Below are 57,671 nucleotides of genomic sequence, written 5' to 3'. Positions count from 1 at the left end.
GTATTTTCACTTGACCCCTCAACAGCTTCAGTTTCACTGCCCTCTTCGGTCTCTGTGTTCCGAAGCTCAACGATCAGAGCCGCCGCCGAACGGATAGCTTCTGCCTTGTCGAGACTAACATCGAGATAGTCGACGAGGTCGTCAACCGATACCGCAGCAAGGGCTACAACATCGCTGATGCCTTTAGTTGCAAGGATCTCAGCCTGAGACGATGTAACGCCTTCCAGAGCTGTAAGCGGCACCGCTTCGCCGGAGGCCATAAGTTTGCCCATTTGACGGGCAACTTCTTTCTTGACCACTTCCTCGCTGACGATCTTGATCTCCCAGCCGACCAGACGCGTTGCGAGCCTAACATTCTGACCTTTCTTACCGATTGCAAGACTCAATTGATCTTCGCCGACGATGACTTCCATCAAGCGATTGTCGATGTCGGTAATTCGCACCTGCGAAACCTTTGCCGGCGAAAGCGCGTTAGCCGCAAACACCGAAGGCTCGTCCGACCACTCGATAATATCGATCTTTTCACCGCGTAATTCCTTGATGATCGCCTGCACACGCGACCCTTTCATACCGACGCAGGCTCCGACCGGATCGACGTCTTTTTCGTTCGATGTAACGGCGATCTTTGCACGGTCGCCGGGTTCGCGAACGGCGGATTTGATCACGACGGTATCGTCATATATTTCAGGAACTTCCATCTCAAACAGCCGTTTTAACAGCTCCGATGAAGCTCGAGAGCATTTGATCTGCTGTCCCTTTTGCTCACGCGACACGTCAACGATCACAACGCGAATTCGTTCGCCCTGATTCCACATTTCGCCGCGGGACTGTTCGTATTTCGGAATGATCGCTTCGAGATTGTTACCGAGATCGACAATCATATCACCGCGTTCGAAGCGTTTGACCATACCGTTGATTAATTCGCCCTTGCGGTCGATATATTCTTCGTAAACCTTTTCGCGGATCGCTTCGCGGACCTTTTGGACGAGTATTTGCTTTGCGGTTTGGGCTGCGATGCGGCCCATGTCCTCGCGATTGAGAGGGATCAAAAGCATGTCTCCGATCTCGACCTCGTCACCCGCCATTTCCTGGGCATCTACGAGCGAAAGTTCAGTAAGCGGGTCCTCGACATTTTCAACGACAGTTTTTTCCGCCGAAACTTCGAGGTCTTGTTCCTCGGCATTCCACTCGACTTGAACGCTGTCACCAGTCTTAGCCTTAAATTGCTTGCGGGCAGCGGCGCGCACGGCGTCCTTCATTGCCTCGATGACCATATCGCGGTCAAGGCCCTGTTCGGTGCACAATATTTCTATGCTCTGTCCGATGGATGATAATGCTGATGCTGTCATAACTTCTCTACGCTCAATCGTTTATACATAATGTCTGTTGCCGTGTTAACGGCTAAATTCTTTTGCAAGGTCGATCTTCAAATTTGCCTTACTAACGTCGGAATAGCTAAAAGCCGTGCTTCCCTTGGTTCGATCGTCGATGGTGATCGTGTCACCGTCAACCGTTGTAACCGTTCCCACAAACGTCTTTTGACCGTCGATCTCCGTTTTCAATTTAACCTTTGCCATGTGGCCCGTGAACTTAACAAAGTCCTTGAGCGAATACAGTTCGCGTTCAATGCCGGGCGACGAAACCTCGAGTACGTATTTCGACGGGATAATGTCCTCGCTGTCGAGCACATCTTCGACGGCCCGCGAAATAGCCGAACAATCGTCAATTGTCACGCCGCCTTCTTTGTCAATAAATATGCGAACAACCGCATCACGCTTGGTTCCCGCGATCTCGACATTAACAAGTTCAATGCCGGCATCGGACGCCGCTTTTTCGGCGACTTTCCTGACATATTCAGTTATCAAATGCTTGTCCATCTTTCCTCAAGGCAAATAAAAAAGTGGGTGCGAAACCCACTTCTCGTGTTCCAGCCCTTGTAAGCAAAGAACATAGTACCAAAATTAACCAATATTGCAAAGGTAAAGAGTGACAGATCGCACCGTCACCGCGTTTTTGCTCCTAATAGAACTCAGATCGAGCTGACCGAGGCGGGTTAGGTGGTTTCGGAGGGGCCGGCGGAAATTTGGCATATTCTACTATAAAAAATATGTAAGTATCTATTATTCAGTCGTTTACGCCACTTGCGGCGTTGGTAACGGCTAAAAAAGCCATCTTGCGACCCCAAAAAGCCATCGGAGACCCCCTAAAATGCCATCGGAGACACCCAAAAAGCCATCGGAAAAATTTTATATTTAAGACAATTTGAGCTTTAAAAATGTCGTTTTTTGCGATTTCCACTAGTCGACCACCGGCTAGCTCCGTCGATTTCGCCGCCTCGCCCGCAAAACAGCCGCCTCGACAACCACCGCCAGTCACCGCCGGCCACGGAATGTGTTTGCTGCATTTCGCACCTTTTAGGGAAAAAGGAGCGATGCGGCCTTAACTCCGGCTCAATTTACGAATGCGGTGCGTTCATGTCTTACGTCCGCGTAGCGGGTGCTGTCGCCCGCTACTCGGGCTCAAGGCAAGGCCGTGGCGGAGGCGTTTATAGATCTGGAGAGAAAACCGAATGAGCGACGCCGAGGATGCCTGCATTGTCTTCTAGTTTGCTGCGGACTATTTGTACGCGGTCGGCGGGTTCGTTGAAGGCACGGCAGCGGAGTTCGGTGGTTAGCGGTTCAATGAAGGTGTCCCATGCGGTTTCAATCTCCACCGCAGATGACAATCAATTGTTCTCAAGAAATGCTCTGATCCTCGTTTTCAGATTTAGTAGATCGTTTTCGACAACGGCCCAGACGATCTCTGTATCGATGCCAAAATAGTTATGAACGAGGATGTTCCTCATGCCTACAATTTTTTCCCATTCTATTTCGTGTGCAGTAGTTGTTGTATCTGCGGATAACCATCTGACGGCTTCGCCAATGATCTGCAGGTGATGCAAAACCCATGTCTGTATAAGTTCATCTTCATCAAACACCGAGCGACCTTGAGCAGTGTATTTTTCTATGCGTTCGATAGCTTCGAGAATGTCGCGAAGACGCTCTTTATCATCTCTCATATTGATCGAGCGTCGCGTAGTATGCGCTCGCGGATGCGAGGACGCAGGCCGCGTTCCGTAACGACATCTACGGGCCGACCGAGCAGCCGTTGGAGTTCCATCAAAAGCCCGCCCATATCAATTAAGCTTCGTCCTTTTTCAAGATCCACTAAAATATCGAAATCGCTGTTTTCGTCGGCATCTCCTCGAGAAAAAGACCCAAAAACACGAACGTTAAACGCGCCGTGACTCTTAGCTATTTTTAGTATTTCCGTTCGCTTTTCTTGAAGTATTCCAGAGTTCATGTGTTGACTATCAGATCTTAAATGTTACAGCAATAAAAGATTTAAATCTATGTTTTCTCGGTCTTGCTAAACCCTAGCCGAGCAACACCGAGGATGCCTGCGTTGTCGCCGAGGGTGCCTTGGACGATTTGGACGCGGTCGGCGGGTTCGTTGAAGGCTCGGTAGTGCAGTTCAGCAGTGAGAGGATCGATGAAAGCATCCCAGGCAGCCGCAGCGCCGCCGCCGATGACGATCATTTCGGGATTTAATGTGTTTACAAGGCCGCCGAGCGTGATGCCGAGATAGCGTCCCATTTTGTTGAAAACAGCTTGAGCGGTCTCAGCAGAATGCGGAATGCGGAGTTCGGAATGCGGAATGTCCGATCCGGTCGCGAGTTCATAGACGTCGAGTGATGTTGAAACATCGAGGCCGGCTTCGGTTGCCAGCCGCACGATCGCGGTGGCCGAGGCGTATTGTTCGATGCAGCCGTTGCTGCCGCAGCCGCATGGATGGCCGTCGGGTTCGACGCAGATGTGGCCGATCTTTCCGGCTGTGCCGTCGATGCCTCGGAGTGATTTATTATCAATAATAATGCCGCCGCCGACGCCGGTGCCGAGCGTGATCATTATCGAATCGCGAACGTCTTTAGACGCTCCAAGCCAGTTTTCGCCTATAGCAGCAGCCGTCGCGTCGTTTTCGAGAACGACAGGGAAGTTGAATTTGGCAGAAAGATCGGCCTTGAGATTCATTCCTTCGAGAGATGGAAGATTGGGAAGATTTTGAAGCACGCCGTCAGGTGTTATGTTTGCCGGAACTCCAACACCGATGCCGACGATCTGTTGATCGGATGTGAGCGATGCACGACATTCGTCTGCGAGTTCTGACAACGCAGTTAACAAAGTAATTGGATTGTTCGCTTTTTCGGTCTCGGTTTTGGCGTGAGAAAATATCCGTCCGTCATGTCCGACCGTCGCCATTCGCAAATTCGTTCCGCCGAGGTCGACGGCTAAAACAACTTCATTGGTCATTTAGTAAATGGGATTTAGCAATATAACTGTTAAATGCCAGCTATCGTTGCCAGCTCAACTCTTATCATTTCTTCGGCCTATCAGCCTCGGGAACATTTTTATATACGTCTTCAAATTTTGCGTAACCATCCTTTATTACTGTATCCATAAGATTTGATTTATCGACGGTCATTACTTCGAGTAGGATAGCCTGAATTTCTTTTCCGATAGCATCGTTCATAAAGGGCTTTGTATCGAGCTTTTCTTTTTTTGCAAGCTTGACTGCAGCATCGACGGCGGCATTTGCAAGCGGAATGATCGGTTTGTAGACCGTCATTGTTTGCCGTCCTTGAGCAATATTTTGCAGGGCTTCGAGTCCTGCGTCCTGTCCTGTGACAAGAATCTTGCCCGCAAGGCCGCGTTTTTCCAGCGCCGAGATCACGCCGCCTGCCATGCCGTCGTTGGAGACTACGAATGCCTGAATGTTGTCTTTGTTTTGCGTTAGGGCGTTTTCAGCGAAATTCAGTGCGAGTTCAGGTTTCCAGTCGGGCGTGAAATCTTGAGCGACTATTGTTATGTCTTTGTTATCGAGAGCAGCCTGAAGAACGGCAAGCTGTTCCTTCTTCATAATAACAGCGTTGTTGTCGGTCGAGGCTCCGTAAACCATCACATAATTGCCCTTCGGTATCTTTTGAAGAGCATACTCGGCGATCTTTCTGCCGATAACCGGTACCTGATGCGAAACATAAACGTCGATCTTGTCTGAATTGATCAGCCGGTCATAGCTGATGACGGGGACGCCCTGAGCTTTTGCTTTATCTACCATCGAAGCTGCTTGAGTAGCGTCGTGTGGTGCAATTACAAGCACATCTATACCTTTTGTTAAAAGGTTATCGACATCGTTCGCTTGTTTGTCTGCTTTATTGTCAGCGACGGTTATCTGGCAATCGACATCCAGTTTTTTGCACTGTGCCTCAAATGCGTTCTTGTCGCGCTGCCACCTTTCTTCTTTTAAGGTGTCCATCGCAAAACCTATCCTGATCTTTTTTTCTTTAGGGGAGCTTGAACAGGCCGTGCCAATAGTCAAAATAAAGAGCGCAAGTAATAAAAAAGCTTTCATATCTATCTTTCCTCTCCCAAAAAACGAATAGAACTGGACCGATTAGAAAAAAAATCTACCGCGGAGCAAGAGTCCTACTCGAAAGTCGCCAATTAACTAGGCTATGTTAAATCAAACAGGTCGTTTTTTTGAAATCCACATTTGAAATGCGGCTTAACTGTGTTATAAATATTTATCAAACCTCAGGTTAGACATTTGTAGACCCGAAGTTCGTTATTTTGTTATTTTACGCGGCTTGGGTGCGGTTTTATTGACATCGCCCGGTAATTCGTGTAAAAACATTGTAGGTTGTTTTTTTTGAAATTATTAGTTTTGAAACGATACAAGAGGAGAACTATGAATAGCAAATCGTTGTTTCATAAGGCACTTACGATGTGCCTGACGGTCATTTTACTCGCGACATTCTCGATGGTGGCACTAGGCGGAGCAAGACGGGCATCCGGTGAGATAGTGGTTACGGGAACGAGCGAAACTTCTGTAGTTACAGTTAACGGCGAAGCTGTTAAAAGCGGCCGCACGATTTTTTCATCCAGCACGATCTCGACGCCCGAAGGCGCCGGAGCGATCATTAACCTAGGCCAGACCGGACGCGTTCAGCTTGGCTCAGACACCACATTTACTTTATCTTTCGATAATGATGGCATTAGCGGTGACCTCGCATCTGGAAGCATTTCGGTTCTCAATGCTGCGAAGAGTGTTAGCGTTAAAACCGTAAACGGTGAAGTTGTAACGCTCAATGCGGGTGAGACGGCAACTGCGGGTTCAGCAACAGCGTCAAACAATTCGGCAGCGGGAACATCCAGCAACAACTGGTGGGTTTATGCTCTGATCTTTGGCGGAGCGGTTACGGGTATTGTTCTGGCAACGTCACAGACCAACGAGAACAAGTTTGGTACGGGTGTGACTGTTAGCCCCGTGAACTAATTAGTTTTATACTTTCTTGCAAACGGAATTGCCGAAAGGCATAGCCGCAAGGTAATGTTTTTATATAGGATTCGATTCAGGAGGAGATTAAGTCACATGCTGGGCAAAAATAAATTTCATAAGTTTGTTACATTAACTACGGCCGCTGCGGTCTGGTGCGTATATTCAATGGTCGCATTTGCGTTACCAGTCGATCAAACAGGGGAGATCACAGTTACCGGTCAGGTGACCGTGAACGGACAGCCTGCCGTTTCTAGTTCAACCATACTTTCCGGCGCGGTGATCGCTGCCGGCGCTGGTTCAAGTGCAGTTGTCAGCCTCGGAAAACTCGGCCGCGTTGAAGTGCTTGCCGATTCGAATGTGACACTGATATTCTCCGCAGGCAGCATCGTCGCAACCTTGGCCGAGGGCCAGACTCGCGTGTCAACGTCAGCAGGCGTTGCCGCGACTGTTACTACGAGAGATGCAACGGTTATAGCGGATTCGTCACAAGCTGATAACTTCCTCGTTCATGTTGAGTGTTCACACACTCACGTTGATACGACAACGGGACTTGTCACCATGAAGATCGGTTCTACAGACAAACAGGTAGTTGCAGGAACGTCTGCTGTTGCGGGTAATCTCGTACAGAAAGGCTGTGCTCCGTGTCTGCGTCCTAATTCAGTTCCAGGTCCGGCGATAGCGGGCTTGCCTTGGCTGCTTCTTTTAGCGGCTGGCGGTGCAGGTGTTGCAATTTTCTTGGCTACTCAGGAAGATGATACCGATGGCAGCGGTGGTCCTGTTATCAGTACCAACTCCTAATTTGATATTTTCTCTTGTACCGAAATGCGGGTCATGTTTTATATATGGCCCGCATAATTTTGTTTATACTTGTGAATTCTGGAACAAGATCGATATTACTGTTATTTTTATAAGTTATGAATATAGCTGTTATTGGAACCGGATATGTAGGTTTAGTTACTGGGGCATGTTTTGCAGAGTTTGGCGTTGACGTCACCTGTGTTGATGTTGATATTGCTAAGGTCGAAAAGCTGAATAAGGGCGTAATTCCCATCTATGAGCCTGGATTGGATGCCATAGTTGAGAAGAATGTTGAGGCTGGCCGCCTTCACTTTACGACTGACATTAAAAGCGCGGTTGAAAAAGCTCTGGTAGTCTTCCTTGCTGTTGGCACTCCGCCGCAAGAAGATGGAACGCCCGACATGAGCTATTATCGTCAGGCGGCAAAGGATGTCGCCAATGCGATGAACGGTTACAAGGTATTGGTCACAAAATCGACCGTTCCTGTCGGGACCGGAAAATGGCTAAAAGAGTTTGTCGGCGAAAATGTGGCTACTCCGACTGAATTCGGCGTGGCTTCCAATCCGGAATTTCTCCGTGAAGGTGCTGCGATCACCGATTTTATGCGCCCCGACCGCGTCGTCATAGGCAGCAACGAGCCTAGAGCCATCGAGGTGATGAAGGATCTCTACAGGCCGCTCTACCTTATCGAAACTCCGATCATCATTACCTCGCTCGAAGCTGCGGAACTTATCAAATACGCCGCAAACGCGTTTCTCGCGACAAAGATCACGTTTATTAATGAGGTCGCCAATCTGTGCGATGCGATCGGTTGCGATGTTCACGATGTCGCCCGCGGCATGGGAATGGACAATCGAATTGGCCGCAAGTTTTTGCATCCAGGACCAGGTTATGGCGGTTCATGTTTTCCAAAAGATACTCGAGCATTGACGACCGTTGCAGATCAATTTGGGGTCGAAACCTTGATCGTCGATGCTGTTATCGAAGCGAACGAGCGACAGCGCGACGCAATGATCCCTAAGATCGAGAAAATGGCAGGCGGGCTGACCGGCAAGCAGATCGGCGTTCTCGGCCTCTCGTTCAAGCCGGAAACCGACGACATGCGCGAATCGCCCGCGACCGACATTATTAAGGAATTAATAAAACGTGGTGCCTCTGTAAAGGCATATGATCCGGTCGCTATGGCCGAGGCGAAACACGTCCTGCCCGATATCGAGTATGCAGTTGATGAATACGATGCGATCACCGGAGCGGATATGATGGTCATCATCACAGAATGGAACCAGTTCAGAGCGCTCGATATGGAAAGGGTGAAGAAACTTTTAAAGGCACCAAAGATTGCCGATCTTCGCAACGTATATGAACCCGACGATATGCGCGAGCTTGGTTTTGAGTACGTTGGGGTAGGTCGTTAAGAATTGATAGGAATGGCGTTTACCAGCAAAGTACTAGTCACTGGTGGTGCAGGATTTATCGGATCAAATCTTGCCGCGGAATTGATCCGGCAGGGTGCCCGCGTTTCGATCATCGATGACCTGACGACTGGATTTCGTGAAAACCTGGAAGACATTAAAGGCGATTTTGATTTTATCGAAGGCGATATTAACGATGAAGACGCTCTGAGCAAAGCTATTGATGGTGCCGAGATCGTCTTTCACGAGGCGGCTCTTCCCAGCGTGCCGCGTTCGGTCGAAGATCCTGCTGAGACACATCGTGTGTGCGTTGACGGAACATTCAATCTTCTCAACAAAGCAAGGAACGTTGGAGTCAAAAGATTCATTTATGCCGCTTCGAGTTCGGCTTACGGTGATCAGCCTATATTGCCAAAGGTCGAAACGATGCTTCCTGACCCGCTTTCACCTTATGCCGCGGCAAAATTGACCGGCGAATATTATTGCCGCGTTTTCAATAATGTTTACGGCCTTGAAACTATCTCGCTCAGATATTTTAATGTGTTCGGTCCGAAGCAAAACCCTGCCTCGATGTATTCCGGTGTGATCTCACGTTTCATCGACGCTCTACTGGCTGGAAAAATGCCGGTAATTTATGGTGACGGCGAACAGTCTCGCGATTTTACGTATATTGCCAATGTCGTGAATGCAAACATCAAAGCCGCTCAAACGAAAGTAGGTATTGGTGAGACGATCAATGTCGCGAACGGCGAACGGATCACGCTTAATGAACTTTTGACCATCCTAAGAACAATCACGAACACCACAGACTCAGTTGCCGATTATCAACCGCCACGGAACGGTGATGTCAAACACTCGCAGGCCGACAACCGGCGTGCGATCGAGTGTCTCGACTATTCGGTACTGGTTGGGCTGGAAGAGGGTTTGAGAGAAACGATCAACTGGTGGAAATCGAGTCGCTTTGCACAAGCCCGAACGTAAGTAAGGGCGGAACACTCAACTTGAATGTGTAGCCCTCACTTATGTGCGGGCTTGTGTATTCCAACACCGCAACTCACTTAGAGATTGCGAAGACACTGTCTTCGATCTGCGAATTTACCAAAATATCCTTTGTCTTAAAGTTTGCGTAAGCCGTGATTTGGCCAAGATCGAACCTCTGCGAATATCTTTTGGGAACGATCACACCTTCGACCGTTTGAAATTCATCGATCTCGACCGATGTAGTCGCAGTGCGGCCGTCCACATCGTATGCTGATTCGTAACCCTTGATCTGTCGCGTCTTTTCATCGACAAAAAAATCAGTATAAAAACCTTCAGCTGTAGTAATGCGAAAACCCTTCTTATTCTTTGTAGCTTCCGGAAGCGATGCAACAACGTAACCTGTCTGGCCGACTCTCATGAGAAGCGGAAATCCGAGGCTAGTCATCGGCGGTAATTGGTAGCCGCTGGACGATGTGTCTTTTCCGTCCGAGATCTGTTTTAGCGGTTGAATGGGATTATTTAATTCAAACACATATTTGTCGCCTGAGATCGCTAGCATAAATGTTGCCGGTATCGTCATCATGCTGGATCCGCCGTTAACCTCGACTGACCCGCGAAGTAGAAGCGACTTCAGATTCTTAAGTTTGTCGCCCCCGTGCGCTACAACCGCCGCCTTTGCAAGTTCGAGAGGGGTGCTCTCGACGGCTGTGACCGTTTTTTCGGGGACAGCCTTCGCAGCCGGACCTTTTTGGGCGAACGAATTGATAGACAACAGCAAAATAAGCAGAGCGAATACGGAAAATATTTTCATAACTTCACACCTTAGACTAAGCAGTTTACCAGATAGTTGCCTGACGGGTAATCAAATCTCTGTCAGATCATGGCCGGTTAACAGTTTGTATGCTTGCAGGTATCTCTGTGAAGTCGCTGCGACGACTTCGTTTGGCAGATGCGGTGCAGGCGGCGTTTTGTCCCAATCCAATGTTTCAAGATATTCTCGAACGAACTGTTTGTCGAACGAGGGTTGGGCGTGGCCCGGTTCGTATGTTTTAGCCGCCCAAAAACGTGAAGAATCCGGCGTCAAAACCTCATCGATAAGCATGACATTGCCATCGCGGTCGCGGCCAAACTCGAATTTTGTATCCGCAATAATGATTCCTGTTTGTGATGCAAACATTGAGGCAGCGGTATAGATCTCAAGAGACAGATCGCGCAGCCGACGCCCTGTTTCCGGTCCGACAATGTCACAAAAAAAGTTGAAATCGATGTTCTCATCGTGACCGGTCGCGGCCTTGGTCGCGGGCGTGAAGATCGGTTCGGGCAGCATTTCGCATTGCTGTAGGCCGGGTGGAAGTTCATGCCCGCAAACCGAGCCCGTCGCAAGGTAATCCTTCCACGCGGAGCCTTCCAGAAAACCTCGAACGACACATTCTACCGGAAATACCTGTGTACGCCGGGCAAGCGTTGAGCGGCCTCTTAATTCTTCATGTCCATCGGGGATTTCGGTGATCTCGTCAAAATTGGCTGAGATCAGGTGATTTTTTACGATCGACTGCAGTCGATCAAACCAAAAAGCAGAGATCTGGGTAAGAACTACCCCTTTTTGGGGAATAAGAGTTGGCAGTATGCAGTCGAAAGCCGAAATACGGTCGGAAGTGACTAACAATAGCCTGTCTTCGTCGATCTCATAGACATCGCGTACTTTGCCGCGATGCAATAGGTGAAGGCCCGGAATCTCGGACTCAAAAATGGTATTTACTCCTGTCATGATCGGTATATGCAAAACCAGCCTTACGACAACTTTATTACGCGGATCGTGATTGGTAAAGGTTGGCTCTCTCGAATTTTTCTGGATTTGTCAGTGAGTTAAATATTTATGAACAATGTTGATAAATGTGATGACAAGCCCGACAAAACAGTGCATAATAGTATTTGTTGTTCCGAATGAACCAGAGCAACTCCAAGTCTTTCCGCGAAGTACCATCCACTCATCGAACACGGATTGTTCCGCAAATCGATCTGATGAAACGCAATCCTAATAGAAGTAGCCGCATCGCCGGTGGGATCATCTCCGTAGCATTCTTTGTGACGGATATTATCGCGCAAACGAAACTCCCGGTTGATACGCAGCCGGCAGATTCATCCGCAGGCATTTGGCCATATGTAATTATCCTGATCGTCCTTGGGGCATTAGGAACCGTCTATTATTTTTGGAAGCAAAGTAAACAAAGCATTGAGCGATCTGAAGTCATTTCGGGCAATACCTCCAATGATTACTACAGCAACGAGTATCATTCAACAGATGTCGATGCGGACAAAGAGCTTGAATGGCTGAGGAAGACGAAGAGGTCAACTCCAAAAACGCAAAACATAACATTCGGATTAAAAAAAGCTGAAACGAATTTTCCCCTATCTGCCACGGTGAGCCCGCGAGTAAAGGATTCTCCTGCCGAAACAAAGGCGTTTCAGGAAAAGATGAGGATGCTGCAATACGCCCAGCTTCCTATCAATTCATTCGGCGACCTGATGCCGCCAAAATCTTTCGAGCCACTTCAGATATCTAATGCAAAAGCTCTTCTAGATGCGATAGAACAGACCAATCCCGACGTCGAAGACGATGAATCGGTTCGCGACGTTTCAATAAAAGTGCTCGCGGCATTCAGGACATGGAATTCAGTTGACGCTTTGTCGCAGATGGCACTCTACGATCTATCTGCCAGTTTGCGTGCGAAAGCCGTCACGGTACTAGCTGACTTCGACCATGAATCCGTTTTCGAAGCGATCCTGTTATGCTGCGCCGACCCAACACGCGAAGTGCGCGCGGCGGCGGCACGAGCTCTTTTCCGTTTGAATTTCGATAGGTCAGGTGCATGGAAGCGAATTATTGAAACGAGAGACGAATTCCGAATGCGTCAGGCGGTACGAGCGGCGGTTGAGTCGGGAATTGCCTCAAAATCGTTTGAGCGCCTTGTTCATGAGGATCTAAAAGTTGCCTACGAGGCTTTTACGCTGGTTGCCCTTATGATTCGAGCGGGGGAATACAACGAGATATTCGACGCGATCAGCAGTCATAAAGACGAACGGGTGAAATATGCTTTGCTTCATGTGTTAAAAGCTATCAAGGACGAAAGATCGCTGACCGGGCTCAATGATCTGATCCGTGACGGCTCTTGCTCTAAGACGGTGTTAGACAAGGCTAACGACGTCATAAAGAGCCTCAAAGTCACCGCTAAGAGTGCAGTTTGATCCTATCTTCGACAAGTAACGAGCAAACTGAGCCCAATAAATGTCGGCAATTATCAATACTCACAACGGAAATAGCCTTGAGGGCATTGCGATTGGGGCCGCAGCGCCTGATTTTGTTCTTCCGGACGAACAAAAGCGTGAATGGCGGCTTTCGGACCATCTCGGAAACGTCGTGGTTCTTTTGCTTTATCCTCAAAACGAAACGCTTGTTTGTACACGACAGTTGTGTTCAGTTCGTGATAATTGGCAGAATTACTTAGATACTAAAGCTGTCATAGTAGGAGTTTCACCGGCAACACCAGAGGAACACAATTCTTTCTCTCACAGTCGCAGTTTGCCGATCCCGCTTCTCGCTGATGGGGACAGGGCGGTCACGCGCATATATGGCAAGCATTGGCTGTATCCGATAAATTTGACGCGGGCAGTGGTCGTGATCGATGCGAAAGGTATCGTTAGAAACCGAGATATAATGCTCAGGGCTTTTCGCCCTTCTGATGCTCGTTTGATAACCGACATCTATGCGGCTCGCGGTGATGCTCTTAACGAAACATACGCTGATCTTCGAAATAGGATCTCGGCTTTTATCAGAAAATAAGCGGCCGATCTTGCTCATCGGCATTTTGTAAAATTGCAAGGTTTGTTTTATGATTGAACAGTGCAATTTCGTCTCATTTCTGAAAATACGCCGAAAGGCGACCAGCCGGAAGCAATCAGACAGATCGTTGAGGGTCTAAACGACGGTGTAAAGAATCAGGTGCTGCTTGGCATCACAGGCAGCGGCAAAACGTTTACGATCGCCAACGTGATCGCGAAAACGCAGCGTCCCACACTAGTTCTAGCTCACAACAAGACGCTTGCCGCACAGCTTTATCAGGAATTTAAAACCTTCTTTCCCGAAAACTCTGTTGAGTATTTTGTTTCATATTACGATTACTACCAACCGGAAGCATACGTTCCTGCCGCTGATCTTTACATAGAAAAAGAGGCAACTGTAAACGAAGAAATAGACCGTTTGCGTTTGTCGGCAACGCGTGCGCTTTTTGAGCGGCGGGATGTGATCGTTGTTGCGTCGGTGTCGTGTATTTACGGTCTGGGCGACCCTGATGCATATTTCGGGATGCTCATCTTTATCGAGCCCGGAATGAAGATCAAGCGTGAAGAGTTTTTGCAAAAGCTTGTCGAACTTCAGTACGAACGCGTGAATATCGATTTTGAACGCGGTGTTTTTCGCGTTCGCGGCGACGTTGTCGAATTATATCCAAGCTATCAGGATCAGGCGTATCGAATCGAGTTTTGGGGCGATGAGATCGATGCTATTTATACGATAGATCCGCTGCTTGGCGAGGTTGTAAAGAAGCACGAATCTCGTGTTCCGATCTATCCAAAAACTCACTATGTGATGTCAAGGCCAGTCATCAAGCGAGCGATCCAAACGATCCGTGCCGAACTCGAAATACACGAGGAGTTTCTCGTAAAGGAAGGCAAGGTCGTCGAGGCTCAGCGTCTGCATCAGCGGACGATGTACGATCTCGAAATGATAAAGGAAATGGGGTTTTGTCGCGGCATCGAGAATTACTCGCGGCATCTTACCGGTAAACTGCCTGGCGAGCCGCCGCCGACCTTGCTTGATTATTTGCCTGACAATGCATTGATGGTGATCGACGAATCGCACCAGACTGTTCCACAGCTCGGAGCGATGTTTAAGGGCGATCAGTCGCGAAAGGGAACTCTGGTCGAATACGGATTTCGGCTGCCGTCTGCCAAGGACAATCGGCCGCTGAATTTTCAGGAGTTCGAGGAACGCGTCGGTCAAACGATATACGTTTCAGCCACGCCGGGGCCGTATGAATTGACCAAGACTGAAGGCGAAGTAATAGAACAGATCATTCGCCCTACGGGTTTGCTCGATCCGATCGTCGAGGTTCGGCCTGTAAAAGGACAGATTGATGATCTTCTCGAAGAATGTCGTCTGCGTGCCGAGCGTAACGAGCGTGTACTGGTTACAACGCTAACCAAAAGGATGTCCGAAAATTTGAGCGAATATTTTGCCGAGGTCGGAGTAAAGGTAAGATATCTGCACAGCGATATCGTGACACTCGAACGCATTAAAATTCTACGCGATCTGCGTCGCGGCGAATACGATGTGCTGGTCGGCATCAATCTGCTGCGCGAAGGTCTCGATCTGCCGGAAGTGTCGCTGGTTGCGATCCTTGATGCCGATAAGGAAGGGTTTCTGCGTTCGCAGAGTTCGCTAATTCAGACGATGGGCCGAGCGGCTAGAAACTCTGATGGAAAGGCGATACTTTACGCCGATAAGATAACCAAATCGATGGAATACGCGATCAGCGAAACAGAGCGCCGACGCAAGATCCAGGAAGAATACAACACAGAACACGGCATCACGCCGACCACCATCATCAAATCGATCGACGCGACTTTGGTCACTGCTTACGAGGCCGATTACTTCAAGATCCCGCTCGACATCGATTCAATCGAAGAATATTCGCCAAAACAGTTAAAAGAGACCATTGCCCAACTCGAAGCCGACATGCGCAATGCCGCAAAAGAGATGAAATTCGAGCAGGCAGCCGAAATTCGCGACCGGCTGAAGTATTTGCGTGAGAGGGAACTGGCGGTTCGCTGACGGAATAGAAAAAGGCTTTTGGATTCCGAATTTTTTTATTTCGCGACTATTCGGAACAAATGAAATAAATCCAACGGACTCAATATATTACACGTTTTCCGGGTGTTTCATGGTGGGAAGAAGTGTGAAGGTTTCATACCGGGGTAGGAAAAAGTAGGATTTGTTCCAGTGTTGATTGGCAAAATGGAACCGTGCAGTCGTGTTGTTTTCGCGGCTGAAAAGTGCAGGTAATACACATTCGCGTTTCCATCAGTATTAAGATAAATTGTTGTTGTATGCAAGTTAAAACGCAGATGGACGATCTGCAAAACTACCTCACCGACGCCAGCAATATGCAGGGCGGTTACGCCGTGAAGCTGTTTATTCCCGAATCGGCCGAGGAGATCGCACAGATCATTCGTGAGGCAAATGAGAGCAAGACACCGGTCACGATCTCCGGCGCGAGGACCGGAACGGTTGGAGGTGCGATCCCGTTTGGGGGGTATGTTGTTTCGCTTGAAAAGCTAAACAAGATCGAGATCAACGAAGATCTGCGTTCAGCTACAGTTGGAAGTGGTGTGATTTTGGCCGATCTGCAAAAGGAGGTTGATGCTGAAGGGTTGTTTTATCCGCCGGATCCAACCGAATGGAGTTGCCAGATCGGCGGTACGGTTGCGACGAACGCTTCGGGAGCGAGGAGTTTCAAATACGGTGCAACGCGAAATTATGTCAAGCGATTAAAAGTCGTCCTTGCTGATGGCCAAATTTTGGAATTGCGACGCGGTGAGTTTACGGCTGATGACAATGGCTGGATAGCTTTGACAACAAAGATTGGTGAGATTCGCGTCAAGGCCCCAACATACGAGCGGCCCAACGTGCGTAAAAATGTCAGCGGTTATTTCAACGAGTCGCCGCTCGACGCCGTCGATCTGTTTGTCGGCAGCGAAGGCACGCTTGGGGTTATTACTGAGATCGAATTGACGCTGCTGCGAAAGCCGGAAGGTTTTTTTAGCGGAATTGTGTTTTTTGAACGGGAAGCCGATTTATTAAAATTTGTGGAATCGGCTAAAACCTCATCAATCTCAAATCGGAGATCTGAAATCTCAAATAGTATCGATGCGGCATTGATCGAATATTTTGACGCCCACGCTCTCAACTTCATTTCGGAAAACTTTCCCGAAACGCCAGGTGAAATGGCAGGGGCAATCTTCTTTGAGCAGGAAACAACTGCCGAAACGGAAGATTTGCTTCTTGAAGCTTGGAATGCGTTGCTCGAAAAGCACAATGCCGATCTTGAGCGTTCATGGTTTACGACAAACGAGCAGGATCGTGAAAAGATGCGTGCATTTCGTCACGCCCTGCCGGTTGCGGTCAATGAACGTATTTCAAAGTATAAGCAGCGAAAGGTCGGAACCGACATGGCAGTGCCGGATGCAAATTTCGGTTCATTTTTGCGATATTACAAAGTGACGCTTGAGGCCAGCGGGATCGATCACGTCATTTTTGGACATATCGGCGATTGTCACCTTCATGCGAACATGCTGCCTAAAAACGCCGAAGAAGCGGAGAAGGCTCGGCACATTTACAGCCGCTGCATCGCTCAGGCTATCATGCTTGGAGGAACGGTTTCGGCTGAGCATGGCATCGGTAAACTTAAGCTAAAATATCTCGCGGCAATGATGGGTGAGCGGTATTTAAATGAGATGGCCGAAGTTAAGCGGGCATTGGATCCCAACGGAATACTTGGACGCGGGAATATGTTTGACGAAAAATATATAAATTAACCATATGATCAAAGCAATATTAATGGACTTTAACGGGGTTATTATCAACGATGAGCCTGTTCAGATGCGGGCCTATCAAGAGGTACTCAAAGAAGAAAGTATTGACTTGACTGAGGCAGACTATTTGGCGTCTTTAGGAATGGACGACCGGACTTTTGTTGAGGCAGCTTTCAAACGGGCAGGGAAGTCGATCGAGAAGGTCGATGTTGAAGAGATCGTTGCAGCCAAATCAGCCAAATGGAAAACGATAGTCGATGCTGATCTCCCGCTTTTTGAAGGGATCGGTGATTTTGTTGAAAAGATGGCCCAAGAATTCGCCCTCGGCATCGTCAGTATGGCCGGTTGGAACGAGATCAATTTTGTGCTGGATAAAAGCGGTCTTGCCAAGCATTTTTCAACGATCGTAAGTGCAGCCGACGTATCGAAATGCAAGCCTGATCCGGAGTGTTTTCGTATTGGATTTAGACAGCTCGATGCGGTTCGCACATCGCAAGGCCATTTGCCAATGACGCACGGCGAATGCCTGGTTATCGAAGATTCACCTCCGGGAATTGTCGGTGCCCGAAACGCCGATCTGCCCGCGCTCGGCGTGACTAATACTGTATCTGCTGCGCAATTAAGAGCTGCCGGAGCGATGGCGGTTGCAACTGACCTGCGCGACTGGATGCCTGAGTCGATACGACGGGTTTTTGTGTAAATATGTCAGATTATTTTATTTCTTTTGATCAAGCTGAGAGCGACCTACTTGCATGTGCTGCGTTTCTTGCGGAACGCATAAAAAGCAGTGACGGCCATGCGTCTGCGATGCATACGATCGTGCCGCGATATTTGGCAAAAGGCGAGGTCGATCTCGCCGCTGAGCTGGCGAATGCAGTTGAGGACCCATTCTCTCGCGACAGACTTTTAACCGCCATTGCCGAAACATGCGCGGATCTCGATGACGCCGATTACGCACTTCAGCTTACCGAGGCGATCGACGATCACGGAATGCAGGCCCAAGCGTTCGAGCGTATTGCTCTGGTCATGGCTGGTAAGGGCAATGTCGAAAAGGCATCTGATATCGCCGATACGATGGCACATCCCGATTTTATTTACGCGGGCATTGCGGTCCATCAGGCATCTATCGGTGATGACGCCGGATCGGGATCGACGCTTGGCCGCATCGAATTTGCAACTGCCAGAGCAACTGCTTTGCAGCAAATCGCAGCGAAGCAGATCGAAACAAAAGAAAACGAAAAAGCCCTGAACTCTCTTGAACAAGCCCTCTCGGCGGCTAATCAGATAGAGCACGATGAAGAGAAGATCAGAACGCTTTGTGACATTGGAAATTTGTTCATTGAAGCAAAGCTCAATGGCAAAGCTATCGAGACCTTTGAAATGGCACGCTCGTCCGCCGAGGTGCTTGACAACATTCACCGAGACTTTTTTCTCGTGAATTGCGCTCTTGGTTTTCTGTTTGCTGGCAGCAGCGAACTCGCAGACAGCACACTAGATCTTGTTACCGATAAAACGCAGATGGCATCGGCTTTGCTCGGTTTTGCTCGTGATCAATGGAGCAAGGACGAAAAAAGTGATGCCATTGAAACGCTTGACGAGGCTTACGCTATCTTGAATTCACAGCGTGAAGCAGAGACTCGCGACAGTCGGGCGCGAAACGGATTACTTGCGTCTATAGGGGTTCAGTTCGCAGGTTTTGGCAAGACTGAACGGGGCATCGAAATAGCTCTCGAAAATCAAGATCCTGATGAGCGAATGGCCGCTCTTTCACAGATCGCCCAAATGTTTGCATTGCGAAAGGATGACGAACGTGCACGGCAAACGGTAAACCTTATCTCGGAAGACTCCGACCGTTTGCTCGCTTTGGTTGCATTGTCCGACGCAAAGCAGAAATTAGGTGAAAAAGAAGCATCCTTATCACTTCTAAATGAAGCTGCGGCTCTCGTCGAGACTGTTCCGCAGCTTGCATCGCGCTCGACAGTTCTGAACGAGATCGCAGTGCGTCTTGTCGGGCAGGGTGAGACGGTAAAGGCACGGGAAGTGTCGCACCAAAGCCTTGATCAAGTCTGCAACATTCGCGACGAAAGCAGTCGAGCGGTGGAACTGGCAAAGCTCAGCGGCGTATATGCACAATCAAATTTTGAACTTTCCGAATCGGAAAAGACCGTGCTCGGAAAATTGACCAGGACCGCATAAATTTTAAATGGAGATCAAACAACTCAAAGCATTTCTTGCGATCGCCGAGACCAAGACGTTTACGGCCGGCGCAAAGCTCGTAAATGTAACTCAGGCAGCGATCTCAATGCAGATCAGGCAGCTTGAGGAAGAGCTTGGTTTGCAGTTGTTTACGCGGACGCCGCGACGTGTGATCTTGACAGAGGCCGGCGAGTATTTGCTTGAACGAGCACGGAAGATCTTGCGGGAGCACGATTCGGCTGTGGCGGAGATCGCGGAGCTTGGCGGTGTCGAACACGGACGACTGCGAATTGGTTCTGCATCCGCAGAATTTGCGACGCTGCAGCTTCCTCACATTTTGCAGAGCATCAAAGAAAAATATCCAAACTCTGATATAAGCGTCAGCGCCGGTACGAGCCAGACGCTCGTCGAAAAGATAATGCACGGCGATATGGATATTGCGTTCGTCTCGCTTCCGGTGGACAACGCGAGCATCACAACCGATCTTCTTTTTATCGATGAGATCGTTGCGATCGCACATCCCGAACATCCGTTTGCAAATAAAAGATCGATCAGCCCGGTCGATTTGGCGGGTGAAAAGCTGATACTCGGTGAACGAGGCGGAAACACGCGGAGAATGATCGACGATTTCTTTAGCTCGGCAAATGTCACGCCGAACGTTATTATGGAGCTTTCGCGACAGGAGGCCATCAATCAGATGGTTGAAAATAATCTTGGTGTCGGCACGGCAGGTGCGAAAACTATAGCCGATGAAGTGCGCGAAGGCCGTCTGGTCTCATGGGAGATCGATGGAGCAGAGATCAATTGGGAACTAGGCCTTGCGCGACTGCGCGGCGGTTATTTTTCACCGATAGCAAAGGAATTCGTAGCTTTGTGTAAAGAACATTTCGTCGAACGTGAAAAGCAGCTTAAGGCACGAAAATAAATTGTGTTAAGCGTTGCTGCGAGCGGCGATGAACGACCTGACCGCGAGGATCACGAACCCGAGGCAGACAAGGGCCATCAAAAGCTGTGATACAACAGCGGCACCAAGGCTGAGTTCATTTATCTTCATCAGCAACCGTCCCGCTGTCATAACAAAGCCCAGCAGAGCAACCAAAACCGCCGCGTGCATCAAATGCTTTCGCAGTCCTTCGTTGGATTTGGCGACAAAGCCGAGTATTTCCAAGACAGTCCCAAAGGCTGCCGGTATCAACGCGGTGAGACTTGCGTTTCCGTTCATAAGGCCATAACCATAGCCGAGTATGCCGATCAAGGTCAGCAGCGAACCGAAAATTATTGATGTAATTGGCATAATTCTATTTTGACTTCAAGGCATCAATCTTATCCTGTAGTTTGGACGCCATACCAGGATCGAGCACATCAAGTTTAGTTTTTTGCGTCTGGGCCAGAGCAAAATTCTTTTGGCTAATATACACAAGACCGATGCCGTAAACGGCCGCGGCGTCCTTGGCATCGATGGCCAGAGCCCCATTGTATGCAGCTAAAGCCAAGCTGTACTGCTTCGAATTTAGGTAAGCGTCTCCTAAAAATCCATGAATCAAGACCCATTTTGGAGATAGTTCAATGGCCTTTTTGTAATGGGGAATGGATTCTGTAAATCTATTGTCGTTGTAATAAGAATTTCCTAAATTTGCATAGGCCTCTTCGCTCTTTGGGTTGAGGCGAATTGCTTCCTCTAACGCCGTAATTGCATTGCTATGCAGCTTTAAAGTGTTATAGGCCTTACCAAGTTCGATATAGGCAAGGGTGAATTTCGGGTTGAGACGGGTTGCTTCTTTTAGCAGCGTAACCGCCTCGGAATCCATATTCTTACGGCGAAGCAAAACGGCGAGTTCATATTGAGCATTCCCGTCTTTGTGTCCCAAAGCGATTGCTTTTTGAAAGACCTTGATCGCATCGTCCGTTCGTTTTTGTTGCTTGTAAACCACGCCGAGCAAATAATGCGTTCGAGCGTCGGTTGGGTTTAGGGCTATGGACCTTTCATATGCCTGAGCGGCGGCAGGTAGGTTGTTTTGCCGTTTGTGTGCGACGCCAAGCTCGGAATAGGCCTCGGCATTTTTGGGATCATACTCGATAGCCTTCATATATGCCGCAACTGCCTCGTTATAACGCTTCAAATAGTCGAGCGAATTGCCGAGATAAATGTGAGCGACGACAAGATCTGGTTTATATCGGACTGCATTTTGATAAGCTCCGACAGCCTCTTCGTATCGTTTTAATTCATAGTAAGAGGCTCCCAGATAACGATACGCATTCGCATAATCAGACTTATACCGGATTGAATCCTTAAATGCCGGCAGGGCTTCTTCATAACGGCCGAGGTTAAAATAACAAAGCCCGATATTGTAATATGCTGCGGATTCGGTCGGAACTTTTACGAGGTATTCGCGGTAGCTGGCAATAGCGGCCTCGTATTGCTTCGCAGAAAATTGCGAAGCTGCGCGGTCAAATATGGCTTTTGCGTCCTGTGCGTGCGCGGACATTCCGCAAACAAGTATCAGAGCAAACAATATCGAAGCATGTTTAATGTTTTTCATAGGAAGAATTTTCTAAACCACCTTTATCTTTGGTCGATCCAATAAAATTTTCGCCTAAATCAACCTAAAAGAAAAGAGTGACATAGACTCTTCTATTTTCGCATGTCATTGACCGCATTGGCTATGGTTTGTTTTAGATAGGAAGTGACAGCAGAGTATTTATCGTCGTCGGACATCTTCAGACCATGGACGCCGATCACATCCTTTGCGTAGAACGGAGTGCCGATCGTCATTTTCACTTTTGCTGGGCGAATACGCCATGATTTGCGTGGCCAGACTTTGTAGAGGCCGTCTATCGCAATTGGAACGATGGGAATGTCGAGTTCGGTGGCTAAGATGGCGGCACCTTTTTTGAAATTATGCAGTTCGCCGTCGAAGGCCCGTTCGCCTTCGGGGTAAATATTCAGTATCTTTCCGTGTTTAAGGCCGATGGCACCGGCTTTCATCGCACGCATTAGTTCGGTGTCGGGGTTGACGGGAACGACGTTTAGCATCTTGGCGACAAAACGCATAAACGCATTGTTGAAAAATTCGCTTGCACCGACGTGGAAGATATTCTTGAACAGAGCGAACGGATAAGTCGAACAGATCACGAATGGGTCGAGAAAGCTCTGATGATTTGGACAGATCAGGAAGGGGTTCTCGAGTTTACCGAGTTTGTTGAGTTTTGAGAGTTCTTTTAAATTGTTCAGGCCGTAAACCTCTAGGCGTGTGAAGACACGGAAGAATAGGTGAAAACACTTATAGACTGCAAAAGCGAATATCGAGAAAACAGGCCTGTCTTTCAAAATGCCCTGAACTTCGGGGAAATCGTCATCGGCTTCGCGGACGATCTTGCCCCAGTTCAGATCGACGGAGACAGCTTCGGTGGTCTCACCGCCATGTCTATTGACGAGTTCAATGACATTGGCGACGGTCAGTACCTGAGCGGCTTCGTCACCTACAAACTCGGTTGAAAATGCCTGTTCGAGCGCCGCGAACGTCTCGGCTCGGGCAAGGCTGTCGAGGCCTAGATCGATCTCTAGATTCATCGCGGGATGGACGATCTCAAGGTCTTTTGCATTCTGCTTGATCGCCTCGACGACGGATCTGCCCGCGTTTGTTTCGAGCATTGCAGTGTCGGAGGCGGTCAGTTCCCACGTCTTTGCTTCTTTAGCTTCGGCGGCGATCTCGCCGGTCTCGACCTCATTCTTTAGCTGAAAACGCTTGATTTTATTCGTCGCAGTTCGCGGCAGCGGCTCGGAGCGGATGATATAGTCGCGGACACGCTGGTATTCGGGCAGCTCGCGGCCGAGGCTGTCGAGCTCGTGGCGGATTGCCTCTTTGGAATTGGCGATCTTTGCCTGTTTGAGATAGCTGAAATCCGGAACAATGACGGCGGCCAGCTTTTCCGCACCGGCAAAGGCTTCGCTTTCGTCGGCGACTCCGATGATGGCGAGTTCAGCGACGAGTGGGCATTTTAGATAGTGAACTTCAAGGTCTTCGGGATGCACATTCTTGCCGGACGGCAGAACGATGACGTCTTTGCCGCGACCGACGATGTATAAAAATCCGTCTTTGTCGATACGGCCAAGATCGCCGCTGCGAAACCAACCGTCTTCGGTAAAGGCCTCGGCGGTTGCTGTCGGATTGCGGAAATATCCGTCAAAGACCATCGTGCCGCGTATCAGCACCTCGCCGACGCCGTCTTTGTCGGGATCGAGTATCTTGATCTCGGCGCCTTTCATCGGCTTGCCGACGCTGCCGACGCGATTGTCGTCTTCGTATGTCGCGGTCGCGGCACCGCTTGTTTCGGTCAGGCCATAGCCCTGGATTATGGTAAAGCCGAGACGATGAAAATCTGCGGCGACGGCATCATCAAAACGCGAACCGGCGGAGATCGCGATGCGTAGCTGGCCGCCGAATGATTCGTGGACCTGACCAAACAATTTGTTGCCCAGATTGACCCCGAGCGTGTCGCGACTGATCCCGTTCAGCTTTAACATTGAGCGGAAAAGCATCTGCACGGGTTTCGGCTTTGCGGCGACAGCGTCGAAGATCTTTTTGTGAAAGAGATACCAAAGCCGCGGAACCGTCGTCAGGATAGTCGGTTTGAAAATCTTCATCGACTCGCTCAATTCGGCGGGCGTCAGTTCTTTGAGATAACCGACCTGCGGGCCGAACGTGGTAGCGACCCAGAGATTTACGATCTGAAGATAGGCATGGAAAAGCGGAAGCAGGCTAAGGATCCGTTCTTTGTCCGAGAGTTTTAGAACGTCGTTTACACCCGAAAGCTCGCCTACAATATTGCCGTGTGTCAACGGAACGCCCTTTGGCGTGCCGGTCGTGCCGCTTGTGTACATAAGCAGAGCGATGTCGTCACCCTCTGCTCTTGGGACTTCATTTGCGAAGCTTTCGGGGAAATCAGTATTAGCCCAATCGGAAAATGAATGAAATCCGTTTGAAACGCCGAGTCGCTGAGACGCGGAGGAAGTTTCATCTTGGTTCTCTGCGTCTCCGTGACTCTGCGGTGAATCAATTTCCCAGACAATCGCAGGTATATGCCGGCCGAGTTTTTCTTCGATCTGCGAGAAACGTTCGGTTTGGTCGGGCGAAAGGAACACTACTTTTGCTTCGGAATTTTCGAGGAAATTGGTGATCGTTTCGATCTCGCCGTGCGGGTCGAGGGGCACACAAACGGCACCATGATAAATGGCCCCAAGATATGCGATGGCCCACGAAGGGTGATTTTCGCCGATCAAAGCCACGCGATCGCCGAACGCGACATTTTCCTGGCCGAGGCGATAGGCGACCGAGCGGATCTTGCTCAGCATTTCGGCAAACGTATATACTTCGTTGTCGTCACCGACAACGCGCATAGCTACCTTATCAGGCCGCTGCTCGAACGATGCTATTAGCATCTTACAAAATGTTTCAGACATGTTGATCGTTGGGTTCGACTATCTTACGTCCGCAAGCAATCTAAGTGCAAGGTCACGTGCCTGGCCACGGATCTCGGGAATGGCGGTTGATTCCCACAAAACCCCTTTCAAAGCCGTGCCAAGCGTGAAGACAACATCGGAATATTGGTCATTTTTATCAAGCACCGAGCCGTTTGGTGATGCTTTGATGCCGAGAGACAACTCGTCGTTGCGGATGTGTTTGCGTGCAATTAGATTTTTGACGAATTGAGAATCCAGCTTTGCGTAATTATTATGCGAGCCGATACAGTTCACAACCGCATCTGCGGAAACGCTGTGTTCCATATCAATAGTGGTGTAAACGATCTCAAATTGTCCCGAATCAGCATGCGTAATAGATTTAAGTCTTCCTTTCAGCGTCTCAAGTTTTCCGCTTGCCCGCATTTCGTCTAAGATCACAGCGGCCTCTGGCGGCATTCGGTGACGGGCGACATCCCAATATCGGCTTAGATGCTGCATAAAATAGCGTTTTTCTGCGATGGGCAATTGCAGCCACAAACTCTGCGTTGCGGGCCGTAGACTGTCGATCACCGCACGCCAATTGCTGTCATCGGCTTCGGCATATTTGATGTGGCGGCGAACGGATTTGAGAATATCCGTTATGCGGTCCATAGAACTAAGTTCGTCGTAAAAAGAGGGATATGTATATCCAAGTTTATGCACCGTTGGCAGCAAACCTCGCGTCGAGATCGCCGTGATCTTGCCTTTGTGATCGTGTTTGTGAAGATGAAGAGCAACATCAACCATCGACAGGCCGGTGCCAATTATGAAAATTGAATCGTCAGGGGCTACAGTTTCAAAAAGCCGTGCGTCCCAAGCACTGACAAAATATTTGTCAGCCGATGTAAATTGGCGGTCCGCGACATTCGGCTGCGGAGGATCAAAATTGCCGAACGCAAGCACGACCTTGTTGGATGGCAGTATCTCGCCTGACTTCAGCATAAGCTCGGCAGAATCACCATTTACCGAAAGGTCAACGGCTTCGTCATCGATCAGATTGAGCCGCACATTGCTGCCAACTGTTTCAGCGGTTTTTGAGAAGAGTTCGCGCAGGTATTCACCAAACATTTTGCGTGGAACAAAATCATGAGCGTCGAATGTGTGTCCTTTTTCGATAAGCCATTTGTGAAAATGCTCTACGTCATCGGGAAAAGCTCCCATCTTAAAAGCGGGCACGTTCAACAGATGCGTGTCATGACTGGTTCCAAACGCAACCCCACGGCCGATCCGTTTACGGCTTTCAACCAAATTGATCTCGACCGGGGAGTCACCGGCATTCTGCATTAGATTAACGGCCAATAGCGTGCCGCTTGCTCCTCCGCCGATGATCGTGATTCGTTTCATAAATCGACTTGCCGGGCGTATATCTCTTGCTAAAGACAGAAAGAGGTTGTGAAGCACACTTTTCACAACCTCAAAAACCGTTGGTGTCCTTCTTCGTTATGCCTACGAGGTTAGCTGTCGGGCTGGAAGCGAAGAAGTCTTCTCCTGTAAACCAGATACGCCCCTGTCTTGCAAAATGCAAAACCTTTGGTTCCCCCGCGTCGCGATCTCCCAGAGATAGTGACTTCGGCGTGTTATTTAATAAAAGTTTAACGGAAAGATATCAGGAAAGGCAAGAATTAGATTTTTCATAGCGTTTTCTTACTCGACAAGAATATGCAAAAGGCAAGATGATAGAATACAGCTATCAGTTAATTTAAAGATCGTCCGAATCGAAAGCCTAGCCGAATCTATGTCGCCAATTGCCATAACGCTAATTCTGCTCCTTGTCGCGATCATACTTTTTGCGACAGAGAAGATCCCTGTGGATATAGTGGCGCTGTTATTGGTAATGGCTCTTGTCCTTACTCAAGTATTGACAGTGCAACAAGCAGTTGCGGGATTTGGAAACGACATTATCATTACGATCGGCGGCCTTTTTGTGTTGGTTGGCGGTTTGGCAAAAACTGGCGTTGTCGATCTGATCGGGCGGCGTATGCATCGACTGGCCGGCGACAATGTTTTTGTCCTGACCGCTCTCATAATGGTTTCGGCAGCGGCAAGCGCGTCGGTGCTAAAGAATACGACGACCACTGCAATGTTTCTGCCGATCATCATCGGACTCGCAGCGAAAGCAAAAATTCCACCCTCGAAACTACTGATGCCGCTCGCATTCGGAGCGATACTTGGCGGAAGCTGCACGCTTATTGGCACCTCGACAAACCTAGCCGTAAGCGGAACTATCCAGCGGTATGGACAAGAGCCTTTTTCTATGTTTGAGCTTGCGCCGGTCGGGCTTGTGACCTTGTTTGCGGGGATGCTCTATATGCTCACGATAGGCCGTCATATGCTGCCCAGTCGCGGCGGTGAAGAGTCACTGACCGAGCAGTACAAGATGCGCGAGTACATTTCCGAGCTGCTGGTTTTGCCGGATTCGCCTCTTGTTGGAAAGACCATCGAAGAAGCGGACCTAAATCAAAAACTCGACCTCAATGTGTTGGGTATCTTTCGAGAAGGCGAGAGAATAAATGCTCCCAGTCCGTCGGAACGCATCAGACGCCGTGATTCGCTTATCGTCGAGGGAACATTAAGCGACATTCTTCGCGTAAAAGAGGAAGCGGGATTAGAGATCAAGCCGGACTTTATGTTGAGCGACACTGATCTTGAGGGCGGCAGTGTTGAGCTTTTTGAAGTGCTTGTGTTGCGTGACTCGCGTTTGTCCAGGCAAACATTAAAGACTCTCCAGTTTCGCGACCGTTACAATCTGACCGTACTTGCCATAAACCGCCATGGCCGAACGGTTATGAATAAGCTAAGCCATGTGACGCTCAACTTTGGCGACGTGCTGCTTGTTCAGGGCAGACGTGCGGGCATTGACCTGTTAGTTGCGGATAACGATGTGCTCGTATTGGAAGACGTTACGAGTGTCAATACACGATTTGAGAAGCGAAAATGGGCCATCGCAGCTTTTTTCTTGTTTCTTGGGCTTTCGATGACAAAGGTAGTTCTCGGCTACGAGATACCTTTGGCAATCGCAGTGCTAAGCGGCGTAATGCTGCTGCTTGTGTCCAAAACTGTGAAACATAGCGAGCTATACTCGCTAGTAAATTTTCGAGTGCTGGTATTGATCGCCTGCATGATGAGTTTTGGTGTCGCGATGGAGGCAACTGGCGCGGATAAATTTTTAGCAGCGTTCATTGTCGATAATCTGGGCGTGCTTGGGCCAACTGCGGTGCTTGCCGGTTTCTTTCTGCTGACGGTTGGACTCACTCAGCCTATGTCGAATCAGGCTGCTGCCCTCGTCGTTCTGCCGGTCGCTGTCAAAGCGGCGATCGCTCTCGGCGTCAACCCAAGAACATTTATTGTCGCGATTACTTATGCAGCCAGCTTTTCCTTCATAACACCGCTTGAACCCGCGTGCGTCCTCGTCTATTCGCCGGGCAGATACAGATTTCTGGACTTTGTAAAGATAGGCTCGATCCTGACTGTGATCGTTTTCGTTGTGGCAATGATCTTGGTGCCAATATTCTGGGAGCTCTGACCTCTACTCCAATCAAAAATCGAAAAAGGATCGGTTCTAAAATTTTCAAAAATGATTTTCAAAAATTGCGCTAAATTGACCAGTTTTTAAATGTGGCACGTGCCACATTGTTGTGATTTGTTAGCAAAATCGATGTTTTTTGAATGCGGCTATTCTGACCGAGTTAAAGTGTGGGGTTATGCTGTCAGTGTTAAGTTATTGAATATATTGTACTTGTTGGAATTGAGGATTTTCTTTTTGCCAAAAAGCCACCTTTGAGTGCCAAAAAGCCATCGGAGACCCCCCTAAAAGCCATCGGAGACCCCCAAAAAGTTATCGGGTGAAAGGCGATTTTTTGGCTTTTTTAAAAAAGTCTCCATTCAGGTTCTGTCGTTCTCTTCATTAACCTTTTCCATCCAGTATCGTCACTCCATTCGTTACAGTCGTTCTCGACGCCGAATACGATATTTTACTTGTAAAAACTGTAATTCAGGTATAACATCATTGGCTAATAAGCGTTCTCAGGCCGATCTTCTTTGCTGTTTTTTGAGATGACCGATAGGTTTTCTGACGAGCGTGAATTGTTCATTCCAAAAAACAAATAGGAGACCCGTCAATGAAACAGGCAATTTCGACAATAATCATTTGCTTCGCGGCAGCCATTGCCGCTGCAAATTCCAAACCCGTTAATTTTTCCGTCGCTTATACAGATCTTTTCTGTGGCAATGCACTGCCTGTTTCTCCGTCCGCACAACCTGTTGTCCGTCCGCCGCACGGTGGCCCGGTGACGGTGGACGTGGGCATCTCGAGCTTCGCATTTGCTCCACCCAATGTGACCATCAATGTCGGCGATACTGTGAGATGGACAAATAACGGCGGAGCTCACACTACAACCAGCAATACCGCCATCTGGGATTCGGGCGTCATCTCAGTTGGACAAATGTTCAGCTTTACCTTTAACACTCCGGGCCTGTTTCCATATATATGCAGCATACATCCATTTATGACGGCGGACGTCAACGTATCAGGACCGGCACCTACGCTTGTCATCAACGAGATCGATTACGACACGGTGAGCGCGGATGACCGCGAGTTCATTGAGTTGAAAAATGTCGGTGGTGTGGAAATAAACCTCGATCCGGTTGTGGTTGAATTGGTAAATGGCGCGGCTTCACCCACAATTTATCAGTCTATCGATCTGCCAAATGTCGATCTGGCTCCGGGTGACTATTATGTTATCTGTGGTGATGGAGCGACGGTGCTGAATTGCGATCTTCATCTGACGCCGGGCACAAATATCGTTCAGAATGGCGCTCCGGACGCTATCGGAGTGCGCATTTCGGGCGATCTCGTTGACGCCGTTTCCTATGAGGGAGACACCGGCGCTCCATACACCGAAGGTTCGGGAACGGGTTTGATGGATGACAGCGTAACTGCGGCTATTGGCCTTTCGCGGTTTCCGGATGGAACAGACACTGATTCAAATAACGTTGATCTGTCGCTCCGCTGTATCTCGCCAGGTGAAGTAAATATTTCATCGAACTCGGGCTGTGCAGTCGGAACAAGCCCGACGCCGACACCGACGCACACGCCAACCGGCAGTGCAACAGCGACTAACACGCCAACACAGACCTTAACGGGAACACCAACAGCAACTGCAACAAGCACACCGTTTTCGGGCAGTTATAACGTCGGGACAGGGGAAACGTACACATCCCTGACAATGCCGGGCGGCATCTTTGAGGCGATCAATGCCTCATTTGTCACGGGCAATGTGACGATCAATATTACATCCGATCTGAGCGGTGAGAATGGTGTTGTAGCACTCAACGAATTTGCATCGCCCTTCACAGTTTTGATCAAGCCTTCCGGTGCCGCTAGGACCATAACAGGTTCGGGAGCGACTGGGATTATTCGTTTGAACGGCGCCGATAACGTAACCATCGACGGCTCCACGAACGGAAGCGTTGTCACAGGAGTTGTCGGCGGTAATCCTGCTATTCGCGAGCTGACTATCGAAAATACAGATGTCACGACCACGTCGAGTGTGATCATCCTGGATGCCGGCCCAAACGGCGCACAAAACAGTGTGATCAAAAACCTTAACGTTCACGGCAGCAGCCCGGATCAAACTGGCTATCTGATAGCCGTTGGCGGAGCAACCGGCGGAACACAAGGCGCGGCCAACAATTCCAACACGGTTGAAAATTGCAGCCTCCGCCGCGCGATCATTGGGATCTGGTTCAGCGGAGACGATATAAACCAATTCAATCAAATAAGGGGGAATGACATCACGGGCACAGGCGCAGACGGTATCCGTCGTGCGGGAATCACTGTGGGCAATCAGGACACAATATATATCTATGAAAACAGCATCGGCGGGATCGATTCAAGTACCACTCAGGATGTTATAGGAATCGGCCTCGGATTGCTGTCGATCTCAAACAATGTGTCTGCCTCCAACAATGTTACCAACGCTGAGGTTTATCGTAATAAGGTCCATGGTGTTCAGCATACGAATGAACGAAGTGCGGTAGGCATAGCTATGGTCGGAACGGCGCAGGTCTTCAACAATATGGTCAGCGGCGTAATATCAAATGCCACCGGTATTGAAATTGTTGCTGGAATCTATGCAGCGAATAATACGGAGGGAGAGTTTGCCCATAATTCGGTCTCAATGACTGGTGATCGCGGATCCGCAATAAATCAGGCTCCAAGTTTTGCATTTGCCGCAGGTAATAGTCCCAGTTTATCGGTTGTCAACAATGTCTTTTACACGAGTCAGACATCGAGCGGTGGAGCGAACGCATTAAGCTATGCGCTCGGAACCCGGTTTGGCGGTTCCTACAGTACCAACAGTTTTAACTACAACGACTTTTGGTCATCAGGAGCGAACGACGGCGGCTTTAGAAGAGGTTCACTCGCGGGCGGAGCGGGTGTTGACTACGCTAACCTACTAGGATGGCAGGTTGCGACCACGCAGGATTTTAATTCGATCGAGGCAGACCCGCTGTTTTTAGATTCGGCCAATGACCCGCATATTCAGTATGCTTCACCCGCAAGAAACGCCGGAGGTCCTTTTGGATTTGCAACAGATTTTGATGGTGACACCCGGCCGCAGGAAGGCATTGTTGATATAGGTGCCGACGAACTGTTTGCCGCAACACCTACAAACACGCCGACACCTACAAATACTCCAACGCCTGCGGAAACGCCGTCGATCAGCGGAACTGTGACATACGGCAATCCGGCTTCGCCAACGACGAAGTTCATCTCAAATGCAACCGTCAATGGTGCCGGTTCGCCAAATGTTACCGCATTTACTGGTATTCCAGGTCCGACTGCCGGACAGTACATATTGACCGGTTTTGGTTCCGGATCTTATACAGTCTCACTCGCCAAAACAACGGGACAGAACGGCGTCTCGTCAGCCGACGCGGCGAGGATCGCGCAGCATGTTGCGGGAACGCTGTTCATCACCAGCGACCGGCAGAAGATCGCTGCGGACATTACTAACAACGGAGCGCTTTCTTCAACCGACGCTGCGCAGCTCGCAAGGTTTGTGACGGCGCTCGGGCCGCCCATTGGGCTTACAAATCAATGGAGATTCTTTGTTCCGGGCGTATCACAACCTACGTTCCCGATCGGAGCGTCACCGACGACTCGAATCTACACGGACCCGATCGGCGTGCAGACCGGACAGGATTATATAGGCATTCTTGTCGGCGAGGTCACGGGAAACTGGAACCCGACAGCAGCAAGACCGGCGAGAACAGTGGATAGCGAAGACAACTACAGAATGGCGAGACCGATCAACGTTACGGTTCAGGAAGTTTTGACGGCAGCGGAAAAGGAGATCGTTGTTCCGGTGAATGTTGATGGCATTGCAGATAAGGGAGTGTTCTCTTATGAGTTTGATCTTCGATATGATCCTACGGTGATGCAGCCTATGGTCGATCCCGTTGACGTTGCAGGAACAGTCAGTCGCGGGCTTTCGGTTGTGACGAATGCGATTGAGCCGGGGCTTTTGAGGGTTGTTGTTTATGGGGCTTATCCGATAGATGGCGATGGTGTTTTGTTGAATCTCAGATTTACTTCTGTTGGCACATCGGGTTCGGTGTCGCCGATCTCGTTTGAGCGGATAATGTTTAATGAAGGCGAGCCGCGAGTTGCCGTGACTGACGGAAAGATCGAACTGTTCTAGAGTTCGTGGAGTCGCAAAAATGGGTAGGGGCGATACATTCGGTGGTGAGTGTATCGCGCTTACTTACGTGCGGGCTTCTGCAAAGAGAAAAAGAACCCAGTCGCTACCGCTCCCGGTTCTGACACGTGCGGGCTTTTGCATTGATAATAAAAATTAGTAACAAAAATTTGGGTCAGTCGGCGCGATTCTGTGATTGTTTTGCGACTTAGCTTGTTGGGACGCGGATGTGTAGGGCGTTTGGGATGATCTCGTAGGTAGCGGGGAGTTTGCCGGGGAGTTCGCCGTCGGTTTCTAGGAGGATCTCTGTCTGCGAATCGAGGGCGGAGACTTCGACTTTTTGGGCGAGAGTGCTTTTGACCTCTTTGAGGGCGGTGTGTGTGCCGCGATATAGGGTGTAGGCGTTCAGGATGATCTTTGCGGTGCTGATGTCGCCGATATTTACTACGTCTAGGAGGCCGTCGTTGATCTTGGCATCGGGAGCGATCATCATACCGCCGCCGAAATATCGGGCGTTGGCGATGCAGAAATTTATTGTTTGCAGAGCCTTTTCTTCTTTGTCGTCGATCCGAACGCGAACGGTTGTCGGATCGAGTTCGAGGACCTCGCGAAGTGTCGAAGCGGCAAAATTTGCCCGGCCTCGGACGCCGTCTATCGGCAGCCAGTCAAATATCTTTGCTGATTTCACCCGCTTGATGATAGACGCGGCGAGGCCGAATGACGAGACGTTGAGAAAATATCGTGAGACGGTTTTGTTGTCATGATCGAGAAAAGTGACTTTGCCCACATCGATCTTTTGGGTTTCGCCGTCACGAAGAGCGGCCGCAGCTTCGCGGTTGGTCAGCGGCAATCCTAGAGTCCGTCGAAAGTCGCCACCGGTGCCCGAAGGCAAGACGCCGAGCTCGGCATCTTTGCCCGAACGCAGAATGCCGTTGGCGACTTCGTTGATAGTTCCGTCACCGCCGCATGCGATGATAAAACGCCTGCCGGAGTTAGCGGCACGTTCGGCGAGGTCGATCCCGTCGCCTTGGCTCTTTGTGAACGTGACGTTAAACGGCCCAAAGTGAGCCCGCAGATCGCTCGCCGTCTGCGACCATTTCTCACGCGTCGAGCCGGACGCCGATTTCGGATTGACGATAACCAGCGGCAGGGACAGATCGTCTGAGATTGTATTGTTCTTTGACAAAATATTACCTAAACTAGATTTTGAGGCTATCGCGCCCGTCTAGTCAAAGGCACAAAAATAGCGGCTACAAGAACCGCTATTAAAGAACGTGAATCATTGGGCTATCTTTCAACGAATCGCAAACGTGTGGTCAAACAAAACGCGAGCCGGATTGTTTCTGATCCGTTCGCTCAGAGTCACTTGTTTGGGAGCGACCGCCATGAACGCCTCGATGTCGGCGGTAGATCTCGGCAGATTTTTGGTCATCCATTCTACGCCGGTTTCGGTTACTACCATGTCGTCTTCGATACGGACGCCGATGTTCTTATATTTTTCGAAGAGCGGCTGTACCTTTTCGATAAAGGCGCGGTTTAGAGGTGTGTCAGGCAAATTTGCAAGTGCGTCTTCGCGAATGTAAATGCCCGGTTCGTTGGTGTAAACCATGCCGGCTTTCAGCGGGGCACCGTAATCGCCGACGTCATGGACGTTCATCCCGAGCCAATGTCCTAGGCCGTGAATGTTCCAAACGCTGGAAGCAGGAACCTCCATCAGTTGGTCGTTGAAAAGCATCTGTACCTTTGCGTCAGCAGCAGGGATCAGGCCAAGTTTTGCAAGGCCGGTTTGTATGACGCCGCGTGAGGCAGCGCTTAAATTACCAAATGTGGTTCCTGGTTTGGTTGCTTTTGCAACGGCTTCCTGAGAGTCGTAAATGATCTGATAAATTTCGGCCTGCTCTTTTGAAAATTTGCCGTTGACCGGAAATGTGCGGGTCACGTCGGCGGTGTAGTGGTCGTATTCCGCACCGACATCAAGAAGAAGCAGCTCGCCTTTTTTGACAGGGCTCTGCGACTCTACATAATGGAGCGTCGTTGCATTGGGACCGCAGCCGACGATCGACGGATAACCCCAAAAATCAGCATTGCGGCGGCGAAATGTGTATTCGACCTCGGCGTGAACCTCGTATTCCCAATTTGCACGCCCGACGGTCGCCATAGCACGCATGTGAGCCTCATTAGAAATATCAACGGCGTGTTGAAGAATCTTCATTTCGTAAGGCGATTTGATATGGCGAAGCTGGGCAAAGATCGGTTGCGCGTTTTCGACTTTGTAGCCTGAGAGATCTTTTGAGAATGTGTTTTCAACGGCAAATTCACGCATGCCGTCGCGGTCCTGAGGGCCTTCCGGCAGCAGCAGATAGATCGTTTCTGCACCGGTCGAGATCGAGGCGGTGCCATCTTTTGAGGCAAACGCTTTCTTTTCCTTTAAGGATTGAAAGAAGGCATCGCGCTCGGATGAATCGACAAGATTCTTCAGGCCGGAAATATTCATCGCTTGTTCACGCGAATACATTCTGCCCTCCCAAGCTTCGCGAAGCGGTACGCGTTTTGGCAAAAAGAGAGTTTCGGTCACATTGCCGCCGTCTTTTGTCATAACAAACGTCGCTCCGTCTTGTTTGAGGGCCGTAAGATAATAGAGATTGTTCTCTTGACGGTAAACGTAGTCGACATCGTTCGTGTAGAGTCGCGGCTCGGCTGAGAACAGTATCAGTACGCTCTTGTCCGCCATCTTTGCAGCGACCGCTGCACGCCGGCGAGCAAGCTCACTTTGGCGTTCGGCATCAGAGAACTTTGGAGCGGGCGGAGCGACGCGGATCGATGTCGGGCCCGTTGCAGCTTTGAGCGGCATCGCGACTGCCATAAATGCGAACAGAGAAATTATAGTGAATATTCTTTTCATCTTAGTACCTCAAAATTAACGTCTTTGAAAGACGTGTTGCCAAAATAATCGGCGGCGAAAACTCGTAATGTATAAGCGCCGTTCTCAAGCGATGCGGCGTCAAGCAAGTCCTCGTGAAATTCATCGCCGTCAACATAGTTTGTAGCGATATAGTTGAATATCGTTTCGCCGGTTGCTCCCGACTTGCTGCCATCGGCGTAAACCAATTTTACAGCATCGCTCGACGGCATACGGTCAAATCTGATTGGCCATTTAGTGTTAGCAACCGGCAAGTTCGCTCGTAATATCTGATAACCGATCTGATAGATACCTAACCGCCGACGATCGGAATTACCGTCTACTTGGTCATACGAACGGACGACGACGCGCGTTTTCCCTGACAGTTTAATACGGGCGTTATTCGCTTCGGTTTCGATTTCGTGCCAATTTTCGTCGAAGACCGTAACTTTTTCAATTGTTGGCGGCCTCGAATCAGTTAAATTAGGGAAAATAAGAGCATCAAGTGCGTTCATTTCTGAACCACTCCGGCCGGCGATCAAGTGGACGTGATTCATCTGATTTAAAGTGCCGATCGGTTCACCTGCATTGAATTTTGTGCCTCGCGGAATTCGAACGCCGGTCAATTTTCCGGCGGCATCTTTTTCGAATTGAAAACGTTCGTCGCCGAATGGAACTGATGACACATTGCGGCCCAAGCGAATGTGAATATAGCCGAGCGTCGGCATTCTGAGCAGTTCGCGCAAGGTGCCGAAATTTTCTGCCGCCACCGGATGAAGCACTTTTTCGTCGCGAACGAATCTAGCTGTTTCACCGTACGCACCGGCGATGTCGAGCCCGTTGTGGAATCTGGCGGGATGTTTAGTCTCGGGAATTTCACCGCGAATTTCGCCAAGCGTTCCGGCAATGTCGCGCTTGTTTTCGGGCGGATCATAGGGCCATCGAGCCGGCCGCAATGTGCGAAATTCTTCAGGCTTGTCTCGAAGAGCTGCTATTTCATCAGCGGTTATCTCATGCCCTGACTTTCGCGAGCTAAATCGCCTGATAAGACGATTGTCGCTGTCAGCAACGAGCAATTCACCGGAGCTATTAACCGCAAGACCCGACGGTCTGTTGAAACGTGCGCGAGCTGCTTGACTGTCTTTGATCCCGCGAGTTTCGTTTGAGATCGTCTCGACAAAGGGAATCACATGCCCGCCGATTTGCCGGATCGCATTGCCATCGGCGACAAAGATTAACTGATCGTTGTAAACGGCGACCGCGGTCGGTTGGACAAAAGATGAAGCCAATAACGCTCCGTCTTTTAGATCCAGGTCGCCGTTGCCAGCCAGTGTCCAGACGCGCCCGTCAGGCTCGATAACGCGGATCCGCCGATTGCCGGAATCGGCGACAAGAAGTTTGTCCTGCCAGACAGCGATGCCGCAAGGCGTATGGAATTTAGCATCCGCGCCAACTCCGTCAGCATAACCAGGCGAACTGCCGACGACGGTTGAGACTTGACCATTTTCTATAACGCGGATTCGGTCGTTATATGCGTCGGCAACGTATATTTTTCCGTCACCCGCGACGGCAATACCGGTAGGTCCGTTGAAAAGAGCGGATGACAAGTCGCCGTCGGCAAAACCCTTTTTGTCGGGAACTCCAGCGATAATAGTAGGGCTAGGATCGAGCCCGTAAATTACATGGCGGCCTGAATCAGCGACCACTAAATGGCCGTCGCTGCCGAACGCAATACCGGAAGGCGTATCCAAACCGCTTTCTTCCGAAATGAGTTTACCGCTATTCGAAAGAATCAATATCTTTCCGTTGAGGCCATCAGAAACGTAGATTTTGCTGCCGTTGACCGCGATGCCAAATGGTTCCCCGAATTCTCCATTTATCCCGGCGACAGTCGAAACGAAGCGGAGCGAAGCAATATCATTTGCCGAAGGCCACCAAAACCAAATGATTGCCGCGAGACATGCAAACAAAAACAGACTCGCCGCCGCGAATATTGGAGTTTTGATGTTTGGACTTTTACTTGGGCGGAACCGCATTACTCTCTGGTAAGAACCCTTTCGGTTTGTTAATCTAATCGCACAGTCTAAATCAAAGGTCAGGAGATTATTATATGTTTTCATTACAAGATCTGCTCGGCAGTGAGCAGGGAAATCAGGCGGTTGATCAGATCAGCCACAATGTCGGGGCCGACAGTTCGCTGGTCAACACAGCGATTCAAGCCGCGTTGCCCGCGTTAATAAACGGGCTTGTCAACAACGCATCTTCACCGACAGGTGCCGAGAGTCTGAATACTGCGCTTGAAGAAGACCACGATGGCAGTGTTCTTGATAATCTCGGCAGCCTCGCAGGAACGATCTTTGGCGGCCAAACCGAAGCTCCACCTTCACCGGCAATGAATGCAGGCGGTATTTTAGGACATATTCTTGGTGACAAACAGGAAGTAGTCGCAGAGGAAGTGAGTCAAAAGTCGGGGATCAGTTCGAGCCAAGTTATTCAGATCCTTATGTTCCTTGCCCCGATCGTGATGGGTTATCTTGGTAAGCAAAAACAACAGCAAGGCGTCAATGCCGATGGCCTCGGCGGGCTTTTGGGCGGATTGCTCGGCGGCGGCCAGTCACAGGCTCAGCAGCAAAATCAGCCTCGATCCTCCGGTAATTCTATAATTGAAATGGCGTCTAACATGCTTGACAGCGACAAGGATGGCAGCGTGATCGACGATCTGGCATCGATGGCGCAGAAATACATGGCCAACAAATAAATATTCATAACCATTCTCAGGACCGTTGCTTTGCATTCGTTGTGCGGCAACGGTTTTTCATTTCATGAAACAAATATCATGAGCACCTCGTAACCATTCAAACTGAAATTGCATCAAACAGCACAAGATCATTAATAATATCGAGGAATTTTTATGAGCCAAATGACCGTATATCGTCGTTTTTTTGCGGTAGGAATGATTTTTTTATTGGGCATGTCAGCGATAGTGCAGGCACGTCCGATGCCGACGAGTGTTTTTGTTCAGCAGGACGAAAAGAAGAAACTGCCGCCAGTTAACTGGGTTCGCTCTCGAAATATCGATATCAAGCATATCGATGTTGACCTTCGTTTTGATTGGGACAGATCGCAGGCGATAGGAACGGCAACGATAACGTTTGCTCCTTTTCGGGATACGGACAAATTTACGCTTGATGCAGCGATGATGACTATCGATTCTGTAACGCTTGCGAACGGCGGTGACTTGAGATTTAAATACGATGGTAAGGACGGCGACGATAACCTCGAAATTATGCTCGGCCGCGTCTATCGAAGCGGCGAGGATGTTTCGGTAAAGATCGCCTACGAGACAAATTACGTCAATTCCACCGGTGACCAAGCGGGCATATTAGGCGGCTTTGGCCGCGGATTGCGTTTCATCAAGCCGACTGAAGATAACCCAACCAAGCCTCGACAAATTTGGTCGCAAGGCGAGACAGAGTTTAATCGCTACTGGTTTCCGTCATACGACAGCCCGAACGATTTTCGTACGTCTGATATTCGTGCGACTGTCGAAAAGCCGTTCAGTGTTGTTTCAAACGGAAAGCTCGTCGAGACAAAAGATAACGGCAACAACACGCGAACATTTCATTGGAAAATGGATCAGCCGTATTCGAACTATCTTTCCTCGATCGTTGTGAGCGAAACAGATCCGGTAGTTCAGGATTTTGAAGGCATTCCGGTTTACAACTACGGATATACGAATGAAAAAAGGGAAGTGGCCGCAACGGTCAAGAATCTTCCTGCGACAATGAAATTTTTCTCCGAGATCACGGGTGTGAAATATCCTTATCCAAAATACTCACAGGCATTTGTCGAGGATTTTGGAGGCGGAATGGAGAATATTTCGGCTACAACTCAGATTGAAGAGATGATCCACGACGAGCGTGAATTGCTTGATCAAGACAGCGAAGGGCTGCAGTCGCATGAACTTGCTCATCAGTGGTTTGGTAACTATGTTACTTGTCGCGATTGGGGGCAGATATGGCTTAATGAGAGCTTTGCAACGTATATGCAGGCGATGTGGAACGAAAAGCTCAAGGGCCATGATGATTTTCTTTATGCGGACATACGCGGTAATCAGAATTCCACAATAGGTACATGGAATCAGGGCAATAGGCGGCCCATCGTGACCAAGTATTATGCAAACAAAGATTCGATGTTTGATACATACGCTTATCCAGGCGGAGCTTCTGTTCTGCATATGCTGCGAAAACATCTCGGCGACAAGCTTTTCCTTAAATCACTCAATCATTATTTGACCTCAAATGCACACCAACCCGTTTCGACGGAGGATCTACGAATTGCAATTGAAGAAACCAGTGGGCAATCAATGGATTGGTTTTTCGATCAGTGGCTGTATAAGATGGGCCATCCGATCTTTGAGGTCACGCAAAATTATGATGACGCAACGAAAAAATTGACTCTGAACGTAAAACAAACCCAGAAGATCGACATCACCAACGAGTATCCTCAGACTGAGTTTTTCCAGTCCTACGTCGATATTGAAGTCGATAATCGCATCGAGCGTGTATGGTTAAAACCCCAAGCCGACAATGTGTTTATGTTTGATGTCGCGGCCAGACCGAAACTCGTGAATTTCGATTACGAAGGCACAATGCTAAAGGAAATGAAGTTTGAAAAATCTATCGACGAACTTCTTTACCAAATGCAGAACGACAAAGATGTGATTGGACGCCGCTGGGCGATGGGTGAACTCGAAAAGAAAGCATCGGACACAGCTAATAGGCCGCGTATCGTTGAGGCTCTTATAAATTCAGCAGAGAAAGATCCGTTTTGGCGCATTCGCAGGGCAGCGTTGTCGGTCATTGCGAATATTTATTCGCCTGATCCACCACCGGGACAGGAAAGGCCCGCTGTCAGACTCGATGCCAATGTTGAACAATCCATGATGCGTCTAGCAAAAGATACACAGTCGATCATTCGCGGCGAAGCTCTCGAATTACTCGGTGAAACTCAGGACAAGAAATACGCCGATCTTTTCATCGCGGCTTTGAATGATCGCAGCTATGAAGTTATTGACCAATCCGCACTTGCTTTAGGGCGGGTAAAAGATCCGCGTGCTTTTGAGGCGTTGGCAAAACTGACTACTACACCTTCATGGAAAGGCAGGATACAGATTGCCGGACTGAACGGCCTTGCTGCTTTGGGCGATGGTAGTGCGTTTGAGATCGGATATAAAGCGGCTACGGACAAGTCCCTTTCACCAAATATCAGAACGACCGCTCTTGTCATTGTCGGATCTTCAGGAAAAGGTGACCCACGTGCGTATCCTTTGATCTTTGAGAAATTTAAAGCTGCATTGGCCGCGTTGAATATTCAAGGTATCATCAACAGTGCTCAGGCTGTAATCAAGATCGCCGATCCGCGCGGCCAAGAGGTCTTTGACACGCTCAAGGTCAAATTCAAAGATCAGCCTGGTGCGATGGCGGCAATTCTGGGATATGAAGCGCAGTTCAAGGCCGCTCTAAAGCAATAAAAAATATTGCCCGAATTTATGAGACATGTTTATTTGAAAATGAAACTGATCCTGTCCTTTGCAGTATTTTTGGTTCTGACCATAGCGAACCAGATCTTTGCGCAGGCCACTCATATTGAGACGAAGACCGCGCCAGTAACCCGTCAAGAAATGCTGCGCGGTTCAATAACACCCGAACGCGAATGGTGGGATGTTTTGCATTACGATCTTTCCGTTCAGTTTATGCCTCAGACAAGAACGATAAAAGGGTCGAATGCGATTACATTCAAAACTCTCAAGGCCGGGAGCAAGATGCAGATAGATCTTCAGCAACCGCTCAAGATTACTGCGATATTGCACGGCAGCGACAAGCCAAAGTTCGATCGCGAAGGAAATGTTTACTGGGTGACCTTTGATAGAGAATTACAGGCTGGCATTGAGGACAAGTTAGAGATCTTTTACGAAGGCATGCCGGTCGAAAGCAGAAATCCGCCTTGGAGTGGCGGCATAACGTGGAAACGCGACGACCTTGGCAATTGGTTCATTATGACAACATGCCAGGGAATCGGGGCAAGCATTTGGTGGCCGAACAAAGACATTGGCTACGACGAGCCTGATCGCGGAATGAGCATCAATGTCACAGTTCCCGAGAATCTTGTTGCCGTATCAAACGGGCAGTTGAAGGGAATAGATAGCAATACCTTTAACAAAACAAAGACCTTTCGCTGGCAAGTCGTAAATCCGATCAATAACTACGGCGTGAACGTCAACATCGGCAACTATGTCAATTGGTCGGAAAAATATGATGGACTCGGTGGGCCTCTCGATTTAAGTTACTGGGTGCTGGCTCATCAAAAGGAAGCAGCCGTGAGACAGTTCAAAGAAGTTCCGCGGATGTTGAAGGCATTCGAGCATTGGTTCGGCAAATATCCGTTTTATGGGGATGGTTATAAACTTGTCGCCGTCGCATATCCTGGTATGGAGCATCAAAGCTCGGTCACATACGGCAACTGGTTTCGAAACGGTTACCTCGACCGTGATGTCAGCGGCACGGGCATAGGATTCAAATTCGATTTTATTATTGTTCACGAATCGGGCCATGAGTGGTTTGGCAACAATATCTCGATGAAGGATGCGGCCGATATGTGGATCCACGAAGGGTTTACAAATTATTCGGAGAATCTTTTTGTCGAATATCATTTCGGTAAAAAAGACGCCGAAGATTATGTGATCGGTACGCGTAAGAACATCCAAAACGATCTGCCGATAATCGGCACTTACGGAGCAAACCGCGAAGGCTCCGGAGATATGTATTACAAGGGCGGTAATATTTTGCACACGATCCGCAACGTAATAAATGACGACGAAAAGTGGCGTGGAATATTACGCGGCCTGAACGCGGAATTCTGGCACAAGACTGTCACAACACAGCAGGTCGAATCGTATATTACCCAAAAGGCTGGCATTGACCTAAGCAAGGTTTTTGACCAATACCTGAGAACAACGAAGGTACCGCTGCTCAGATATAAAATAGAAGGCAACAAACTGTCGTTCCAATACGACCGCGTTGTTTCGGGTTTTGCAATGCCTCTCCGATTGGCCGTAAATGGTAAAGAAGTTGCGGTAATTCCAGCCGAGACTACGCAGTCGATGACGTTTCCAGAAGAAATCACGAGCGTTGTCATCAATCGCAATTTTTACGTAGAGTCGGAAGCCGCGAAATGATTCGGTGCTTGACTCAAGACTCTGAACTCTCTAAACTCTAAACTGTTAAGTGGTGAGTTATTGCAACTTGCGGCCACGTAAAATAAACCGCTAAACAGCAAAGAGTCAACTCTTAAAGTTTTTATAAACTCTGTGCTCGTTTGGCACAGAGTTTTTTTAATTAGGATGAATCGATCATTCGCATTAATCGGGTTTTTTCTGTTCGTATGTGGGGCCTGTTCCTTAATAAATAGACCGCATCCTACAGATGAATCCTTAATTGAGAACTTTAGAGAGCATCGGAGCGAGTTTGAGGATCTTTTGCAGATGTTCAAAGAAGATCGAAGCGTCGGGCGTGTCAGTGACTTCATACGACCGGCAAATTTTTTCGAAAAGTGTGAAAGTTGGGACGGTAAAGAAGTAGAGATGTCGACTATTCGACATTTGGATTACCGCCGACGATTTCTTATCCTCGGACTGTCGGCGGGAATTGAAGGTTATTGTGAGAAAGAGTCGGTTTATTTTTATGCTTCGACCAAAGGTCTTTCTGTAACTGGTTCATCGAAGGGATATGTTTATACCGTGAAGCAACCCACACTTTTAGTAGATGATCTTGATAAATATTGGTCGCCGGATGGCCAATCTTTTGCCGCACATAGGCATATTGAAGGTCAATGGTATTTATTTCTGGACTACGAAGATTAAATGAAGAAGTTTCTCAATTTACTGGAAGAAAAGATCATCGTTTTTGACGGGGCGATGGGCGTGTCTTTGCAAGTGGCGAACCTCTCTATTGATGATTGGGGCGGACCGAATTTTGAGAATTGCTCCGAGAATCTTCTTTATACAAGGCCTGATGTTGTTGAGAAAGTTCATACGAGCTTTCTCGATATCGGCTGCGATGTGATCGAGACGAACAGCTTTGGCGGTAGCGAGGTCGTCTTGACAGAATTTGGCATCGCGGACAAGACATACGATGTCAACAAAAAGGCCGCCGAACTCGCCAAGAGACTTACAAACGATTATTCGACACGCGACCACCCGCGTTTTGTAGCGGGTTCTATCGGTCCGGGCACAAAGCTGCCGACCCTTGGACATATAACCTACCCCGATTTGAAGAATGCTTATGTTGAACAGGTTCGCGGGCTCATCGATGGTGGTTCTGACGTTCTTATTGTCGAGACGTGTCAAGATCTGCTGCAGACCAAAGCTGCGTTGGCGGCGATCTTTGAGCATTTTGCGAAAACAAAATCGCGAATTCCTGTGATCGCTCAGGTGACGATCGAGGTTTTTGGAACGATGCTCAACGGTACTGAGATCGGTGCTGCTTTGACCGCTCTCGAACCTTTTCCGATTGACGTGATCGGTATGAACTGCGGCACCGGGCCGAAGCACATGACCGACAGCTTCCGCTGGTTGTGCGAGAATTCACCATTGCCGGTCAGCATTTTGCCAAATGCCGGTCTGCCAGAAGTGAAGGACGGCCAGCAGCATTACGATGAGTCGCCTGAGAGTTTTGCAGCTCAAGTCGAGCATTTTGCAAAGGATTTCGGAGCGAACATAGTCGGCGGTTGCTGCGGTACAACACCTGAACATATCAAATTGCTGGTTGAGCGTTTAGGCAGTCTTTCGCCGAAGCAGCGCAATGCAAAACTTGCTCCATCGGCCTCGTCTATCTATTTTCAGCAGCCTTATACACAGGATGCTTCGTTTTTAATCGTTGGCGAGCGGGTGAACGCCAGCGGGTCAAAGAAGATGCGTGATCTGCTCGATGCGGAAGATTGGGACGGTCTCGTCAATCTTGCCAAGTCGCAGGAAAAAGAAGGAGCGCATATTCTTGACGTCAATGTCGATTTCGTCGGACGTGACGGAGTTGCCGATATGCACTCGCTGGCAGCGAGGCTCGCGACAGCGGTCAAGATACCGCTGATGTTCGACTCGACCGAGTGGGAAAAGATGGAAGCCGGCCTCGAACACGCGGGCGGCAAATCGATCTTAAACTCGACGAACTACGAAGATGGCGAACCCCGATTTCTTAAAGTTTTAACTTTGGCAAAAGAATACGGTGCAAGTGTAGTCATAGGCCTTATTGATGAGGAAGGCATGGCCCGCTCGTTCGATGACAAGATCAGGATAGCCCAGCGTGCGTATAAGCACGCGACCGAGTTTGGCCTGTCCGGACACGATATTTTCTTTGACCCGCTCGCTCTGCCGATCTCGACCGGTATCGAGGAAGACCGTAAAAATGCGGTCGAAACGATAAATGCGATTAAACAGATCAAAGAAGAATTGCCCGAGGCCAATATTATTCTCGGCGTTTCAAATATTTCATTCGGCCTGAATCCCGCAGCACGCGTTGTTCTCAACTCGGTGTTTTTGCACGATTGTGTTGAGGCGGGAATGAATTCGGCCATCGTAAACGCATCGAAAATATTGCCGCTGATGCGTTTCAGCGAACATGAGATCGATACTGCCCGTGACCTGATCTATGACCGTCGAAAATTTGACGGCGATATTTGTACATACGATCCGCTCGGTGAATTTTCGACGATGTTTGAGGGCAAATCGGCACAGTCGATCAAGCCGGACATTTCAAATCTGCCGATCGAAGAGAAACTGAAACATCACATCATCGACGGCGAACGCATCGGGCTGGAAGATTCGCTCAAGGTCGCCCTCAAAAAATATCCGCCTCTGGAGATCATCAACGATATTTTGCTCGACGGCATGAAAACGGTCGGTGACCTGTTTGGCAGCGGACAGATGCAGTTGCCTTTTGTGTTGCAGTCGGCAGAGTCGATGAAGGCCGCAGTGAAGTTCCTCGAACCTTTTATGGAAAAGGTCGAGGGCTCGAACAAGGGTGTTCTCGTGCTTGCGACCGTGAAGGGTGACGTTCACGACATCGGCAAGAATCTCGTCGATATCATCCTCACAAACAACGGTTACAAGGTGGTAAATCTTGGCATCAAGCAGCCGATCGACGACATTCTGCGGGCCGCAGAAGAAGCGAAATGCGATGCCATCGGAATGAGCGGCTTGCTGGTTAAATCGACTCTTATTATGCGTGACAATCTCGAACTGATGAATGAACGCAGCATGAATGTGCCGGTCATTCTCGGCGGAGCGGCGCTCAACCGGCGCTATGTCGATAACGATCTTATCCCGCTTTATAACGGCAAGCTTTTCTACGCACGTGATGCGTTTGATGGCCTACACGCGATGGACGAACTTACGAGTGGAGAGGTCGGAGTTGAGAGTGTGGAATCAAAAGCAGCAATTGCGGGCGTTGAGATAGAAACACGCCCAGAAGAAATTCAAACCGTAACCGACACCGAAGATCTTGTAGGCGAGGACGCCAAGCTCGGCGTTGAAGCTGCCCGCGTTTCGACGCGTTCGGTGGGCGATACGACACACACGACCCGATCTGACATTTCCAACGCGATCCATATCCCAAAAACTCCGTTCTACGGCTCGAAGGTTGTTGAGATCAAAGATCTGACAAAGGTTTTCGATTTTATAAATGAGACCGCGTTGTTCAAAGGACAGTGGCAATACAAGCAAGGGCGAAAGTCTATTGAAGAATATCAAGCCATCCTCGACGAGACAGTTTATCCAAAATTTGCTGAGATTAAAGCCAAAGCTATACGCGAAAAGCTGCTTGAGGCGAAACTCGTTTATGGATATTTTCCATGTCAGTCGAGCGGCAACGATCTGATTATTTATGAGGACGATGAAAGGACAGAGCGAATAAGGTTCACCTTTCCGCGCCAACCAATTGAACAGCGTGGAAGCAAGAATCTTTGCCTCGCAGACTATTTTGCATCGGTTGAATCAGGGAAAATAGACGTTGTTGCATTTGATCTCGTCACAATGGGCCGAAAGGCAAGCGAGCACTCAGCAGAGCTTTTCAAAGCTGATAATTACACTGATTATCTTTTGTTCCACGGCCTGTCGGTCGAATCTGCTGAAGCCTTGGCAGAAATGTGGCACAAACGCATTCGTGAAGAACTTGGCATCGCCGGTAATGATGCCCCTGAAATGACAAAGTTGTTTCACCAAGGCTATCAGGGCTCACGTTATAGTTTTGGCTATCCGGCGTGTCCAAATATTGAAGATCAGACCAAGCTTTTTGAATTGCTAGATCCATCTCGCATTGGTGTTGAATTGACGGATGAATTTATGCTTGACCCAGAGCAATCGACCTCGGCAATTATTCTTCATCACGCGGACGCAAAATATTTCAATATTGAATAGATTTTGCATGAGATTTTTAGATTAAAAAGCCGGTGAAAAGATTTGATCTCTTCACCGGCTTTTTTACGTAAGACTGAGAATCAGGTGTATTTAGTACCTAAACGCGGTCATCGTCGGTTTATCGCCGCTGGCTCCGAACTGGAATGCGATGAACGCTCCGTTCGAACTGTTTTGGCGATACCAGGTGCCGTCTGATGGTCGGAAGACATTGATGTCAGCCTTGCCGTCGCCATCAAAATCACCCGGTGCCGGTATGTCGTTAGCCAGCCCGAACACCTTGTAGTCATAGACCGAATTTGAACTGTACTTCAGATACCAGATGCCGTCTGATGGGCGAAAGACTGCAAAGTCCATCTTATGATCGCCGTCGTAATCGGCCGGAGCCAGTATGTCGGTTCCAAAGCCGAACAATTCACCATAGAGCGAACTATCCGAACTGTTTATCCGATACCACGCGCCTGTCGAAGGCCTAAAGACCGCAATATCCGATTTACCGTCGCCGTCAAAATCTCCGACGGTTGGCTTGTCTTCGGTTGCGCCGAACTGAATCCCTGTGTAAGAACCATCCGAACTGTTCTGTCGATACCATGTTCCCGTCGAAGGCCGATAAACAGAAACATCCGACTTGCCGTCACCATCGTAATCGGCAGGAGTTGGAAGGTCCTCCGCAAGACCAAACACATAATACTCAACCACACCATTGCTGCTGTTGAAGACATACCAAATTCCCGTCGAAGGCCGATAAACAGCAATGTCCGTCTTGCCATCGCCGTCATAATCAGCTGGAGCTATTTTGTCCGTTCCAAAGCCGAACAAAGTTCCATAAAGCCCAGCTTGCGACTGCTGGATATACCAAGCTCCATCCGCTGGACGAAATACCGAAATATCTGTTTTGCGGTCACCGTCATAGTCAAAGGCCGCTCTGCCAGAAGGCGAACCTGTTGGCGTAGCGGTTGCAGTGTTAGTAGCCGTCGGTGAATTGTTCGGCGTGTTTGTCGCAGTGGGCGTTGGCGAGACAGCGACGGTCGATGTTGATGTCGGAGTCGGGCCTCCTGCACAAGGTGCTGCTGCGGTTCCCGTATTCCTGGGCACGGGATCCGTTACAACATCGAAGTCGTTATTGTTGTTGTTCGTGTCCTGACAGCCGTTTAACTTTCTTACACCGCCTTGTGTAGAAGTGAGTGCGGCACCATTGTTTACGGATGTTCCGCCTTCGCCGTTGCCCGTCGCACCGTTACCGCCTGATCCATATGCCGCCCAATCGACGATAAATGAAAGTTGTGTAGCATCGCACGGGGTTGCCGTTGCTCCGCAGGTGTTTAGTGCGAGTCCGGCAGTTACGAGAGCTACCTTGCCGTTTGTTCCCGACATCGTAAGATTGGTTGTCGTCGCATCAGGTGTCACTGGAAATGGAGCACCAGCCGTTCCTACTGGCCCAAGTTGGACAAGATAATATTGCCCCGGATTTAGGCTGACATCAGGTAGTGCGAATGCATTTCCAGCCGTACTTGCAAAATTGCCTGTCGCGGAGCCGTAATACAAAGATAATCCGTTCAGCGAGCGGGCAGTGGTGCTAACGTTCTTTAGTTCTACGTAATCATTCAAGTATGTTCCAGTTGCGCCGCCGCCGCCGCCGTTAAACTGGCTTATCACAAGCGTTGATCCCTGAACAGGGCTTGGGCTTGCCGATGGTGTGAATGTTGCGGTCGAAGATGCAGTTGCAGTGTTCGTAGGCGACGGAGAGCCGGTTGAAGTCGCTGTGTTCGTGGGCGTCGGGCCGCCGCTGCAGGAAGTCGTGGTCGTGGTATTGCGCGGAACCGGTGCCGTTATTATTTCGAAGTCAGCATTGTTGTTGTCCGTGTCCTGACAGCCGCCGTTCTTCCTTACATTGCCCTGAACCGATGTTAGCGATGCTCCAGCATTCGTAGCCGCTCCGCCTTCAGCGTTATTTGCCGTGCCCCATGCAACAAGATCTATGATAGCGGCGTTCGGTAGCGTACAAGGTGTGGCCGACCCTCCGCATGTGTTTGGCAACAAAGCAGCGGTCACGAGAGCAACCTTTCCGTTTGTTCCTGACATGCTGAGATTCGTCGAACTCTCATCCGCTGTAACTGGCAGAGGAGCACCGGCGGTTCCAGGGTTAGATAGTTGGATAAGATAGTATTGCCCGGGCTGAACTGTTCCGCCTGTGAGGGCGTATGCATTTGTTGAGGTACTCGCAAACTGTCCCGTTGCCGAGCCATACATTAATGACAGGCCTGCCAGCGACTGTGGACTCGATGAAATATTCTTCAGCTCGACATAGTCGTTAAGGTACGTTCCGGTGGAACCGCCACCTCCGCCGTACGCCTGACTGATAACGAACGTTGTCGAAGCAAACGTGCGCTGGGCAGTGTCGGTATTTTTTACCGCGTCCGAATCGTGATTCACTTGGACTGCTTTTGTTGTGCTTCCAACACCAAAAAAATCTTTTACCGATTCGATAAATGAATTTTGGGCCGCATTTGCTCCCGCAACCATTAATGTTAAATATGTTATACCGATGACCGCTGCTATTGCGGGCCTCGCCGCTGCACGTTTTCCAGGCCTTTGACTTCTATACATATCCAATGACTCCTCAATTATTTTCTAATAAATCCTTTTAATATCGCCGAAAACCTCTCTCCATCGTCGCGGCGATCGCTATTCTCGGTTAATACCTAAGACATCTGTCTGTTTTCTCGAATTATATGCTAATTTAGGCCGATCTCAAAGTTAAGTTTGCATTACATCTTGCAACAAAAAAAGACGGACAGGCAAATGTTGCCCGTCCGTCTTGAATGCCCGCCTATGGCGGGGCTGAGTGCTAACCGCCGTTATTCCTGCGGATCGGCCGTGAAGTTTGCATCGACGATATTATCGACGAGGCTCACCACTTGGGTCGGGTTGCTGAAGCTGTAACGGTTCGAAATAACCGTCACTATGTATGTTTGACCGGTTATCAAACCTTCAACTGAGTAATAACCAAACGATCCAGTGGTTACGACGAGTGGCTGCTCAAGCGATCCGCCTGAAACAACGATCTTCGCATTGCGTATGCCCGCTCCGTCCGCAGTTGCCACGCGGCCTGAGATCGAAGCACTTGCAGCCGTAGCCTGGATGAACTGCAGCTGCCAGCCGCCGTTTACACAGCCGGTGATGGCGTTCACTCGTGAGAGTAAACCTGCGTCATCACGCATGTACAAGCTCCATGTACCGTTCGAGTTCGTGTTGCCAAAGTTGCCGAACAACGTCTGGGTTCCAATGCCGCCGACGGTGCTTCCCGGTTCGTTATAAGGTGCCGGAGGTGCCGGTGCAGGGAAGACTCCTTGTCCCGGTTCCCATGTGGTTGGCTCAAATGACCCTGTCGTCAATGGTCCCGAATCAGGCAATACCTGTCCTGCTGCATCGTCGAAGGTTAGATTCACTCCAGGCGAAGCCTGCGGAAGAGCTCCGCCTGCATCAGCCATAAGAACAAATTTCTGTCCTGCCGGGCCTACCAGAAGGAAGTCCATGTTGTCCGGGAACTGATGTTGTACACCAAACAACGTAACTCGTACAGTCTGGATCTGAGTCGGTCCACCCGTGACGGTGATCGTCGAAGGATAGAGATCAGCCTGAGTGCCGAGTGTGGTACACATAGCAGCACTGTTTGCAAATACCTGTCCAACAGGCGTTCCCGTCGGTGTTGCCGTTGCCGTATTTGTCGGTGATCCTGCTGCTCCGACCGTAACGCTTCCGTTTGTCGTAAATGCCGGAGGATCGCCTTCGTTCCACGTAAATCCGGTATGGAAGATCTGATTCGGATCCGTGTAGTCCGCAAAGGTCAGCGGTGATGACGTTCCGTTAGCACCTACAACCGTGAACCTCAGATTTATCAGAGTTCCAGCTCCTGCCAAATTCGCGGCCTGGAATGCTGAGATTATGAAGTGTCCGTTGAAGGTTGCATTAGGCGTGATCGACATCGCACTGCTAAGTGTGCCCGTCACATCGAAACATGCATTTCCCGTACACGCTAGGCCGCCAGCCGGCTGTAGTACTGCAGGGTTGTAATCGATGTTTAGGTCATACGATATGATCCCGCGACCCGTAGTGTCACCGACCGTGATCGGAATCGTGATCGTCGAGCCCGGTGAAGCACTGACATTCGGCAACGACACTGTCACTGGCGGTGTTCCCGTTGCCGTCGGAGATGCAGCGCCCGTCGGTGTATTAGTCGGAGTGTTCGTCGAAGTTGCGGTCGGGGTGCTTGTCGACGTTGCCGTCGGTGTTCCACAGGCTCCGCCGCCGTTGAGAATGAACGGAATATCCTGTGCCGCTAGGGCTGTTCCCGTGTCGATCACAGCGGCATAGGTCGTCGGAGCACCTATCGTGCCTTGAACTGCGTTCGATCCGGGCTTGTTCACCTGTCCGAGAATGCTCACCGGCGGTACGAACGGGCCTGATGCTCCTGTTCCGCCAAGTTGGAATTCCAGCCAATAGGTTCCGGCCGGAAGTGTTGTGCCGACATTTGCTATCGTTGCCATTATCGGCCTTGTCGCTCCTGTCGGGGCTGCATCCGTAGCTCGATATGCTCCGCTCCATGCCGATGATGCAAAGCGATTTGTCGTCAGATCGCCAAACACCACCGTGCTGCCAACCGCACCCGGAACTCCGTTCCAGATCTGTACTCGTGCAGTGTTAAATGTGCTGGGTGATGTAGCCGATCCCGTCTGATAGCCGTACAGCGTTACCGTATTGATCGTCCATCCGCCCGCAGGTACCACAAAATCATCTGCCAGCGTATTTCCAGGAGCCGTTGTCGTTGACCCGAATCCAAGAATGTTCAACCCGAGCCCTGTCTGCAATGCACTTAGCGGTGCTCCTCCTACTCCGCCCGTCGGATTTGTCACTAGCGGGCCGTTGTCAAATAAAACACTTGGGCTGCATGACGGACTTGCCGACGGAGCACCTGTTGGCGTGTTCGTCGCTGTTGCCGTTGCGGTTGGCGTATTGGTCGATGTATTTGTCGGTCCCGAAGTTGGAGTATTTGTCGGGGTGTTTGTTGGCGTACTGGTGGAACATGCCCCGATCAACTCGACTCCACTTATTACCGTACCAGACGCGGATAAACCGTCGGCGACGATCACGCGTCCATCGGGCAACGTGCCCTGTGCATGGCCCGCACGCGGGCTTATCATATTTGGGCCGGCACTGAACGTGCCAGCACCGATATTGAATATGCGTGTGGTATTATCTGCGGCGAAAGCGGTGTTTGCTCCGGAAACTATTAGCAATTGGCCTGTACCGTACGGCGAAATGCCGCCATAGTTGCCGCGTGCTGCGGTTCCTGCCGAACCGATAGTCGTCCAACTGTTCGCCACAGGATCGTAGCGCAGTAGAGTATCTGTCGCAGTAAACTGGGTTCCCGTTAAACCGCCGTATAGATAGATTAGCCCGTTGGCCACAGTAGCATAGGTGTTAGTTCGTCCACTAGGTACTACTGCCCCAGTGGTCCATACGTTTGTGGCTATGTCGTAGATGAAGTTGGTGCTCAGAGCGTTGTTGAAGTCATCACCGCCCATGACGTAGAATTTGCCGTTGACTACGGCTCCGCCACCCGCCTCGACAATACCGGGCATGTTCGCTCCGCTACTCCAGGTGTTCGTTGCGATGTCGTAGATACTAAGGGTATTGAGAACTGTAGTGCCGCCGGTGAAACCGCCAGCGACAAATATCTTGCCAGTTCCGGCACCCATAACGCCTTGGCTAATAGCGACAGGCAATGGGGCAAGCGAACTCCACGTGTTTGTAGTCGGATCGAAACGCTGGAATTGGTTAGAGATTATCGGCGTTGCGTCCGCACTCTGGCCGCCGGCAATGTAGAACTTGCCATCCGAACCGACGGCTCCTGGAACCGCATAACCCGCCGGATTTGCAGGCGGACCGGCTACCCAGGCACCGCAAGGCGTTGATGTTGCCGTCGCAGTCGGGGTTGCGGTATTGGTAGGCGTCGACGAGCCGGTCGAAGTTGCGGTTGGTGTTGGCGTGTTGCCGCTGCCCGCTGTTACCGTGAAATTCGTGTTGGAAATATCAAAAAAGATGTTGCCAACTGCTTCGACCTTGATTCTCGCGGTGGTAGATGGCGTGTTCGGAATCAATACGTCTTGGCTTCCGTCATTGGCCGTGCTGGCCGCAAGGACGGTTGGGAAAGTATTTCCACCATCAGTTGACATTGAGATTCTTACATTCGCCGCATTTACAGGTGCGCTTGATGTGTTTGCAACGTCCCAGGTAACAGTTTGGAACGTATTGCCGACGAATGAAACAGCAGTGTTCGGAGATGTAACTGTGAATGGGCCGCTGTTGCCATCGACATTGACTAAAGAAGTAGCGGTGTTGATACCGCCGGTTCCCGGATGATTGTCACGAGCAACAACCTGAAACGTCATCGTACGAGTGATTGACGGCAGAATTTCTCCGGTGAGGAATCCGCCAGTACTCGTCGGAGGAACGTTCGCATTGTTCAAGATGTTAGTTAACCTAGGGAAAGTACGGGTTCCGCTTGCCGTTGGCAGAAACGGCCTGAAGATCGGCCTGGCTTGTCCGTCCTGATCAGAGTTCAGCGTAGTGGTCGGAGCCGGACCGAGATCATATTCTTGCCAATCATATGTTATCGAATCACCAGCGTCCGGATCAGTAGCGGTTGCCGTTAAGGAAAACGGAGTCAGCTTAGGAATATTAAAGTTGCCAGGTCCGGTCACTGTCGGCGGCGTGTTGCCTGAGGCAGTCGTAACCGCGCAAGTGTTGCCTTGGCCGGTTTGGCTGTAGGCGACAATAACTTCGAGGCTCTTCACATGAAAAGTGTCGATACTGTTGTTAGCAAGGTCCTGCGGTGCGCAGAGGCCTGCGTAGGCCATGATCGTAATACCGCTACCTACCTCGTAAGCAGAACCAGCCGACCTGTTTCCACCACCGCAGCCTCCAGCCGTGCTGTTGAAAGTGTGGTTTGCTCCCCATTGATGGCCCATTTCGTGTGCCACATAATCGATCGCGAAGGGATCGCCAACCGGATTTGGCAAGCCGGTGGTTCCGCCCCCTTTACTTGCTCCGCAGGGTACTCCCAAATTAGCGACGCCGCCGCTGCCGGTAGTAAATACATGGCCGATGTCGTAATTGGCAGTGCCGATAACCGTGTTCAAATTTGGTGTATTCTGGCCCAATGCTTCAGTACCGTTGCCGTAAGGATCATTCGCAGATGTACAAGCCGTAGAGCCGCCCGGTACCGGGCAAGTGAGGTTGTCGCCTGCATAAACTATAAGGTTATTGTTTGCAATGATGACCATTCGCATCGCGAGGTCTTTTTCATACACGCCGTTTACGCGGTTCATGATGAGAACCTCGGCGGCAAGACATCCGGCAACCGTATTTCCGCCGACTGCGGAGCAATATTCATTATTGGCTGCAAGGGCGAGACGATACGTTCTCAATTGAGTTCCTGATGTTACTTCAGGAGCCGGAGCGTTAGCGGTAGGTCTTGATAGAAATTCAAACGACTCCAGTTCCTTGTTAAGACGTGTAACAGCATCAAAGCCGGTTTCGTCTTTTACTTCGCACTCGAAGCCATTTGACGGCCTTTGTGCGTCGTTCTTAAAGTAGCTAATGTAATTATCGGTGTCGCCTTGCGCGTAAGGATCTACCATCACAGTTCCATTTGTCGAGAAGATCATCGAATGGAAGCCACTCGGAAGAAAGTCAAAACGAACGAATGCAGTAGGATCGTCAATACCGAATCCGCGATAGGTTTCTCCTAGTTCCGGATAGTTTTTCAACAGCCCGCGTTCGACGATCAGCGAGTGTTCGATCTGAAAACGGCCGAACGATCCATCGGGCATTGGCAAACTCAAAATAACAGGTGCTCTACCCGAAAATTCTTCCGGAGCCTGGTTCAACAATGCCTTCAAGGCCGCTTTGTTGAGGCGAAATGTCTCGTATGCGGACGGCAGGCGGGAATTGTCTATGCCCCGCGGCTGCAATAGCGCTTTATCTGTTTGCTCCCAGACATTGTCTGAGGATCTCTGTCCCGCCATTACAACTCCGGCCATCAAGGCCATTGCTGCTAATAACAAGACTATTCTGTGATTCCACTTGATATACATAACGAACAGGCTCCTTTATAGATATAGATCTTTTGGTTTTCGAATATCGCGTCTTTATCGGCAGGATCTGCCGGACGAAACTACAAAGTTAACGTACAAAACAAGAAAATCTTTTAGATAGGCTAAAAGCTTTAAGAATTTAATTCGTATCATATAGAAAAAACAAGGGATTGTCTAACCAATTTAATTGCACAACGAAATTTTTTTTGCATTTCCCTGAGTGCTAAACTTGGCGTTTGTATATGTCAAACAAACTCGCTCCGTCCGATCCAGCAGCAAATTCTTTGGAAGCCGTTAAACCGATGGTTCCCGAAGTAGCCGAGATCGGTGCGCTCGACACGGTGGAAAGCATTGGGTTTCGCCTTGCGCACCGAATGAATTTGGGCGTTTGGAAGCGTGTGTTGACGTTTTGTCAGCGGCATATCGGTTCGCTCTGGATCTATCTGGCGACGTATAACCTGATGAACGTCTTCGGCCTAGAGAATATTGAAAACAGCGATGTAAATAAGCCGCTTTTGCTTGTTGCGAACCATCGCTCTTTTTTTGATATGTACACGGTGTCGAGCGTCATCTTTCGCCGCACGAGACGTCCCGTCAAATTATTCTTTCCGGTGCGAGGCAAATTCTTCTACGATAGCCCCGTCGGATGGCTGGTTAATTTTGTAATGGGCTGGTTTTCGATGTACCCGCCTTTTTTTCGAGAGGCAGGGGACGCGAAAAAGAGGGAATTTGACAAATATTCGATGCGGCGGCTCATACAGCTTTGCACAACGGGCCGCGGGCACATCATCGGCTTTCATCCCGAAGGCCAGCGCAAACTCGACGGCGACCCATATAGCTTGCTGCCCGCTCAACCTGGCGTCGGAAAGATCATTTACGCGGCTCATCCGCAGGTAATACCGGTATTTATTGCCGGTTTGGGCAACGATCTTCCAAAACAGGTGCTTGGAAACTGGCGCGGCGGCGAGAAAGTACGCATTTGGTTCGGCGAACCGGTCGATCTCTCCGAGTTTTACGAAAAAGGCGACCGCATCCGCACCCACAAAGAGATCGCCGACCATCTAATGGCCAAAATTGGCGAACTCGGCAGTAAGGATAAGCTGGAATTAGGTAGGCGGTTAATTGATTAACAAACAGTGGAAGGGAACATTGCAACACAAGAAAGGCCGCTTTTAGAGATGTCGCAAAGGCGGCGTTGGGCCGTAGTTGCGGGCGTAATGACAGGTATGGCTATCGCGGCGCTCGAAGCGACCGTTGTCGGCACTGCGATGCCGACGGTCATTGCATCGCTTGGCGGCATAAATCATTACAGTTGGGTGTTTTCCGCGTATTTAGTAACTTCGACGGTGACCGTGCCGGTTTGGGGCAAACTGTCCGATCTTTATGGCCGCCGGATAATGTATCAGCTCGGGATCGGCGTCTTTTTGCTCGGAACTTTGCTTTCGGGCATGGCAGGCTCGATGACGCAGCTGATAATTTTTCGCGCTATTCAAGGTTTGGGTGCGGGCGCTCTTATTCCGCTCGGAATGACCATCATCGGCGACACTTTTACATTAGAAGAACGCTCAAAGATGCAGGCGTATTTTAGCGGCGTTTGGGGCTTGTCGAGCGTCATCGGCCCTGTTATCGGCGGCTTTATCACCGACCAGATCTCTTGGCGATGGGTGTTTTTTATCAATCTCCCTATTGGGGTAGTCGCCGCTCTGATCATCGGATTTGCCCTAAAAGAGCCAAAGGTCACGCAGAAACCAACCGTCGATTACGCCGGAGCGGCCCTCCTTATGATCGCGATCAGCCTGCTGATGTTGGGAATGGTCGAGGGCGGCGGTTCGCTTGATACTATTTTTTCGGGCGAGAATCTGTTGATCTTCGCCGGTGGCTTTCTGCTGCTGGGATTATTTGGATGGGTCGAGAAAAAGGCTCCTGATCCGATCATTCCGTTCGGGCTTTTTAAGAATAGAACCGTCGCAGTTTCGGTTGCCGCAGGTTTTCTTGGCGGCATCGCGATGTTTGGAGTCATATCCTACATACCGCTATTTGCACAAGGTACGCTTGGAATGACTGCCACAAAAGCCGGATCGCTTTTGACGCCATTGATGCTTAGTTGGGTGACGATGTCGGTCGTTGGCGGACGATTATTTTTAAAGTTGGGCTACCGGATGATCACGCTCGCGGGATTTATCCTTATGACGATCGGTTTCGGCCTGCTGGCTATGTTCGGCCCCGAAACGCCGCAATACCGCTTGTATATCGACCTGATATTGATCGGAGCGGGATTAGGATTAACGATGCTGACGCTTTTGATCGCGGTCCAGCAAGCCGTCGAGCGAAGCCAGCTTGTCATCGCGACCTCGCTGAACCAATTCTCACGCGCTATCGGCGGAGCGTTCGGTGTCGCGATCATGGGTGCGATATTGACATCAGGCCTTGCCTCTCACCTTCAAAAAGCCGCGCTCAGCGAAAACAGCGTCATCACAGTCGAACAAGCGGCAGCCTTTGCGTCAAACCCAAACGCCCTGATCGAGCCTCAA

Annotated in this window: 38 protein-coding genes (2 of these 38 only partly in view); 20 read left to right on the top strand and 18 right to left on the bottom strand. The window is 49.7% G+C overall.

What is annotated here, in order from left to right; translation table 11 throughout:
• From nusA to IPL32_01625, 7 genes are all read right to left on the bottom strand, one after another.
• Nucleotides 1-1,349, bottom strand: partial view of a transcription termination/antitermination protein NusA gene (gene nusA, locus IPL32_01655; protein MBK8464513.1) — the 5' portion only. Its footprint begins 124 nt before the window's first position; only the first 1,349 of its 1,473 coding nucleotides appear in the window; its start codon is at nt 1,347-1,349; its stop codon lies off the left edge, out of view.
• 45 nt (nt 1,350-1,394) lie between these two features.
• Nucleotides 1,395-1,877: a ribosome maturation factor RimP gene (locus tag IPL32_01650; GenBank protein MBK8464512.1), complete on the bottom strand. Its 483-nt coding sequence runs from the start codon at nt 1,875-1,877 to the stop codon at nt 1,395-1,397.
• A 668-nt stretch (nt 1,878-2,545) separates the two neighbouring features.
• Nucleotides 2,546-2,713: a hypothetical protein gene (locus tag IPL32_01645; GenBank protein ID MBK8464511.1), complete on the bottom strand. Its 168-nt coding sequence runs from the start codon at nt 2,711-2,713 to the stop codon at nt 2,546-2,548.
• A gap of 12 nt (nt 2,714-2,725) precedes the next feature.
• Nucleotides 2,726-3,058, bottom strand: coding sequence for a DUF86 domain-containing protein (locus IPL32_01640; GenBank protein ID MBK8464510.1), 333 nt, complete (start codon nt 3,056-3,058; stop codon nt 2,726-2,728).
• Complete coding sequence (locus IPL32_01635) at nt 3,055-3,342, bottom strand: nucleotidyltransferase family protein (GenBank protein MBK8464509.1); 288 nt, start codon at nt 3,340-3,342, stop codon at nt 3,055-3,057. The genes IPL32_01640 and IPL32_01635 overlap by 4 nt, the downstream gene beginning before the upstream one ends.
• Before the next feature lie 47 nt (nt 3,343-3,389).
• Nucleotides 3,390-4,349: an ROK family protein gene (locus IPL32_01630; GenBank protein ID MBK8464508.1), complete on the bottom strand. Its 960-nt coding sequence runs from the start codon at nt 4,347-4,349 to the stop codon at nt 3,390-3,392.
• A gap of 64 nt (nt 4,350-4,413) precedes the next feature.
• Nucleotides 4,414-5,448: a substrate-binding domain-containing protein gene (locus tag IPL32_01625; protein MBK8464507.1), complete on the bottom strand. Its 1,035-nt coding sequence runs from the start codon at nt 5,446-5,448 to the stop codon at nt 4,414-4,416.
• A gap of 336 nt (nt 5,449-5,784) precedes the next feature.
• On the opposite strand from IPL32_01625, the gene IPL32_01620 reads away from it, so the two are divergent.
• The 4 genes from IPL32_01620 to IPL32_01605 all read left to right on the top strand — a co-directional run bounded on the left by IPL32_01620 (nt 5,785) and on the right by IPL32_01605 (nt 9,566).
• Nucleotides 5,785-6,372: a hypothetical protein gene (locus IPL32_01620; GenBank protein MBK8464506.1), complete on the top strand. Its 588-nt coding sequence runs from the start codon at nt 5,785-5,787 to the stop codon at nt 6,370-6,372.
• A 96-nt stretch (nt 6,373-6,468) separates the two neighbouring features.
• Nucleotides 6,469-7,173, top strand: a complete 705-nt coding sequence (locus IPL32_01615) for a hypothetical protein (protein ID MBK8464505.1) — start codon at nt 6,469-6,471, stop codon at nt 7,171-7,173.
• A 116-nt stretch (nt 7,174-7,289) separates the two neighbouring features.
• Nucleotides 7,290-8,588 (top strand): UDP-glucose/GDP-mannose dehydrogenase family protein, encoded by a 1,299-nt coding sequence (locus IPL32_01610; protein ID MBK8464504.1) that lies wholly within the window; start codon nt 7,290-7,292, stop codon nt 8,586-8,588.
• Between the two features lie 12 nt (nt 8,589-8,600).
• Complete coding sequence (locus IPL32_01605; protein ID MBK8464503.1) at nt 8,601-9,566, top strand: SDR family oxidoreductase; 966 nt, start codon at nt 8,601-8,603, stop codon at nt 9,564-9,566.
• A gap of 73 nt (nt 9,567-9,639) precedes the next feature.
• Here IPL32_01605 and IPL32_01600 read toward each other — a convergent pair whose 3' ends face one another.
• Nucleotides 9,640-10,377, bottom strand: coding sequence for a hypothetical protein (locus IPL32_01600; protein ID MBK8464502.1), 738 nt, complete (start codon nt 10,375-10,377; stop codon nt 9,640-9,642).
• A 51-nt stretch (nt 10,378-10,428) separates the two neighbouring features.
• Nucleotides 10,429-11,334, bottom strand: coding sequence for a phosphoribosylaminoimidazolesuccinocarboxamide synthase (locus IPL32_01595; protein MBK8464501.1), 906 nt, complete (start codon nt 11,332-11,334; stop codon nt 10,429-10,431).
• Between the two features lie 254 nt (nt 11,335-11,588).
• On the opposite strand from IPL32_01595, the gene IPL32_01590 reads away from it, so the two are divergent.
• From IPL32_01590 to IPL32_01560, 7 genes are all read left to right on the top strand, one after another.
• Entirely contained in the window at nt 11,589-12,812 is a 1,224-nt protein-coding gene (locus IPL32_01590; protein MBK8464500.1) for a hypothetical protein, read from the top strand.
• A gap of 40 nt (nt 12,813-12,852) precedes the next feature.
• Complete coding sequence (locus IPL32_01585; GenBank protein MBK8464499.1) at nt 12,853-13,407, top strand: peroxiredoxin; 555 nt, start codon at nt 12,853-12,855, stop codon at nt 13,405-13,407.
• Between the two features lie 60 nt (nt 13,408-13,467).
• Nucleotides 13,468-15,456, top strand: a complete 1,989-nt coding sequence (gene uvrB, locus IPL32_01580; GenBank protein MBK8464498.1) for an excinuclease ABC subunit UvrB — start codon at nt 13,468-13,470, stop codon at nt 15,454-15,456.
• Between the two features lie 275 nt (nt 15,457-15,731).
• Nucleotides 15,732-17,219 (top strand): FAD-binding oxidoreductase, encoded by a 1,488-nt coding sequence (locus IPL32_01575; protein ID MBK8464497.1) that lies wholly within the window; start codon nt 15,732-15,734, stop codon nt 17,217-17,219.
• A 4-nt stretch (nt 17,220-17,223) separates the two neighbouring features.
• Complete coding sequence (locus IPL32_01570; GenBank protein ID MBK8464496.1) at nt 17,224-17,916, top strand: HAD family phosphatase; 693 nt, start codon at nt 17,224-17,226, stop codon at nt 17,914-17,916.
• A gap of 2 nt (nt 17,917-17,918) precedes the next feature.
• Nucleotides 17,919-19,412, top strand: coding sequence for a hypothetical protein (locus IPL32_01565; GenBank protein MBK8464495.1), 1,494 nt, complete (start codon nt 17,919-17,921; stop codon nt 19,410-19,412).
• Nucleotides 19,413-19,419: 7 nt separating this feature from the next.
• Entirely contained in the window at nt 19,420-20,337 is a 918-nt protein-coding gene (locus tag IPL32_01560) for a LysR family transcriptional regulator (GenBank protein ID MBK8464494.1), read from the top strand.
• A gap of 6 nt (nt 20,338-20,343) precedes the next feature.
• Here IPL32_01560 and IPL32_01555 read toward each other — a convergent pair whose 3' ends face one another.
• From IPL32_01555 to IPL32_01540, 4 genes are all read right to left on the bottom strand, one after another.
• Nucleotides 20,344-20,706 carry a hypothetical protein gene (locus IPL32_01555; protein MBK8464493.1) on the bottom strand — a complete coding sequence of 121 codons (363 nt, stop codon included), beginning with the start codon at nt 20,704-20,706 and terminating at the stop codon, nt 20,344-20,346.
• Between the two features lie 4 nt (nt 20,707-20,710).
• A complete protein-coding gene (locus IPL32_01550; protein ID MBK8464492.1) occupies nt 20,711-21,952 on the bottom strand; it encodes a tetratricopeptide repeat protein in 1,242 nt (413 codons plus the stop codon).
• A 92-nt stretch (nt 21,953-22,044) separates the two neighbouring features.
• A complete protein-coding gene (locus IPL32_01545) occupies nt 22,045-24,873 on the bottom strand; it encodes an AMP-binding protein (protein MBK8464491.1) in 2,829 nt (942 codons plus the stop codon).
• An 18-nt stretch (nt 24,874-24,891) separates the two neighbouring features.
• Nucleotides 24,892-26,256 carry an FAD/NAD(P)-binding protein gene (locus IPL32_01540; GenBank protein ID MBK8464490.1) on the bottom strand — a complete coding sequence of 455 codons (1,365 nt, stop codon included), beginning with the start codon at nt 26,254-26,256 and terminating at the stop codon, nt 24,892-24,894.
• A gap of 391 nt (nt 26,257-26,647) precedes the next feature.
• On the opposite strand from IPL32_01540, the gene IPL32_01535 reads away from it, so the two are divergent.
• Both IPL32_01535 and IPL32_01530 read left to right on the top strand, forming a co-directional pair.
• Nucleotides 26,648-28,435, top strand: coding sequence for an SLC13 family permease (locus IPL32_01535; GenBank protein MBK8464489.1), 1,788 nt, complete (start codon nt 26,648-26,650; stop codon nt 28,433-28,435).
• 595 nt (nt 28,436-29,030) lie between these two features.
• On the top strand, nt 29,031-32,618 hold the full coding sequence (locus IPL32_01530) for a lamin tail domain-containing protein (protein MBK8464488.1): 3,588 nt from the start codon (nt 29,031-29,033) through the stop codon (nt 32,616-32,618).
• Nucleotides 32,619-32,823: 205 nt separating this feature from the next.
• Here IPL32_01530 and IPL32_01525 read toward each other — a convergent pair whose 3' ends face one another.
• From IPL32_01525 to IPL32_01515, 3 genes are all read right to left on the bottom strand, one after another.
• Entirely contained in the window at nt 32,824-33,801 is a 978-nt protein-coding gene (locus IPL32_01525) for a diacylglycerol kinase family lipid kinase (GenBank protein ID MBK8464487.1), read from the bottom strand.
• Between the two features lie 108 nt (nt 33,802-33,909).
• A complete protein-coding gene (locus tag IPL32_01520) occupies nt 33,910-35,517 on the bottom strand; it encodes an aminopeptidase P family protein (protein ID MBK8464486.1) in 1,608 nt (535 codons plus the stop codon).
• Complete coding sequence (locus IPL32_01515; GenBank protein MBK8464485.1) at nt 35,514-37,550, bottom strand: hypothetical protein; 2,037 nt, start codon at nt 37,548-37,550, stop codon at nt 35,514-35,516. The genes IPL32_01520 and IPL32_01515 overlap by 4 nt, the downstream gene beginning before the upstream one ends.
• 74 nt (nt 37,551-37,624) lie before the next feature.
• Here IPL32_01515 and IPL32_01510 point away from each other — a divergent pair, with 74 nt between their 5' ends.
• The 5 genes from IPL32_01510 to metH all read left to right on the top strand — a co-directional run bounded on the left by IPL32_01510 (nt 37,625) and on the right by metH (nt 46,984).
• A complete protein-coding gene (locus IPL32_01510) occupies nt 37,625-38,272 on the top strand; it encodes a DUF937 domain-containing protein (GenBank protein ID MBK8464484.1) in 648 nt (215 codons plus the stop codon).
• Nucleotides 38,273-38,425: 153 nt separating this feature from the next.
• The gene (locus IPL32_01505; protein MBK8464483.1) at nt 38,426-41,047 is read left to right on the top strand and encodes a M1 family metallopeptidase; all 2,622 of its coding nucleotides are present in this window, start codon (nt 38,426-38,428) and stop codon (nt 41,045-41,047) included.
• 39 nt (nt 41,048-41,086) lie between these two features.
• Complete coding sequence (locus IPL32_01500) at nt 41,087-42,751, top strand: M1 family metallopeptidase (protein ID MBK8464482.1); 1,665 nt, start codon at nt 41,087-41,089, stop codon at nt 42,749-42,751.
• Between the two features lie 306 nt (nt 42,752-43,057).
• On the top strand, nt 43,058-43,435 hold the full coding sequence (locus IPL32_01495) for a hypothetical protein (GenBank protein ID MBK8464481.1): 378 nt from the start codon (nt 43,058-43,060) through the stop codon (nt 43,433-43,435).
• Nucleotides 43,436-46,984 carry a methionine synthase gene (gene metH, locus IPL32_01490; protein MBK8464480.1) on the top strand — a complete coding sequence of 1,183 codons (3,549 nt, stop codon included), beginning with the start codon at nt 43,436-43,438 and terminating at the stop codon, nt 46,982-46,984.
• Nucleotides 46,985-47,074: 90 nt separating this feature from the next.
• Here metH and IPL32_01485 read toward each other — a convergent pair whose 3' ends face one another.
• Together IPL32_01485 and IPL32_01480 are read right to left on the bottom strand one after the other, a co-directional pair.
• On the bottom strand, nt 47,075-49,588 hold the full coding sequence (locus IPL32_01485) for a lamin tail domain-containing protein (protein ID MBK8464479.1): 2,514 nt from the start codon (nt 49,586-49,588) through the stop codon (nt 47,075-47,077).
• A gap of 251 nt (nt 49,589-49,839) precedes the next feature.
• Nucleotides 49,840-55,110: a hypothetical protein gene (locus tag IPL32_01480; protein ID MBK8464478.1), complete on the bottom strand. Its 5,271-nt coding sequence runs from the start codon at nt 55,108-55,110 to the stop codon at nt 49,840-49,842.
• A 272-nt stretch (nt 55,111-55,382) separates the two neighbouring features.
• Here IPL32_01480 and IPL32_01475 point away from each other — a divergent pair, with 272 nt between their 5' ends.
• A complete protein-coding gene (locus IPL32_01475; protein MBK8464477.1) occupies nt 55,383-56,270 on the top strand; it encodes a 1-acyl-sn-glycerol-3-phosphate acyltransferase in 888 nt (295 codons plus the stop codon).
• 6 nt (nt 56,271-56,276) lie between these two features.
• Nucleotides 56,277-57,671 carry the 5' portion of an MFS transporter gene (locus tag IPL32_01470; GenBank protein MBK8464476.1) on the top strand. It continues 252 nt past the right edge of the window, so the window shows 1,395 of its 1,647 coding nt (coding positions 1-1,395); it begins with the start codon at nt 56,277-56,279; its stop codon lies beyond the right edge, outside the window.

The organism is Chloracidobacterium sp., assembly GCA_016711345.1.
Lineage (GTDB): Bacteria > Acidobacteriota > Blastocatellia > Pyrinomonadales > Pyrinomonadaceae > OLB17.
This window is presented reverse-complemented; position numbering and strand designations above follow the sequence as displayed.

What these genes read in the sequence shown, in the direction of transcription:
- IPL32_01530 (MBK8464488.1), top strand. Translation starts at nt 29,031, where the DNA reads ATGAAACAGGCAATTTCGACAATAATCATTTGCTTCGCGGCAGCCATT.
- metH (MBK8464480.1), top strand. Translation starts at nt 43,436, where the DNA reads ATGAAGAAGTTTCTCAATTTACTGGAAGAAAAGATCATCGTTTTTGAC.
- IPL32_01515 (MBK8464485.1), bottom strand. Translation starts at nt 37,550, where the DNA reads ATGCGGTTCCGCCCAAGTAAAAGTCCAAACATCAAAACTCCAATATTC.
- IPL32_01630 (MBK8464508.1), bottom strand. Translation starts at nt 4,349, where the DNA reads ATGACCAATGAAGTTGTTTTAGCCGTCGACCTCGGCGGAACGAATTTG.
- IPL32_01545 (MBK8464491.1), bottom strand. Translation starts at nt 24,873, where the DNA reads ATGTCTGAAACATTTTGTAAGATGCTAATAGCATCGTTCGAGCAGCGG.
- IPL32_01600 (MBK8464502.1), bottom strand. Translation starts at nt 10,377, where the DNA reads ATGAAAATATTTTCCGTATTCGCTCTGCTTATTTTGCTGTTGTCTATC.
- IPL32_01585 (MBK8464499.1), top strand. Translation starts at nt 12,853, where the DNA reads ATGTCGGCAATTATCAATACTCACAACGGAAATAGCCTTGAGGGCATT.
- IPL32_01635 (MBK8464509.1), bottom strand. Translation starts at nt 3,342, where the DNA reads ATGAACTCTGGAATACTTCAAGAAAAGCGAACGGAAATACTAAAAATA.
- IPL32_01640 (MBK8464510.1), bottom strand. Translation starts at nt 3,058, where the DNA reads ATGAGAGATGATAAAGAGCGTCTTCGCGACATTCTCGAAGCTATCGAA.
- IPL32_01625 (MBK8464507.1), bottom strand. Translation starts at nt 5,448, where the DNA reads ATGAAAGCTTTTTTATTACTTGCGCTCTTTATTTTGACTATTGGCACG.
- IPL32_01505 (MBK8464483.1), top strand. Translation starts at nt 38,426, where the DNA reads ATGAGCCAAATGACCGTATATCGTCGTTTTTTTGCGGTAGGAATGATT.
- IPL32_01500 (MBK8464482.1), top strand. Translation starts at nt 41,087, where the DNA reads ATGAAACTGATCCTGTCCTTTGCAGTATTTTTGGTTCTGACCATAGCG.
- IPL32_01610 (MBK8464504.1), top strand. Translation starts at nt 7,290, where the DNA reads ATGAATATAGCTGTTATTGGAACCGGATATGTAGGTTTAGTTACTGGG.
- IPL32_01615 (MBK8464505.1), top strand. Translation starts at nt 6,469, where the DNA reads ATGCTGGGCAAAAATAAATTTCATAAGTTTGTTACATTAACTACGGCC.
- IPL32_01475 (MBK8464477.1), top strand. Translation starts at nt 55,383, where the DNA reads ATGTCAAACAAACTCGCTCCGTCCGATCCAGCAGCAAATTCTTTGGAA.
- IPL32_01550 (MBK8464492.1), bottom strand. Translation starts at nt 21,952, where the DNA reads ATGAAAAACATTAAACATGCTTCGATATTGTTTGCTCTGATACTTGTT.
- IPL32_01540 (MBK8464490.1), bottom strand. Translation starts at nt 26,256, where the DNA reads ATGAAACGAATCACGATCATCGGCGGAGGAGCAAGCGGCACGCTATTG.
- IPL32_01520 (MBK8464486.1), bottom strand. Translation starts at nt 35,517, where the DNA reads ATGAAAAGAATATTCACTATAATTTCTCTGTTCGCATTTATGGCAGTC.
- IPL32_01570 (MBK8464496.1), top strand. Translation starts at nt 17,224, where the DNA reads ATGATCAAAGCAATATTAATGGACTTTAACGGGGTTATTATCAACGAT.
- IPL32_01510 (MBK8464484.1), top strand. Translation starts at nt 37,625, where the DNA reads ATGTTTTCATTACAAGATCTGCTCGGCAGTGAGCAGGGAAATCAGGCG.
- IPL32_01605 (MBK8464503.1), top strand. Translation starts at nt 8,601, where the DNA reads ATGGCGTTTACCAGCAAAGTACTAGTCACTGGTGGTGCAGGATTTATC.
- IPL32_01590 (MBK8464500.1), top strand. Translation starts at nt 11,589, where the DNA reads ATGAAACGCAATCCTAATAGAAGTAGCCGCATCGCCGGTGGGATCATC.
- IPL32_01620 (MBK8464506.1), top strand. Translation starts at nt 5,785, where the DNA reads ATGAATAGCAAATCGTTGTTTCATAAGGCACTTACGATGTGCCTGACG.
- IPL32_01650 (MBK8464512.1), bottom strand. Translation starts at nt 1,877, where the DNA reads ATGGACAAGCATTTGATAACTGAATATGTCAGGAAAGTCGCCGAAAAA.
- IPL32_01595 (MBK8464501.1), bottom strand. Translation starts at nt 11,334, where the DNA reads ATGACAGGAGTAAATACCATTTTTGAGTCCGAGATTCCGGGCCTTCAC.
- IPL32_01565 (MBK8464495.1), top strand. Translation starts at nt 17,919, where the DNA reads ATGTCAGATTATTTTATTTCTTTTGATCAAGCTGAGAGCGACCTACTT.
- IPL32_01555 (MBK8464493.1), bottom strand. Translation starts at nt 20,706, where the DNA reads ATGCCAATTACATCAATAATTTTCGGTTCGCTGCTGACCTTGATCGGC.
- IPL32_01575 (MBK8464497.1), top strand. Translation starts at nt 15,732, where the DNA reads ATGCAAGTTAAAACGCAGATGGACGATCTGCAAAACTACCTCACCGAC.
- IPL32_01495 (MBK8464481.1), top strand. Translation starts at nt 43,058, where the DNA reads ATGTTCAAAGAAGATCGAAGCGTCGGGCGTGTCAGTGACTTCATACGA.
- IPL32_01560 (MBK8464494.1), top strand. Translation starts at nt 19,420, where the DNA reads ATGGAGATCAAACAACTCAAAGCATTTCTTGCGATCGCCGAGACCAAG.
- IPL32_01485 (MBK8464479.1), bottom strand. Translation starts at nt 49,588, where the DNA reads ATGTATAGAAGTCAAAGGCCTGGAAAACGTGCAGCGGCGAGGCCCGCA.
- IPL32_01535 (MBK8464489.1), top strand. Translation starts at nt 26,648, where the DNA reads ATGTCGCCAATTGCCATAACGCTAATTCTGCTCCTTGTCGCGATCATA.